This is a genomic window from Aeromonas bivalvium, assembly GCF_000819765.1.
Lineage (GTDB): Bacteria > Pseudomonadota > Gammaproteobacteria > Enterobacterales > Aeromonadaceae > Aeromonas > Aeromonas bivalvium.
In genome coordinates this window covers 1-56,957 of sequence record NZ_CDBT01000056.1, presented here as the reverse complement: position 1 = coordinate 56,957, position 56,957 = coordinate 1, and the positions used below count along the sequence as shown (strand labels likewise).

Sequence of the window (56,957 nt, the reverse complement as noted above, 5' to 3'; positions counted from 1 at the left end):
CCGTCAGCGTCCATGCCGTTATTTTTGCTGATCATTTTCTGTTGCAAACTGGTCAGACCTGGCCAAGTATTGACTACCTTGCGGTGGGAGACGCCAGCGCGGCGGCCTTCGCCGAACGCGGCATCAAGGCCCTCTGCCCGGCCGATCCCCGCAGCGAAGGCCTGCTGGCCCTGCCCGCCCTGCAAGGGGTGGCAGGCAAAAACGTGCTCATCTTACGCGGCAACGGCGGCCGGGACCTCATCGCCCAAACGCTGGCCTCGAGGGGGGCTCTGGTGCACTATTGTTGCACCTATGAACGCCACTACCCCGAACAGGATGGCGCGGCCTTGGCCAGGGAATGGCAACAGGCCGGGGTCGACAGCCTGCTCGTCACCAGCGGGGAGTTGTTGCAGCGTCTACAGACGCTGGTACCGGATGATCGCCACCCCTGGCTGCACGGCTGCCAGTTGGTGGTCCCCAGTTCCCGAGTAGCCGAGATGGCCGAAGGGTTGGGTTTTCTCCATATCACGATTGCCCAGGGGGCAGCCAATCCGGCCCTGCTGGCCGCCCTGGAACAGAGGAAGATGCGATGACAGAACAACAAGACGTGCAAACGAGCACCGCGCCAGGCCAGGAGGCCACCAGCCAGACCACTCACGCCAGCCAGGCCGCAGCTCAGCCACAGCAACCGGCCCAGAGCAAAGGCCGCGCCGGTGTGCTCATGGGGGGGCTTGCCATCCTGATCGCCCTGGGGCTGACCGGGGGGCTCTACTATCACGGCCATCAGGGCGCCCTGGCGCAGCAGGCCGAGCTTGCCCAGCTCAAGCAGCAACTGACCCAGGTCAGCGATCGCCTCGCCGACAATGGTGGCGAAGAGCGCGCCCTGCTCGGTGAACTAGGCAAGCAGCAGCAGACCCTGCAAGAGGAGTTCAAGGGCTTGCAGAACCGGGTGCTGGACCTCAACGACAAGCGTCCCAATGACTGGATGCTGGCCGAATCCGAGTATCTGGTGCGCATGGCGGGCCGCAAGCTCTGGCTGGAGCACGATCTCGTCTCCGCCATCACTCTGCTCGGCAACGCCGACGAGCGTATCAAGGCCCTCAATGATCCCAGCCTGATGCCCATTCGCAAGTCCCTGGCCGAGGACATTACCCGGCTCAAGGCGATGCCGCGCATCGATCGTGAAGGGCTGACCCTCAAGCTGGCCGCCCTCGAAGACCAGATCGAACTCCTGCCCCTCTCCAACGTCACCATGCCCGCCGCCCAGGAGCAGCAGAGTCAGGCGGTCAGCAGCAATCCGGACGAGTGGGAGAGCAACCTGAAGAAGAACTGGGTCAAATTCACCGAGAACTTCATCACCATTCGCCGCCGGGATGGCGCGGTCGAGGCGCTCATCTCGCCCCAGCAGGAGATCTACCTGCGCGAGAACCTCAAGACCAAGCTGCTGCAGGCCCAGCTCGCCGTCTACCGCGAGCAGCAGGGGCTCTATGAAGACAGCATCGACAAGGCGCAGCGCTGGCTCGGCCAGTACTTCGACACCGACAACAGCGCGACCCGCTACCTGCTGGGCGAGCTCGACAAGCTCAAGGGCGAGCAGATCCAGTTCGACTACCCGGACAAGTTCAGCTCCCAGGCCCTGCTCGAGCAGGTCCTGACCGAGCGCCTGCAACGCATCGCGACCGGTAACTGAGGAGAGCCCCATGATCCGTTTGATTATTCTGGTTGCCGTCATGGTGGCGGGCCTGGCCTTCGGCCCCGAGGCGTCGGGCAACAAGGGTTATGTGATGATCTCCCTTGGCAACTACACGGTGGAATCCTCCGTGACCAGCGCCGTCATCCTCGCCATCCTGTTTTACGGCCTGCTGCTGGCCGTGGAGTGGCTGCTGGCGCGGGTATTCGGGCTGCGCCGCAGAACCCTCGGCTGGTATGGCTCCCGTCGACGCCGCAAGGCCAACCAGCAGACGGTGGCCGCGACCCTGGCCTTCGCCGAGGGCCAGTATGGCCAGGCGGAGAAGCTCATGGTAAAGGGGGCACGCAACAGTGAAACACCCCTGCTCAACTACCTCTCCGCCGCCAAGGCGGCCCAGGCCAGGGGGGATGAGAGTCGCCGGGATCACTACCTGCAACAGGCCCAGGAGGAACACCCCAAGGCCGAGCTGGCCCTGACCCTGACCCAGACCCAGCTGCAGATAGAGCAGGGCCAGTACGAGAGCGCCCTCGCCACCCTGGAATCCCTGCGAGCCCTCAATCCCCGCCACCCCATGGTGCTGGATCAGCTGCGCCAGGTGCAGCTCGCCCGCCAGGACTGGCCGGCCCTGCTGGAGCTGATCCCCATACTGCACAAGGTCGGCAGGCTCACTCCCAAGGAGGAGGAAGCGCTGACCCGTCAGGCCTGGATCGGCCGCCTGCAACAAGGTGCGGGCGACGCCGACAAGCTGGCCGCCATCTGGCAGGCCATGCCCAAGAAGCTGCGTCAGGATCCCGAGCTGCTGCTCGGCTATGGTCGCCAATTGCAGGCCCTGCAAGGGGATCAGGCCGCCGCCCAGCTCTGGCTCGACGCCCTGCGCAAGGAGGCTCACCCCGAGCTGCTGGCCGAGCTGCCCCGACTGCGCCTGGATGACTATCAGCCCCTGCTGACCCTGCTTGGCAAGATGCAGGACAAACCCGGCGCCCAGGCGGCCCTCGCCCGGATTTGCCTGCTGGCCGGCCAGCTGGATCAGGCCCAGCAGCTGCTGGAACTGGAGCTCGCCAAGGCGCCGAGCGCCGCCCTCTGCCACGCCATGGGCCAGCTGATGGACAAACGCCGCCTCACCAACAAGGCCAACGAGTACTATCGCCAGGCACTGCAACTCGCCGGTATCTAGTTACCAGTCAACACCAAAAGAGGCCGCGATTGCGGCCTCTTTTGTAGGGAGTCGGTGCAGAGGCGGGGCAATGGCGCCCTCAGGAGGTCAGTCGCTCCCACTCGCCGAGCAGCCAGATGGCCTCCCCTCTGTGGCTACCGCACACATCCACCATGGGGCGAAAACCGCTGCACACGGCCGGGCGCTCCGGCAGGCCGAACAGGCGACAGCCCAGCCGCTCGTCGAGTTGAACACAGGGCACACCGGCGGGCTTGCCCTGGGGCATGCCGGGGATGGCACTGCTGATACTGGGGGCGATGCAGCAGGCTGCGCAGCCGGAACGACATTCCATGACGAGGTCCATTCAAGGGGGAGGCCCAGTCTACCCCAGCGCCCGGCAACGGCTTACCACTATCTCGGCGGCGCCCTCGTCACCAGGCAAATTATCACGCGCAGCCGCCCCCATATGAAGCCAGCCATGGCCTGACCTCGCGCACCGGAGCCTGGATGACCCCAGCAGAGTCCCCTGACAACAACAAGCCCGGCACAGGGCCGGGCTTGTCTCTCGTACGCGTCAATCAGGGACTCAGAGGATGATGTCGCGAATGACCTCGTCCTTGCGATCCAGGTAATGGATGGACTTGATGCGACGAATGGTACGGGACTTGCCGCGGATCAGCAGGGTCTCTGTGGTCGCCATGACGCCATCGCTGCTGATGCCTTCCAGCAGATCCCCCTTGGTGATGCCGGTCGCCGAGAAGATGACGTTGTCGTTCTTGGCCAAGTCTTCCAGCTTGAGCACCTTGGTGACATCGATACCCAGCTCGGTGCAACGGGCTATCTCCTGCTCCCCCAGGGCGCGGGCATTGGCATCGTCGCCCTTGACCTGATGACGGGGCATGAGGCGAGCCTGCATGTCGCCGTCCAGGGCGCGGATCACCGCCGCCGAGATGACCCCTTCCGGTGCGCCGCCGATGCCATAGAGCATGTCGACTTCGCTGTCCGGCAGACAGGTGAGGATGGAGGCGGCGACGTCACCGTCGGGAATGGCGAACACCCGCACCCCCAGCCCCTGCATCTCCTTGATTGCCTTGTCGTGACGCGGCTTGGCCAGGGTGATGACGGTCAGGCGGGAGAGCGGTTTGCCCAGCGCCTTGGCCACGGCCTTGAGGTTCAGCTCCAGCCCCAGGCTCAGGTCGATCACGCCCTTGGCCTTGGGACCCACGATCAGCTTTTCCATGTACATGTCGGGGGCCTTGAGGAAGGAACCCTTGTCGCCGACGGCCAGCACGGCCAGGGCATTGGACTGGCCCATGGCCGTCATGCGGGTTCCCTCGATGGGGTCGACGGCGATGTCTACCGCATCCCCTTGGCCTGTGCCCACCTGCTCGCCGATGTAGAGCATGGGAGCTTCGTCGATCTCACCCTCGCCGATCACTATCTCGCCATTGATATCGATCTGGTTGAGGATATGACGCATGGCCGCCACGGCCGCACCATCGGCGATATTCTTGTCACCACGTCCGAGCCACTTGTAGCCAGCCAGTGCAGCCGCTTCCGTCACTCGGGAAAATTCGATTGCCAGTTCACGTCTCATCGCTAATCCAACCTATTGGAGCTCGAAAAACGGGCGGCATTCTACCACAAGGGCAAACCTTTGCGCGCAAAACTGCGCGGTTGCCGTATTTTTACCGCCCGACCCGCCATAACCGCCCCTTTTCCTTGTCACGAAACCGACACGCAACCACCATTTAGACTTCATTTTTCAGTCACGCAGCCGTCATCCAGCCTCCCTAGCATAGCCCCCGTCTTTTACAGCAAAAGCTTGCAACACAAGGGATTAAGATGAAAAAGCTGACAGTAGTAGCGCTGGCAATGACCGCCGCCTTCCAGGCCCAGGCCGTCGAAGTTTTCAAGAATGACACCACCAAGCTCGACCTCTACGGCCGCATCTATGCCGGCCACTTCTTCGGTGACAAGAAGGAGCTGGATGACAACGGTGACATCAAGAACGACTACAGCGGCAAGCAGGGGGCGAACCAGTTCGTCCGCTTCGGTGCCAAGGTCGACAGCCAGATCAACAGCAACCTCAAGGCACTGGCCCAGTACGAGCTGCAGCTGTACGTCAACGACAGCGAGAAGACCATCAGCGACAACTCGGACAACATGCGTACCCGCCTGGCCTTCGCCGGGGTGGGCGCCGACTGGGGCAATGTCACCTTCGGCCGCCAGAAAGGGGCCCCGGGCTTCCTGGCTGACTGGACCGATGTCTCCCTCTCCGATGGCTACGGCAACGAGGCGCTGGGCGCCAAGACCGACACCTTCGCCACCAACCGCGCCGGTTCCGTGCTGAAATACTCGGGCCTGTTCAACGGCTTCCAGATCGATACCAGCTACAAGTTCGATGGTGGCGACACCGAAGACGAGGGCAGCAAGGACAGCGATCCGGCCTATGGCGCCGCCGTCGCCTACACCTTCCCGTTCAATCTCTCTCTCGGTACCGCCTACAACGTCGGCCTGCGTCAGCAGGATGGCGAGAAGGACGCCAAGCTGTGGCTCATCTCCGCCAAGTATGACGACAAGGCCATCTACGCCGCCCTGAGCTATGCCGACGGCAGCGACTTCCTGGGGACCGACAAGGATCACACGGGTTGGGAAGCCGCCCTGGGCTACAACTTCAGCAACGGCATCGGCCTGATGGCCCTGTGGAACAAGCAGGAGATCGAACAGAAGGGCAAGGATGATGTCGACTCCATCGACTACTACACCCTGGGCGCCCAGTACAAGTTCAACAGCAACTTCCGGGTGATCGGCGAATACCGCATCAACAACCTGGACAGCCAGCCGAACAAGGCCGTCGCCAACCAGGACGACTTCCAGCTGGCCGCCCGCTACGACTTCTAAGTCAGGCCCGGCCAGACTCCCGACAGGCGATGAGCGACTCATCGCCTGTTTTTATTGCGCCCGGCATCAGGGCAGCAGATACCTCCAAACCAGGCAAGTCCTTGCGCAATGACATAGCAATAAATGCCAGGAATGCAGTCTATCGCAGAACAATGGCGCAGCCTCGCGCAACTTATTGCTCACTCACCTCTAGTCTTGATACTTACTTGATATAACCAACTGAAAAATATGGCATTTAATTTCTGGCACGCTCCCTGCTATCTCATGGCGAACATCATCACCATCCCAGTTAAGGAGCATTTTCATGCCAACTCCGTGTTATATCAGCATCGAAGGTAAAACCCAGGGCAACATCACCGCCGGTGCCTTCACTTCCGACTCCGTCGGCAACATCTTCGTGCAGGGTCACGAAGACGAGATGCTGGTACAAGAGTTCCAGCACATCGTGACCGTGCCGACCGATCCGCAATCCGGTCAGCCCGCTGGCCAGCGTGTCCACAAGCCGTTCAAGTTCACCGTGGCCCTGAACAAGGCCGTGCCGCTGATGTACAACTCCCTCGCCTCCGGCGAGATGCTGCCGAAAGTGACCCTGAAGTGGTACCGCACCTCGGTCGAAGGCAAGCAGGAGCACTTCTTCTCCACCGTGCTGACCGACGCCACCATCGTCGACATCGACTGCCAGATGCCCCACTGCCAGGATCCGGCCAAGGCTGACTTCACCCAGCTGATCCAGGTCTCCCTGGCCTATCGCAAGATCGACTGGGAGCACACTGTGGCGGGGACTTCCGGTTCCGACGACTGGCGCGCACCGATCGAGGCTTGATCTCGTCGGCCGCCTTTCCTTTCTGCCTGCGTGGCAACAGGCGTTGGATTTCATGTTGAAATCTGTGCATTTACCCCGGTCATTCCCGCAAGGGAGTCCACCGGGGCTTTTGTGTTTTCTCATCCGGCCTGGCCACAGGCCCGACTAGAAAACACAACGGGAGTCTAAGTTCCGATGGCCAATCAGACCGGATTACAGTTCACCGCCCGGGTGGGCACCCTGCCCGAGACCACCTTCGCCGTGGCCGGGTTCAGCCTGGATGAGCGCCTGAGCGGCCCCTTCACGCTGACCATTGACCTCGCCAGCCACCAGGCCGACATCCCCTTCGCCGAGGTGCTCGACCAGCCCTGCGAGCTGCTGGTCTGGTACCACGGCGAGTTGCAGCGCCGGGTCTGCGGCGTGGTCAGCGACATGGTGCAAGGGGACAGCGGCTTTCGCCGCACCCGCTACCAGGTCGTCGTCAGGCCCGCCCTCTGGCGCCTCTCCCTGCGTCGCAACGCCCGCATCTTCCAGGCGCAAAAACCTGAAGAAATCATCAGCATATTGCTACAAGAGGCCGGCATCACCGACTATGCCTTCGCCCTGAAACACGACCACCCCCAGCGGGAATACTGCGTCCAGTACCGGGAGAGCGACCTCGAGTTCGTCGAGCGCCTCGCCGCCGAGGAGGGGCTCTTCTATTTTCACGAGTTCGAGGCGGGCAAGCACCGCATCGTCTTTGCCGACGATGCCGCCGCCCTGACCCCGGGCCCCGAGCTCTTCTTCAATCTCGGCAACCGCTCTCTCGAGCAGGGCCCTTATGTGCGCCAGTTCCACTACCGCGAATCGGTGCGCACCAGCGATGTGGAGCTGAAAGACTACAGCTTCAAGACCCCGGCCTATGGCCTCTCCCATCATGCCGTCGGCAGCGCCCTCGACCATCAAAGGGATGGCTATCAGCATTTTGACTACCCGGGCCGCTTCAAAGCCGACCCGAGCGGCAAAGCCTTCAGCCAGTACCGGCTCGACGCCCTGCGCCAGGACGCCATGACGAGCCAGGGCCAGTCCAACTGCGCCGCCCTGTTGCCGGGGCAGCGCTTCTCCCTGAGCGAGCACCCCAACGACAGCCTCAACACCGACTGGCAGATTGTCCATGTCCGCCACATCGGCAAGCAGCCCCAGGCCCTGGAAGAGGAAGGGGGCGATGGCGCCACCACCCTTGGCAACGACTTCTCTGTGGTCAAGGCCCAGCAGAGCTGGCGCCCCGCCATTCCCCACAAACCCATGGTGGACGGCCCCCAGGTCGCCTTCGTGGTGGGGCCCGAGGGGGAGGAGATCTATTGCGACGAGCACGGCCGGGTCAAGCTGCAATTCCCCTGGGACCGCTATGGCTCGAGCAACGACCAAAGCTCCTGCTGGGTGCGGGTGAGCCAGGGCTGGGCCGGCGGCCAGTACGGCATCATGGCCATCCCCCGCATCGGTCACGAGGTGATCGTCAGCTTCCTGGAAGGGGACCCGGCTCAGCCCATCGTCACCGGCCGCACCTATCACGCCACCAACCGGCCGCCCTACGAGCTGCCTGCCCACAAGACCCGCACCGTGCTGCGTACCGAGACCCACCAGGGGGAGGGCTTCAACGAGCTGCGCTTCGAGGATCAGGCGGGCCAGGAGGAGATCTACATCCACGGTCAGAAAGACCTGAACCTGCTCATCGAAAACGACGCGGCCTGGCACATCAAGCACGACGAGCATCGGGATATCGACAATGAGCGGGTGACCCGCATCAAGGCCAACGACCACCTGAGCGTCGATGGCGAGAAGCGGGACCAGATCAAGGGGGACTATTCCCTCACCGTGGATAGCTCCCTGCATCAGAAGCTGGGGCAGTCGCTGCTGGTGGAAGCGGGCAGCGAGGTGCATATCAAGGTGGGCGACAAGCTGGTGCTGGAGGCAGGCTCGGAAATCACCCTCAAGGGAGGCGGCAGCTTCATCAAGGTGGATCCCAGCGCCGTCACCCTCTCAGGCCCAGGCATCAAGCTCAACGCTGGCGGCAGCCCCGGATCAGGTTCGGGCTGGGCGGGCAAGATGCCCAAGTGCATTGAGGGCATGTTGGATCACCCTCACAAACGCTGGATGAAGTTTTATCACCTCGACTCCGAGTTGATGCCGATGGCTGGCGCTCCCTACAAAGCCATATTGAGTGATGGCTCGGTGCGGGAAGGTACCTTGGATGGTGAAGGCATGGCACTGCTCGAAGAGGTGCCTGCCGGTACGGCATCCGTGACCTATGACATGGAGGACAACTTTGTCGATCTGCCTCGTGAACCCATCTCGGCCCTCGCTAGCCATCTCGATAGTCTGAGCGACGAGGTCTGATATGTTTGGTAACGATCTGTTTGAGTGGCTTTATGACCACCTGGACCAAGCTGTTTCCGGGGGAGCTGCCTATGTCAGGCAAAGCGCCGAAGCCGTAAAGAAGGGGGTCGCCTCAAGCCTGCAATGGATTTGGGAAGCCCTTCAGGGGGATTTCAATCCCAACCAAAGCGCGGGGCAAATTGCCGCCAATGCGGTGCTGGGTCTGATCCCCGTGGTCGACCAAGTGCTGGATTGTCGGGATCTTATTGCCAATGCCCGGGATATTTCCCGTGATCCCAAACAGCCTGAGAAATGGATTTTCCTTTGCTTTACCCTGATAGGCTTGATCCCGTCGCTGGGCTCTGCGCTCAAAGGTGTGTTGAAAATCATCTTCCTGTTTGTCCGCAAGGCAGGTGGGGATGCCACTAAGGCGATCAGACCCGCGATGGCACCTGTGCTGACGTTTCTCAGTGATCCCCAAGTCAAGAAAATACTGGGTATCTCACGCATAGATACCGTGCTAAAGGGGTTTGCCGCTCAGATCCGAGGGCTGAAGGGGCAGATTGCAATAAATTCGCTGCTGGGCTATCTGGATGATGCCGTCAGCTCGCTTACCAGCCTGAGCGGCAAGATAAAGGGATTGGCTCCTGGTTCAGTCAGGATCTGGCTTGAGCAATCCCAGCGCATGGTGTTGCAGATGCAGTCACAAGCTGGTCAGATGCTGCCTGCAGCCATGGGGCCCGTCCTCAAATCCCTGGACGAAATTGCCGAAGGATTGGAGAAAGAGGCAGTCAAGCATGCCCCTAGCTACAAGGCCGTGCCCGGTGGCACTGTGATCCACCCACTACCGGATGATGTCGTAAAAGTAGATCTCAAAATTCTGAGCCGCACCAAGAAAGGGATTTATGGCGAGATCATCAGCGACAACTGGATGGCAAATCACAAGTTTGAGAATCTGTTGCCAGAACATCGCCAACTTCGCAGCCTGAACGACAAGCCCAGAGGGCGGGGTATCGATGGCATCTACAAGAACACCGAACCCCCGCCCCCCTATGTGGTGACCGAAACCAAGTTTCGGACGGCTGGGGGGGAATATATCGATGGGGATGGCACCAAGAGTACCAAGCTGTTGTCGATGACCAAGGGCTCTGGCAAGCAGATGAGCGGCCAGTGGATCGATAAGCGATTACCCGATGAAATAACAGACAAAAAAATATTAAAAGACCTTAAAAACGAAGGTTATGATGCTTGGTTAATGATTGTTGATGAGTCTGGTAAAGTGATACAGATAACCAAGCTGGATAAGTCAGCCAATGCTGTAGGTACGATTTCTATCAAGTAGGAGTAGAGTATGAGTTCATTTATTGAACAGCGCAGAGATCCACTACTATCTGAGCCATTTTTTTTAGAGCAGATAGAGGATTATAAAGAATCATCATATTTTGACCCAAGTTGGTGGGCTAAAATAAACGATCCTTTACATGAGCGCTGGAGTGATCCACATAGACGTCCTACACGTTCCATGGCCAGTGAAAGTATGTTTATGGACAACTTGGAACATGCCATTCTTCTTTATTCTGGGGGTAAGTCACACGAAGATATAAATGCATGCCTATCGATAGTAAAAAAAGAGCTGTTGCGTCATAAGAAAGAGTTTTCAGATAGTGTTTTTTATTATTGGGAACAAGATTCCTATCAATATCTGCTCTGGATGTTCTCATTAAGCATCCTCTATGGCCAAGATGAGATGATGCCCGAGCTGGTGCGCTATATCAGCAAAAATCCAGAGGGGGACGATGATCCGCTGTGGAGCATCTTGTTGGCCCGCTTAGGCTATCCCGGTTTTCCCCGTGGTCCGGAGTCCTATATCCCCGAGGTCTATCGCCCTTTGTTCGATGCTATCAAAGGTGATGGGGTAACTCCCACCAAAGCCGAACGAGAAGCAAGCCTCAAACAATATCTCAAGGGATGGTACAAGGGGTGCACACAGTGTTATTGGCACGACAGGCACAAGGCAAAGCATGCTATCTATTTTGGCTATTGGGCATTTGAAACGGCGCTTGTCACCGTCCTATATGAATTGGATGACAGCAGTTATCGGGAGATGCGCTATTACCCCAAGGATCTGGTCGATTACGCCAGAGCCAATGGCATTGCAGAAAAATGGCAGGCACAGCAAGTAGCTCAACACCCCATTGCCATGCCGGGCTCAGTGGTGGAGCAAGACGGTAACTGGCGGTGCAACCTGACCGATGAGCAATGGCAACTGCGCAAAGGGCAGAAGTTACCTTCGCAAACCCATGTCAGCAAAGACGATATGTTGTTCTGGGTAAGAGAGTAATTGAGCGGTTCGTACTATTTAATGCCCACCAGATGCGCATAAATCAGACTGAGCTAAATTATTTCTGTACAGTTCTAGTTATCACCTGACACGGGTCTAGACTCTCGGATGAATAACAGCAACAAATAACGTACCCGGAAACTGACGGCGCCCCTTATCATGTCCTCTCATCACCCCCGAAGCGGCTGATGCCGCATCAAGATAAGGATCCTCGCCTATGAAGTCATTTATCCGGCAAGAGATTGCTCTGCCTGTCGGTCTGCTGACCCTGCTCTTCTTCAAGACCCTGGGCAGCGACCTGCTGGCGGAGGCAACCCCTCTCGCGGTCTACCTGCCGGTGTCGCTGCTCCTGCTTGCCATCGTGACCTGGGCCATCTTCTCCGTCGTGCGTCACTCCGACGCTCTTGCCATCAAGCTTGGCGAGCCTTTCGGTACCCTGATCCTGACCCTGTCGGTCATCTCCCTTGAAGTGGTAATGATCTCCTCCGTGATGCTGACCGGCGAGCCCAACCCCACCATGGCCCGGGACACCATGTTCGCGGTGGTGATGCTGGTCACCAACGGTCTGGTGGGCTTCACCCTGCTGTTTGGCGGCTGGCGCTACCACACCCAGAACTTCAATCTTGATGGGGTCAAATCCTATCTGGTGGCCATCATTCCCCTGGCGCTGCTCTGCCTGGTGTTGCCGAACTTCACCCAGGGCGGCACCCTGGGCAGCCTCTCCAAGGCCATGTCCTGGATGCTGATCATCATCTCCATCCTGCTCTATGGCGTCTTCCTGCTGATCCAGACCCGCAGCCACAGCCACTTCTTCGTCGACAGCGACCACGAGGATCTCGAGGATCACCACGGCCCGCTGCGCAGCAACGTCTATCACACCCTCTTGCTGCTCGCCTACCTGGTGGTGGTGATCCTGCTGGCCAAGACCCTGGCCATCCCCATCAACTACGGGGTGCATGTGATGGAGGCCCCGGCGGCCCTGGGCGGCTTCATCGTGGCCTGTATCGTGCTGGCCCCAGAGGCGGTCGGCGCCATCAAGGCCGCCTTCAACAACCAGTTGCAGCGCGCCATGAATCTCTACTTCGGCTCCGTGCTGGCCACCATAGCCCTGACTGTGCCCTCCGTGCTCTTCATCGGCGCCCTGATGGGGCAGGAAGTGCGCCTGGGCCTCTCCCCTGCCGACATGGTGCTGCTCGTCACCACGCTCATGGTGTGCAAGGTGACCTTCAGCAGCGGCCGCACCCACGCCCTGCACGGCGCCACCCATCTTGTGCTGTTTGTGGTTTACCTGTTCCTGATGTTTGAACACGGATAAGGCCGCCAGCACTCACCCCGGTGCTGTTTGTGGTTTACCTGTTCCTGATGTTTGAACACGGATAAGGCTGCCAGCACTCACCCCGGTGCTGTTCGTGGTTTATCTGTTCCGGATGTTTGAACACGGATAGAGCCGCCTCCCCCTGCCTGCTGCCACTCCGCGCTGCCCGCTTCCGATGGCCCCGACGCGAGGCGCGGGAGACGGAAATGAAAAGACCGCCCCATGGGCGGTCTTTTTTATGGCTTGCTCAGACTCAGGTTCAGAGGCTGGGCAGGGTCCCGGCCGGGATCAGATCGTTGTAGCTGGCAGCGCCCAGCAGGGCGGCGGCAGCCTCGATGTCCGGCGAGAAGTACCTGTCCTTGTCGTAGAAGCTGACCTCTTCCCGCAGGCGGCCCTTGGCCAGCTCGATGAGCTCGGTGCTGCGCAGGGGCGCGCGGAAGTCCAGGCCCTGGGCGGCGGCCAGCAGCTCGACCGCCAGTATGCCGCGGGTATTCTCCGCCATGTCCGCCAGACGGCGACCGGCGAAGGTGGCCATGGAGACGTGGTCCTCCTGGTTGGCGGAGGTGGGCAGGCTGTCCACCGAGGCCGGGTGGGCCAGAGTCTTGTTCTCGGAGGCCAGTGCCGCCGAGGTGACCTGGGCGATCATGAAGCCCGAATTCACCCCGCCGTTGTTCACCAGGAAGGCGGGCAGGCCGGACATGCGGGAATCGATGAGCAGCGCCATGCGCCGCTCGGACAGCGACCCGATTTCGGCGATGGCCAGGGCCAGGTTGTCGGCGGCGAAGGCCACCGGCTCTGCGTGGAAGTTGCCGCCGGAGAGGATCTCCTCGTCGTCGGCAAACACCAAGGGGTTGTCGGAGACCGCGTTCGCCTCGCTCGCCAATACCTCGGCGGCCTGACGGATCTGGGTCAGGCAGGCGCCCATCACCTGGGGCTGGCAGCGCAAGGAGTAAGGATCCTGCACCTTCTCGCAGTTGTGGTGGGACATGCCGATCTCGCTGCCATCCACCAGCAGGTGGCGATAGCAGGCGGCGGCGTCGATCTGGCCGCGCTGACCGCGCACCTCGTGGATGCGGGCATCGAACGGCCGGCGGCTGCCAAGCGCCGCCTCCACGCTCATGGCACCGATGGTGATGGCACCAGCGAACAGATCCTCGGCATGGAACAAGCCTTCCAGCGCGAACGCCGTGCTCGCCTGGGTGCCGTTGAGCAGGGCCAGCCCCTCTTTGGGTGCCAGGGCGATAGGCTCCAGGCCCGCAATCTTGAGCGCAGTGGCGGCGTCGATCAGCTCGCCCTTGTGGCGGGCCTTGCCTTCACCTATCAGCAGGCAGCTCATGTGGGCCAGGGGCGCCAGATCGCCGGAGGCGCCGACGGAGCCCTTCTTCGGCACCACCGGATAGACTTCGGTGTTGATGAGGCGCATCAGGGCCTCGAGCACCGTCAGCCGAATGCCGGAGAAGCCGCGGGCCAGGGAGTTGACCTTGAGCACCATCATCAGCCGCACTGTGGCGTCATCCATGTACTCACCGATGCCGGCGGCATGGGAGAGCACGATGGAGCGTTGCAGCTCGTCCAGCTGCTCCACCGGGATCCGGGTGTTGGCCAGCAGGCCAAAGCCGGTGTTGATGCCGTAGACCACGCGGTTTTGCTCTATCACCTTGGTGACCACGGCGGCGGAGGCGTGGATCCCCGCCAGAGCGGCCGGATCCAGGTTGACATGCACAGGCTCGCGGCTGACGCGGCGCAGGGTGGCGAGGCAGAGCTTGCCCGGTTGCAGATTGAGTTCGAACATCTTATTTCACCCCTTTGCCGGTCGCGTCGATCATCGGCAGATCCAGTTTCGCCTCATGGGCACAGTTGATGGCAATCTCGTAGCCGGCGTCGGCGTGACGCATCACCCCGGTGGCCGGGTCGTTGCGCAGCACGCGGCCGACCCGCTTGGCGGCATCGTCGGTACCGTCACAGACGATCACCACGCCGGAGTGCTGGGAGAAGCCCATGCCGACACCGCCACCGTGGTGCAGGGAGACCCAGGTCGCACCGCCGGCGGTGTTGAGCAGGGCGTTGAGCAGCGGCCAGTCGGAGACGGCGTCGGAGCCATCCATCATGGATTCGGTCTCGCGGTTCGGGCTCGCCACCGAGCCCGAATCCAGGTGGTCACGGCCGATGACAACGGGGGCTTTCAGCTCGCCATTTTTCACCATCTCGTTGAAGGCCAGGCCCAGGCGTACCCGATCCTTGACCCCGACCCAGCAGATCCGCGCCGGCAGGCCCTGGAAGGCGATGCGCTCGCGGGCCATGTCGAGCCAGTTGTGCAGGTGGGGATCGTCCGGGATCAGCTCCTTCACCTTCTGGTCGGTCTTGTAGATGTCTTCCGGGTCGCCGGAGAGCGCCACCCAGCGGAAGGGGCCAATGCCCTCGCAGAACAGCGGGCGTATGTAGGCCGGCACGAAGCCCGGGAAGTCGAAGGCATTCTTGACCCCCTCCTCCAGCGCCATCTGGCGGATGTTGTTGCCATAATCCAGCGTGGCGGCGCCGCGGGATTGCAGGGTCAGCATGGCTTCGACCTGACGGGCCATGGAGCGGCGAGCCGCCACGTTGACCTCGTCCGGTGCGCTCTTTTGCAGGTCGCGCCATTGAGCCACGCTCCAGCCCTGGGGCAGGTAGCCATGCACCGGGTCATGGGCGGAGGTCTGGTCGGTCACCACGTCCGGCGTGATGCCGCGAGCCACCAGCTCGGCGAAGACGTCGGCGGCGTTGCCGAGCAGGCCGACGGAGACGGCGGTGCCGCTGCGTTTGGCCTCCTCGACCATGGCCAGCGCCTCATCCAGGCTGTGGGCCTTCTTGTCGACGTAGCGGGTACGCAGACGAAAATCGATACGGGTCTCGTCGCACTCCACGGCGATCATGGAGAAACCGGCCATGGTGGCGGCCAGGGGCTGGGCACCGCCCATGCCACCCAGGCCCCCGGTCAGGATCCAGCGCCCTTTGGGTTCACCGTTGAAGTGCTGGTTCGCCACCGCGAAGAAGGTCTCGTAGGTGCCCTGCACTATCCCCTGGGTACCTATGTAGATCCAGGAGCCGGCGGTCATCTGGCCGTACATCATCAAACCCTTCTTGTCGAGCTCGTTGAAGTGCTCCCAGTTGGCCCAGTGGGGCACCAGGTTGGAGTTGGCGATGAGCACCCGCGGCGCGTCCTTGTGGGTCTGGAACACCCCGACCGGCTTGCCGGATTGCACCAGCAGGGTCTGATCGTCCTCGAGACGGGTCAGCACCTCGACGATCTTGTCATAGCAGGCCCAGTTGCGGGCGGCGCGGCCGATGCCGCCGTACACCACCAGGGACTGGGGATGCTCGGCAACATCCGGATCCAGGTTGTTCATCAGCATCCGCAGTGGCGCTTCGGTGAGCCAGCTCTTGGCAGTCAGCTGGGTGCCGTGGGGGGCGCGGATGACCCGGCTCGGGTCATGGCGGGGATCCTGTTTCTGATGATGCTCGGACATGTGACGCTCCTTGTGCGCTCTGGGGCTCTCGCCCGCTTACTTGGTCAATTGGTGGATCAGACGGGCGGCCACGCGGGCACTGATGCCGTCCCGATCCAGACTCGGGTTCAATTCAGCCAGATCGGCAAGGCGCAGCTTGCCGCTGGCACGGATCTCGGCGATCAGGGGTACTATCAGACTCAGGGCCACCCCATGGGCGGCGGGAGCGCTCACCCCGGGCATCTGGCCCGCGGGCAGCACGTCGAGATCGATGGTGAGGTAGAGGTGATCCACCTCCGCCATGAAGGCGTCCAGACCCAGGATCAGGCTCGGCAACGCCCGCGCCGTCATCTCCTCGTCCTTGACGATCCACACATTCAGATCCTCGGCGCGGGCAAACAACGCCTGGGTGTTGGCGGTCTCGGCCACCCCGAGGCAGGCGTAGCGAAACGCCGTGCCCTGCAACTGGCACTGCTCGGCAATCTGGAAGAAGGGGGTGCCCGAACTCGCCTGGGGCGCCTTGCGGCGCAGGTCCAGGTGCGCATCGAAGTTGATGATGCCGATGCGGCCACGGCCAGCCAGATGACGATTGAGGCCGCTCCAGCTGCCGAAGGCCACCTCATGGCCTCCCCCCAGCACCAGGGGGAACTGGCCATCGGCCAGGAGGGCGGCAACCCCCTCGGCCAGCCGCTCATGGGCGGATTCCAGATCCCCGTCCTGGCAGCGGACATCCCCCGCATCCCAGGCAGGGAGGCGACCATGCCAGGCGGTATTGGCCAGGGCCTTGCGGATATGCAGGGGCCCCTCGACGGCGCCGACGCGCCCCTTGTTGCGACGCACCCCTTCGTCACAGGCAAAGCCCAGCAGGGCGATGCCCTTGGCCGAGCCCGGCTGCCAGGGCTGCACCTTGTCGTGCCAGCGCAGGGCGAGTTCGCCATCTTCCGGATCGCAACGACCCTGCCAGACGCTCATATCAACCATGGATCGTCTCCTCGCCATTGACCACGCGGCAGACCGGCTGCTCGACACCGACCAGATAGCTGAGCTCGGCGGGATGGGCACAGCTCCACACCACGAAATCCGCCGCCATGCCGACCCGCAGCTGTCCCAGCCGCTCCTGTTCCCCCAGGGCGCGGGCGGCGTGACGGGTCACCCCGGCCAGGGCCTCTGGCGGGGTCAGGCCAAACAGGGTGCAGGCCATGTTCATGGCCATGCGCAGGGAAACGATCGGAGCCGTACCCGGATTGATGTCGGAGGAGACCGCCATGGGCACATGGGCGCGGCGCAGGGCCTCGACCGGCGGCAACCTGGTCTCCTTGAGGAAGTAGAAGGCAGTGGGCAGCAGGGTGGCGACCACGCCGCGATGGGCCAGGGCATGGATGCCGTCCCCATCCAGATACTCGAGGTGATCCACCGAGAGGGCGCCGAAGTTGGCGGCCATGGTGCTGCCCCCCAGATTGGAGAGCTGATCCATGTGCCCCTTCACCGGCAGGCCGTACTGGGCCGCGGCCAGGTAGACCTGCTCGGTCTGGGCCAGGGAGAAACCGATGTGCTCGCAGAACACATCCACTGCGTCGGCCAGTCCCGCCTCGGCGGCGGCCGGAATGATCTCCTGGCAAATGGTCTCGACCCAGGAGTCGGGATCGTCCCTGTATTCCGGCGGCACGGCGTGGGCGGCCAGCAGTGTGGTCTTGACCCGAATGGGCAGGGACTGGCCGAGGCGACGGGCGACCCGCAGCATCTTGAGTTCGTCCGCCAGGGTGAGGCCGTAACCGGACTTGATCTCCAGGGTGGTGACCCCTTCCCGCATCAGCGCCTTCACCCTTGGCAGGGCGAGATCGTAGAGACTTTCTTCGCTCGCGGCCCGAGTCGCCTTGACGGTGGAGAGGATGCCGCCACCGCGCCTGGCGATCTCGGCATAGGGCACCCCCTTCTGGCGCAATTCGAACTCCTCGGCCCGGCTGCCGGCGAAGACGAGGTGGGTGTGGCAGTCGATGAGACCCGGAGTCACCAGCTTGCCCTTCATGTCCTGCCAGTGGGCGGGGAAACTGCCCTTGAGCTCATGCATGGGGACCAGCCCATGGATCAGGCCGTCGCGCACGCCGATGGCGTGGGGCTCCAGCAGGCCATAATCGGCCAGATCCGGCCTCATGGTCGCCGGCAGCACATTGAGCCAGACCCGCTCGCAGTTCAACAGTTCCTTGTTCATATCGCCCCCACAAATGTATATACAATACGTTATAGCCTATCTCGAACCAAAAATACAGTAGCGAGATCACATCTTGGCAACACTGGATTTACTTGAGTATAGCCATGAAAAAGCCCACCTGACGGTGGGCAAATATTCACGCCTATATGTATATACAATTCAATTCAGGCAAGCCAACCCAGGGCGATGGCGACCTTGCCCAGTCCCCCGGCCAGCAGCAGGCCAAGCAGAGTGCGGATCAGCCAGATAACCAGCAGCTGACCCACCCCGAGGGGAATACGGGTGGCCAGGATGCAGGGGATGGAGGCGGACAGAAAGAGCACGGAACTGACCGACACCACGGCCGCCACGAAGCGCACCAGCAGATCCGCATCCTTGAGCAGGATGGCGGGCAGGAACATCTCCGCCAGACCGGCCGCCAGGGAGCTGGCCGCCACCATGGGCTCATTCATATCCATCAGCCAGGTGAAGGGCAGGAAGATCCAGCCGATGACGTCGAACAACGGCGTGTGGTTGGCCAGCAGCAGCCCCATCAGGCCCACCGAGAGGATGGAGGGCACCACGGCCGCCGCCATCTGTACCCCGTCACGCAGGTTGTCCAGCAGCTGGCGCCAGATCGCCGGTGCCTGGCGCGACTGACTCAGGCCCGCCGCCATGGCCGCCTGCCAGCGATTCATGCCGGCGGGCAGAGGCTCGTCCTCGCCCCCCTCATCATCGAGCCGGGAAATGGGCGGGATCCGGGCCGTGATGGCGGTGATCAGGAAGGTAATGACCAGGGTCGACCAGAAGTAGAAGTTCCAGTGAGGCATCAGGTCGAGGGTCTTGGCGACGATGATCATGAAGGCCGCCGACACTGTGGAGAAGCCGGTTGCTATGATGGCGGCTTCGCGCAGGCTGTACTTGCCCGCCAGATAGACCCGGTTGGTGATGAGCAGGCCCACCGAGTAGCTGCCGACGAAGGAGGCCACCGCATCGATGGCCGAGTGACCCGGGGTGCGCCAGAGGGGACGCATGATGGGCTGCATCAGGACGCCGATCAGCTCCAGCAGACCGAATCCCAGCAGGAAGGTGAGCGCCAGGGCACCGATGGGGACGATCAGGCCCACCGTCATGGCCAGCTTGTCGAACAGGAAGGGAAGACTGCCCGGCGCCATCAGCCAGGCAGGCCCGACACCGCTCAGATAGACCAGGGCCAGCCCCAGGCCGAGCAACTTGAACAGGGTCAGCACCCTGTCGATGGGACGGGCTCGCCAGCGGCCGTTCCACAGGGGCGCGCAGGCGCCATAAATGATGAGCCCCATCACCAGACTCACCGCCAGGGTGCGCTGGGCCACCAGCTGGCTCGCCAGATGATCCACCAGTATGGTGCTCTTGTCCCCCCACTCGAAGGGCACGAAGAAGCTGCCGATCCCCAGGATCGCGGTAAGGATCAGCTTGAAGGCCGCACCGGCCCCCGTGCTGGGCGCCATGACCTGTTCCCTTTCCATCTTGTCTCTCCCTGTTTTTTTGACTCACCCATGCGGTCACCCGGGAGGGTTGCCGCAAATGTATATACATATCTACACCAGATTGCCGGGGAGGACAAAACAAAAAATTAACAAGGATTAAACATGGGGAACCATGACGGATCCCGACGGGATCTCGCAATCGGGAAACGAAAAAGGCCCGCGAGGGGCCTTGGGCTGTGATTCCTGGCTCAGGACATGCGGGTCTGGGACCTCAGCTTGTAGCGGGATCCCGGCGACAGCAGCCTGGCATAGGAGACCAGGGCCCCGTCGGACCAGGTACGACGATGGAGCAGCAGGCAGGGGGTATCGACCCGCACCTGCAACAGGCCCGCCTCACCGGCGCTCGGCAACACGGCCTCGACCACGTGTTCCATCTCGGAGAGGGGACACGCCTCCATCAGATAGCGGTTCGGGGTCTGGCGGGTGAAGTCCTGCTCGCCGTAGCCGGGCAGCTGCCTGGCATCGACGAAGCGCTCCTCCAGCTGCAGCGGCTCCCCATCGGCCTGATGGACGATCAGGCTGTGGAAGATGGGGGCACCGACCCGCAGGCCAAGCTGCACCGCCACCTTCTCATCGGCGGCCTGACGTTCGAGCCGGATCACCCGGGCGCTGTACTCGGCCCCCTGCTCCGCTATCTCGTCCGCTATGTTGCGAATGGCAAGCAGGGTTGACTCGGTGCGCCTGTCCGCCACGAAGCTGCCGGAGCCGGCGGTGCGGTTGAGCCAGCCTTCGGCCACCAGTTCGCGCAGGGCCTTGTTGACCGTCATCCGGCTCACGGCAAACTGCTCGCACAGGGCGGCCTCGGTCGGGATCCTGTCTCCCGCCTCATAGTGGCGGGAGCGGATGCCGTCGAGCACGTGTTGCTTGATCTGCAAATAGAGCGCAGGGGCCAACGGCAGCGTCCTCAGCGACGGCGATGGGGCGGACGCTTGTCCGGCCAGGCGCGATAGACATCGGGGATCTGATCCGGTCCGCTGATGCAGAGATCCAGATCGTGCAGCAGACCATCCTTGATGCCGTAGATCCAGCCGTGCACCGCCAGCTCCTGACCCTTGCGCCAGGCGTTCTGGATGATGGTGGTGTAGCAGACGTTGGCAACCTGCTCGGCCACGTTCAGCTCGCACAGGTAGTCGAACCGCTCGTGTTCATCCTCGATGGCCTCGAGCTCTTCACCGTACTTGTGGTAGACGTCCTTGATGTTGCGCAGCCAGTTGTCGATGAGGCCCAGCTCCTGGTTCTGCATCGCCGCCTTGACGCCACCGCAGCCGTAGTGACCGCAGATGATGATGTGCTTCACCTTGAGCACCTCGACCGCATATTGCAGCACCGAGAGGCAGTTGAAGTCGGTGTGCACCACCAGGTTGGCGACGTTGCGGTGGACGAAGACGTCTCCCGGCAGCAGTCCCATCAGCTGGTTGGCGGGTACCCGGCTGTCGGAGCAACCGATCCAGAGGTATTCGGGGGCCTGCTGGGCGGAGAGGGTAGCGAAGAAATTCGGGTCCTCGGCCTTGATCCGCTCCGCCCACTCGCGGTTGTTGGTAAACAGGTCGTTCAACAGTTTCACTATCTGCTCTCCCTACTGTGGCAGTGGCGGCAACATAACATACACAAGGGTAACCAAGGCAAGGCCGACCAGATGCTCTCGAAACAAAAACAGGGCCATCAGGCCCTGTCTTGTCGATGAAGCATCACGCCACCATGGCGTCTTTCAGCTTCTTGAGGGCATTTTTCTCAAGCTGGCGAATTCGCTCGGCGGAGACGCCGTAGCTGTCGGCCAGCTCCTGCAGCGTGGTCTTGTTGTCATCATCCAGCCAGCGGGCACGGATGATGTGCTGGCTGCGCTCATCCAGGGTCGCCAGGGCCGAGCCCAGACGGCGGGTGGCATGGCTGTCCCAGTTGTCGTTCTCTATGGTGGCGGCGAGATCGGACGACTTGTCTTCCAGGTAGTGGACGGGGGCGAAGCCGGCTTCGTCATCCTCGTCACCCACCAGATCGAACGCCTGATCGTAATTGCTCATGCGCGCTTCCATCTCGGTCACATCGCTGACCGAGACACCGAGTTCGTCGGCCACGGCACGGGCCTCGTCGTGGCTGAACCAGCCCAGACGTTTCTTGGATTTGCGCAGGTTGAAGAAGAGCTTGCGCTGGGCCTTGGTGGTCGCCACCTTGACCATGCGCCAGTTACGCAGCACGTATTCGTGAATTTCGGCCTTGATCCAGTGCACGGCGAAGGAGACCAGACGCACCCCCACACTGGGGTCGAAGCGCTTGACCGCCTTCATCAGGCCGATATTGCCTTCCTGTACCAGATCAGCCTGGGGCAGGCCGTAGCCGGCATAACTCTTGGCAACGTGAACGACAAAGCGCAGGTGCGACATGACCAGCTGACGGGCAGCCTCGAGATCGCCATCCTGCTGCAACCGCATCGCCAGCTCACGCTCCTCTTCCGCGCTGAGCACGGGGATCGCGTTGACGGCCTGGACATAACCTTCCAGACTGCCTTGGGGGATAAGGGCCATAGTGCGTTGCAATGAAGTTCCCATCTTTTACCTCTTACTCTTGCGTCGCGCCAGTCTAGCACCCTCAGTCGGGCTGTCCAGGCGGGGGCGACCATTCTGCGGCCTGAGTCAACAACTGAACCAGGTCAGAACCCGGCTCATCTTAGGATCACGGGATGAATCATCAATGAACAGTCAAAAAAAAGGGGTCACAGTGAAGGACCCCCGAAAAGTAGCATGCTAAGTCCATTGTTGCGGAGCTCGCAACCTTCACATGCTTGCCAAGTCTGACGAGCGGGGGTCTTACGCCACACCCGTATAAGTTCGATTTTAAGACTGTGTTATTTCGATAAGGTTCAATGGATCTCGGGAAGATCCTGGCGATCATTGACGTCCAGATTACTCCCTGAACGCGAGCTGTGCCAGAAAGGGTCATTTTTTTACTTGATCCAGCTCGCAAAATCCAGTGAATATTTGTCGATTCCTTGCTCAGGAAGGCTCTATGTCGCGGATATGGCGATGCACGGAGAACCAGGAGGCGATCAAGCCCAGCAGGGCGCCCAGCAGGATCAGGTTGATCCCGTCGACCGCCCCCATGCCCACCAGCCGGAAATGGCTGTTGTAGAGGCCGGCCAGCTCCTTGACCACCCCCTCGCTCCAGATCACCATCACCTCGGTCAGCCACCAGGCCAGCATGCCGCCGATCACCCCGTACCAGATGCCGGTATAGAGGAAGGGCCTGTGGATGAAGGCATCGGTCGCCCCCACCAGCTTGAGCACCTCAATCTCGGAGCGCTGGTTCAGGATGTTGAGTCTGAGGGTGTTGCCGACGATGAGCAGCACGGCGCACAGCAGCAGGGCGGCGATCCCCGTGATGGTGTGGCGCAGCAGGTTCATGATGCCCTGCAACCGGGTCAGCCATTGCAGGTCCAGCTTGCCCTGCTCTATGCCGGGCTCGTTCTCCAGCTTGGCCAGCAGCTCGGCAGCCCCTTCCGGATTCTGCCAGCGGGGATCCGGGATCACGCTCAGCACGGGGGGCAGCGGGTTGCTGTCCAGGTAATCGAGCGCATCGCCAAAACCCGAGATCTCGCGAAATTCCTTGAGGGCCTGATCCCGGCTCATGTAGGTCACCGAGGCCACCTCGGGGTAGAGCTGGATCCGCTGCCTGAGCTCCTGGATGTTCTGCTCCGGCAGATCCTTGCGCAGATAGAGGGAGATCTGGGAACTGTTCTGCCAGTTGCCCTCCACCAGCTCGGCGTTCTTGAGCAGCACATGGAAACAGGAAGGCAGTGCCAGGCTGACCCCGAGCACGGCCAGGGTCATCAGGGAGGCGAGCGGATTGCGCCACAGCTCCCCCAGGCTGGCGAAGGCCTGACGCAGATGATCGACCCAATACATGACGAAGCGACGCAGCAGTGGCTGCTTGTGACGCACGATAGCCATCAGTTTTCCTCCTGCGGGGAGTGCATCCGTCCCGCCTTGAGGGTGAAGGTGCGATAGCGCATGCGGGCGATGAGGCCAAGGTCATGGGTGGCGATGAGCACGGAGACGCCGAAGCTGTTGAACTCCTCGAACAATCGCATGATATCCATGGAGAGCTGGGGATCCAGGTTGCCGGTCGGCTCATCCGCCAGCAGCAGGGGCGGCTTGTTGACGATGGCGCGGGCGATGCCGACCCGCTGCTGCTCGCCACCGGAGAGCATGCGCGGCTGGTAGCGCTCCTTGCCAAGCAGACCCACCTTGTCCAGGGCTGCGGCGACCCGCTTGTTGATGTCTCCATGGCTGTAACCGTCGATCACCAGGGGCAGGGCCACGTTGTCGAACACGGTTCTGTCCATCAGCAGGCGGTGATCCTGGAAGATCATGCCGATCTGACGGCGTACATAGGGGATCTGGCGCCGCTGGATCCGGCTCACATCCTCCCCGTGAAAGAAGACGCGGCCATCGGTGGGCCGCTCCATCACGCTGATCAGCTTGAGAAGGGTGCTCTTGCCCGCCCCGGAATGACCGGTCAGGAAGCCCATCTCCCCCTTGCGCAGGTGAAAACTCACCTTCTGCAGCGCCTGATGGCCGCCGCTGTATACCTTGCTGACCTGATCAAAACGAATCATCTCTGGTCCCTGAAGCTTGAGCTGGCCCCGGCTAGGGGGCGCTGGAGAGAGCAAGGGCCGCCCATGGACGGCCCTTCGGCTTATTCGTCGCGGCTAAACAACGCCTCGATAAAGTCATTGGCGACGAAGGGGCGCAGATCGTCGATCCCCTCGCCCACCCCGATGAAGCGGATCGGGATCTGGAACTTGTCCGCCACCGCGAAGATGACCCCCCCCTTGGCGGTGCCGTCCAGCTTGGTGAGGGTGATGCCGGTCAGACCCACCGCCTCACTGAACAGCTTGGCCTGGCTCAGGGCATTCTGGCCTGTGCCCGCATCCAGGGTCAGCATGATCTCGTGGGGCGCCTCCTCGTCGAGCTTCTTCATCACCCGCACCACCTTCTTGAGCTCTTCCATCAGGTTGCTCTTGTTTTGCAGGCGGCCGGCGGTGTCGGCGATCAGCACGTCAGCCCCGCGGGAGCGGGCGGCCTCGATGGCATCATAGATGACGGAGGCGGAATCGGCCCCCGTGTGCTGGGCGATCACCGGGATATTGTTGCGCTGACCCCACACCTGCAGCTGCTCGACGGCGGCGGCGCGGAAGGTATCACCGGCGGCCAGCATGACGCTCTTGCCCTCGGCTTGCAGCTGCTTGGCCATCTTGCCGATGGTGGTGGTCTTGCCCACCCCGTTCACGCCCACCATGAGGATCACATAGGGCTTCTTGCCGGAATCGATCACCAGGGGCTGTTCGACTTTCGCCAGCATCTCGCCCATGTCCTGCTTGAGCAGGCCGTAGAGGGCTTCGCCATCCTTGAGCTGCTTGCGACTGGCGTGCTGGGTCAGGTTGTTGATGATACGGGTGGTGGTGTCCACGCCGAGATCCGCCGTCAGCAGCTGGGTCTCCAGCTCTTCAAACAGCTCATCGTCGATCTGCTTGCCGCTGAACAGGCCGAAGAAGCCTGAGCCGATATTATCCTTGGTGCGGACCAGACTGCGCTTGAGGCGGGCGAAGAAACCCTCACGCTGCGGCTTGACCTGGGTGTCATCGTCCACTTCCGCGGCCAGGGGCAACGTAGCCAGTTCGACGGCAGCGCGGGCAGCCTCCTGTTCGGCAGCAAGGCGAGCGGCCTCCTGCTCGGCGGCAGCGCGGGCAGCCTCCTGCTCGGCGGCAAGGCGAGCAGCCTCCTGCTCGGCAGCAGCGCGGGCGGCCTCCTGCTCGGCGGCAGCACGGGCAGCCTCCTGCTCGGCGGCAACACGGGCAGCCTCCTGCTCGGCGGCAACACGGGCAGCCTCCTGCTCGGCGGCAGCGCGGGCAGCCTCGGCCGCCTCGTCACGGGCCAGCAGGTCAGGGTTGACGATGACGGGCTCCAGATCGCTGGCGCACTCCTCGATCACCAGGGGGCCGGCGCTCTCCTCCTCGCCAACGGGCGTCGCATCCGGCGCCGGGGAGACGGGGGTGTCACTCGATTGGGAGGGGACGTCGCTGGCGCCGTCGCTGACAGTCTCGGATTGGGGTGTCTCCGGTTGGACAACCTCGGCCTCTTCTTTCTTGCGGCCGAACCCCAGCCAGGAAAACAAACCTTTTGCCATCTAAAAATACTCACTTCGTTGGCTGACTGCTAAGATAGCCGTCCCTCGGCGGGTCGGCATAAAAATGAACCGCCTTATACTATCACTTTATTTTCTGACGACGAAACGCGATGCCCAGAGTGAAATCCAGCAGCAAACGCCCGGGAACCCAGGGTAAATCCGGCTTTGTCCGCATCATCAGCGGCCAATGGCGCGGTCGAAAACTGCCGGTGCAGGATGTGGAGGGACTCAGGCCCACCACGGACCGAGTCAAGGAGACCATCTTCAACTGGCTGGCTCCCCATGTGCGCGGCAGCCGCTGCCTCGACCTGTTCGCCGGCAGCGGCGGACTGGGGCTGGAGGCACTGTCCCGCTACGCCGAGCAGGTGACCCTGGTCGAGATGGACAGGGGCGCCGCCGAGCAGATCAAGAAAAACCTGCTCACCCTGGGGTCAAGCCAGGGCCAGGTGATCCAGGCCGATGCCGTGAGCTGGCTGCAAGGCCCGACCACCCCGTTCGATCTGGTGTTTCTCGATCCGCCGTTTCGCCGCGAACTGCTGCCCCAGGTGTGCGATCTGCTGGAGGCCCGCGGCTGGTTGGCGCCGGACGCCCTCATCTATCTGGAGCGGGAGAAGGAGATGCAGGATCTGCCGCTGCCCGGCACCTGGCAGTGCCTCAAGGACAAGCAGGCCGGCCAAGTCTGTTATCAGCTCTATCAGCGAGAGGGGAACCAAGTATGAAACGCCTGCTGACGCTATTGGCCATGGGACTCACTCTCAGCTTCTGGTGCGGAGTCTTCCTCAGCCTGCTGGCCCCCTTGCCCGGCCAGCTCAACCAGATCCTGCCCCTCTGCGGCGTCGTCGTCGCCCTGATGCACTGGCTCCAGGCCGGGATGATCCGCTCCGCGTGCAAGCCCTACTTCACCGTGACCCGGACCGAGCTGGTACTGGTGCTGGTGTTCGGGGTGTTTGCCATGGGAGAGATCCGTGCCCGCCTCAAGGCCATCATAGCCGCGGGGGACAAGCCGCAGTCATAGCCACAGGCTTGCTCCCCTCCAGTCTGTCTGCAAGGCCTGCTCGTCAGGCCTTCTCTTTTTTGCCGACGCTGATCCCCAGCTTGATGGAGAGCGCGGCCAGCAGCAGCAACATCATGATGAGCGAGAAGAAGTTGCTGCCCAGCTCCGGGTGCTGCACCTTCTCCAGCGCCGAATGACCGAACACCCCTATCAGGAAGCAGAGCAGGACGCAGACCGGGGTGTTGTCCTCCATGGGCTCGCTCACATAGCAGCGATAGAGCTGATGGGCTGCCAGCAGGAAGGCGATGATGGGAAAGAAGGAGAAGGGCACGGGGTCGGAAACCAGCACGGAGAGGCTGGCATCGCCACAGATGCCCACCAGCAGGGCCAGCAAGAGCGGCTGCTTGGGGATGGTGTTGACGTCATGCATGGGGAAACTCCTGTTGATTCCGGGAATATGACTCAGACCAGGCCATCGCGGCGCCGCTGGTTCTGCACCTCGGCCCCGATGGCAATCATCCGCAACTGGCGCACGGTACGCTCGGCCAGGGCCTTGCACTCCTCACGGCTCAAGTCGAGGGCATCGGCACCGGCGCTAAAGACGATGGTCACCATGGCTTCGGCCTGGATGTAGGCCTCTTCCCTCGGCGCCCCCGAGGTGGCCTCCAGATAGTCGGTCAGCTCGGCGATGAAGTGCTGGATCTCTCGGGCCACCGCCTGGCGAAAGGCGGCCGAGGTGCCGGAGCGCTCCCGCAGCAGCAGCCGAAAGATATTGGGATTGTTCTCGACGAACTCCATGAAGGTCATGACGGAGGTGCTGATGACGCCGCCGCCACCGGCGATGCGCTGGCGCGCCTGACGCATCAGCTGACGCAGGGTCAGGCCCCCCTCATCCACCAGGGTCAGCCCCAGCTCTTCCATGTCGCGAAAGTGACGATAGAAGGAGGTGGGCGCTATACCGGCCTCCCGCGCCACTTCCCGCAGGCTCAGGTTGGAAAAGCTGCGATTGGCACACAGCTGGCTAAATGCCGCCTCGATCAGCGTACGCCGGGTCTTTTCTTTCTGTTGTGCGCGAATACCCACGAAAACAATCACCTTCCACTTGTCGAGGCCAAATGATAACCCGAAGGCGGGCGCGGATCAGGTTTGTCTGCGACTTTTTTACCATTGACCCGCCGCCGGGTTGCACAGAGAATAGCTAACAGCTGTTAGCTGAAAAGGACCCCTTCAGGATGGAACGCCCACCTATCATCATCACCAACACCCTGCTGTTTGCCCTCTCCGGGCTGACGGCACTGATCGCCGTACCCTGGTACGGTCTGACCCACGGCTTCGATGCCTGGCAATGGGCCAGCTTCCTCCTGCTGTTCTGCTATTGCGGTATCTCCATCACCGCCGGCTACCACAGGCTCTGGTCCCACAAGGCTTACAAGGCGCATCCGGCGCTGCAATGGCTGTTCGCCATCGGTGGCGCCCTCGCCTTGCAAAACTCGGCGCTGCACTGGTCCTCGGACCACCGTCGCCATCACCGCCATGTGGACCACGACCAGCAGGATCCCTACTCCGCCAGCCGCGGTTTCTGGTACTCCCACATCGGCTGGATGCTGCGGGAATACCAGCGCGATACCTACCACGACTACAGCAACGTGCGGGATCTGCAGAACAACCCCGTCGTCGCCTTCCAGCACAGGCACTACCTGGCGCTGACCCTGGCCACCAACATCGGCATCCCGCTGCTGCTGGGGCTGATGCACGGCGATCTGCTCGGCATGCTGCTGCTGGCGGGGGTGCTGCGCATGGTGATGACCCATCACACCACCTTCTTCATCAACTCCCTGGCCCATATCTGGGGCAGCCAGCCGTTCACGGATCGCAACAGCGCCCGGGACAATGGCATCCTGGCCTTTTTCACCTTCGGCGAGGGCTATCACAACTACCACCATCTGTTCGAGAACGATTATCGCAACGGTATTCACTGGTGGCAGTTCGATCCGACCAAGTGGCTCATCCGCGGCGCCGCCTGGCTGGGATTGGCCAGGGATCTGCGCACCTGTCCCGAGGAGCGCATCGAGCAGGCGCGGTTGCAGATGCAGCTCAAGCGGGCCCATGCCAGGTTGCAAAAACGCGAAGACATGGAGATGTGGCAGGCGCTGCTGCAGGAGGAGTACGACAAGCTGAGCCAGCAGCTGCAGCACTACTACGCCAGCCGCAAGCGCCTGCTGGAGCAGCGCAAGCGCAAGGCGCTGGCCCGCTACGACGCCCTCAAGCTGCAGCTCGAGTACCGCAGCCTCAAGGGCGGTTTTCGGGTCAGTCGCCGCAACTGGCATCGCCTGCTCGCCAACCTGAGCTGACCCATGACCCCAGCACCAGAAGGCCTCATCGCGAGGCCTTCTCTCTTTGTGTCGCCAGGGCAGGTCCGGCGGCGGACATAAAAAAATGGGGCGACATCTGGATGTCACCCCCTCGCAAATAGCATGTTCCATTTGGAATCAGACTCATCGACCTGCCTCCCCTCTCCGGGTTTCCGCTCCCAGAGAGACGAGCCGCCATGCGTTCGCACGGGGTGGGCCGACGCTTCCTCTTCCCCAACCCGGCAAGCCGGATTGGTTGTCCTTGCAACTGAAATCTTACCCAGTTCATCGTGAGAAAAACGTTTAACCTTGGCCGGATTCAGCCAACGGGCCTGAAATCCTGGTGTCACATCTCAATTTTCTTTTTAAAAACATATGGTTGGTTTTCACTCATTGGCAGTTTTGCCGCCGCACTCCCCCAATGGCTTACAAGGTTTTGCGAGATCTCGCACAAGGGGGGGATGAAAGCGCTACAGCCAGGGGCGCAGCGGCAGCCAGTGGCTCAGACGGGCAACCAGGCGGCGCCACCAGGGGGAGACGGGATCCGGCTGGCTGGCGGCACGCCGCCAGTGCTCCAGCCAATCGTGCAACTCGGCGCAGAGGGGCGGACAGTGCAGGCGCAGCATCAGCTCGGTGTTGAGGTGCAGGGAGCGCGGATCCAGGTTGAAACTGCCGAGCAGGGCCTCCCGCTCCCCCAGCAGGATCAGCTTGGCGTGCAGGCTGAACCCGCTGCTGGCGGGCAGTTCGGCCAGGGCGATCCCCTGGCGCAGCAACCAGGGCTTGAAGCGATGATAGGCACCATGCACCAGGGGCACGTCCGTGCTGGCCAGGGAGTTGGTGAGCAGGCCGATGGCGATCCCCTGGGCCCGCAGTCGCTGCAGCTCACGGCGCAGGCCCCGGGTCAGGATCAGGTAGGGGCTCACCAGCTGCAATCCGCCCCGGGACTCGGCGAGCCGGCGCCACAGATAGCGGGCAGTGCCCGGCCGGGAGACCAGCCCCTTGCCGGGTCGATCGAACAGCACCTCGGCACGCCCAGGATGCCACGCCGGCTCAGGGGCAGGCTCAAACAACGAGGCGGGCAGGTCATAGATGGCGGCCGTGGCGGGGTCGCAGAGGGTGAGCAGGAACTCGTTGACCACGGTCGCCTCCGTGGTCCCGATGCGACGGCGCAGCAGATGGCGGATGGGCTGGCTCCAGCGGCTGCCCCAGAACTGGACGAACCCTTGCTCCAGCTGCTGGCAGAGGGCGCCGCGACAGCCCAGATCCAGATCGAGGAACTGGGATCCGCCCCCCAGACCGAAGTAGGCATCCCCAATGTTGCGCCCCCCCAGGATCCCCCGGCTGCCATCGACCAGCAGCAGCTTGTTGTGCATCCTGTGGTTGAGGCGCCGAAAACTGAGGCAGGCCTCCAGCGCCAGCGCCAGGGGGCGCCAGCCCCGTAGCCAGAACGGATTGAACAGCCGCACCTCGATCCCGGGTTCGAACGCCAGCATCTCCAGGAAACGGTTGTCGCCGGCGTAGAGATCATCGATGAGCAGCTGCACGCGCACGCCGCGCCGGGCGGCGCTCAGCAGCTCGGCCAGCAGCAGCTTGCCGCTGCCATCCTCGGCCCAGCTGTAATACTGGGCCTGGATCCGGCTGCGCGCGCCGCGGATCAGGGCAAGCCGCTGCCTCAGGGCCTGGGCCGGCTCGGCGATCAATGCAAACTCCCCCTCCTTCACCGCGCCTCCTCTTGCATGTTGGGTCAGGCAGAGCATAAAGCGCCCCTCCCTGCCTGTCTTCCCCCGCCGTCATCGCCCTGTCACACGGCTCGTTCATATAGTGGCAGCACGACAGCAACAAGGAGCTTCTTATGGACCTCAGTCAGCGGCCGTCACGCCCCCCATACAGCCCACCCCGCCATCAGCCGCTGTGGTCGCTGCCTCCCTGGTTCCTGCTGCATCGGGATCAACCCGGAGGCCAGTGACGCCAGCGGCGACTCAACGCCTGGCCGTGGTGGCCTCGATGGCGGCGGCCTTGCCCTCTATCTGGGGCAGGCTGAAGCGGTAGGCCACATAGTACTTGTAGATGGTGCCCACATAGTTGATCGGCCCCTGGCCCACCTCCTTGGCCACCAGCTGCTCCACGTTGCCGAACCAGATATCGGGATCCAGCCCCTGACCTGCGGCCTTCTCCCTCAGGCTCTGCAACCGGTTGGGCCCGGCGTTGTAGGCCGCCAGCGCCAGCAGGTGACGGTTGAGCACGTCGATCTTCGGATCCTGGAAGTAGGTATCGAGCAGGAAGCGCAGATAGCGGCAGGCCGCCTCCACATTGCCCTCCAGGGACGCCAGTCTGGCGCCCCGTATCCCCACCTCGGCACCGGCCACCGGCCTGAGCTGCATCAGGCCAATCGCCCCGCCCGGGGAACGGGCCGCCGGATCCAGCCCGGACTCCTTGTAGGCCAGGGCCGCCAGCATCAGCCAGTCCAGCTGATACTGGCGGGCATACTGCTCCAGCACGGTGCGGATCCGGGTCAGGCGGGCCAGCCGTTCGGTGGCGAGCAGGTTGCTCATGGGATCGACCTGGCTCAGCAGGCGGCGCAGCATGAGGTCGCTGTAGAGGCGGCGACTGTCGGTCTGGGCCAGATAGCGGTTGGCCGCGTCGAGCAGGCCTGTGCTGTATTTGGGCAGGGCCCAGGCACTCTTGCCGTTGTCCCGCAGGGGCACCAGCTTGTGCGCCTTGAGGCCGGGCAGCAGATCGAGCCAGATCCGTCCCTTGAAGCTGTCGGTCACCGTCAGCGGGATCAGGCCGGCGGACACCATCTCCAGCAGATCGCCATCCTGCAGGTATTCGGGTACGGTTTCGATGTAGACGGGGGGCAGGCCGAGCTCCCGCAGCAGGCGATTGAGCTGGCCCAGACTCTCGTGGTAACTGGAGCTCTCCCGCACCCAGATGCGGCGGCCGGAGAGCTGGGTGATGCGATTGAAGCCTGGCAGGCTGTTCTGGCTCACCACCCACTCCTCGATGGGGGTGATCACCGGCTGGGTGAAGCTCACCTGCTCGCCCCTGGCCTGGGTCACGGTCAGGTTGGCCGCCACCAGATCGCCGCGCCCCTCGGCCAGATAGTCGAGCAACTTGTCCTGGCGCACCGGCACATAGACCACCTTGAGCTTGATGGGATCCCTGGCCAGATAGGTCTGATTGAGCCAACGCTCGAACCCCTGCAGCTGATTGACCAGCACGCCGCGCTCCGACCCCTTGTCGAAGAAGAAGAAGCCGCGCTCATAGACCACCAGGGCCCTCAGCTCCTTGCGCTGCAATATGCTGTCGAGATCACCGGGCTGGGGAAGCAGGTGCGGCTTGAGATCCGCACCCAGCAGAGGAAATACCCACAGGGCCAGCAGGGCCCAATACCATAGCCGCATCGATCCGCCTTCTTGTCATCGGCCCGCTCCGGCCGTTCGTGATGACTAACTATAGGACGCGACCGACGGCAAACTGGTCGACTCGGCCCCCGGAAGGGCCTGGGGCTGGGCGTCTCAGAGCGAGCGGGAGCGCATCTCGAAGATCAGCTTCTCGGCGGTGCAGGTAAACTGCAGTCTCGCCTTGAGCTCGACTCCATCCGCCCCCTGAGCCAGGGTATGACTCAGCTCGACCTCGGCGCACACCTGCCGGGCGAGGGTCTCGTAGCCGGCCAGCTTGGCGAGGGCCGCCGCCTCGGTCGGCGCCGCTATCACCAGATCCAGCACATCATCGCCTTCGCCAATGATGGTGCCTATCTCGGCGAAACAGCCGCAGCTGTCGCAGGTCTCTTGCACTTTATCTTCTACCGACATGATGACACTCCTACTTCACATGGATGATTCATGGCCCAAGGCCAGCGGATGACAGTTGTAACAAATGAGACGATGACCCGACTTGGGCGAAATCAAGAGTGGCGCAATTAGGGCATGGGCACCATAAAAAAATACGGCGACCCAGGGTCGCCGTCGCAAGTTGGTGCTACTCGTCCCTCAACCGTCACCTCCTGTGACAGCCGGCACAAGGCCAGAGACTGCAGTCAGGATAGGAGCCTGGAGATATGAAAACAAATGGTATAAATTCATCTTAGAATTGAAGGAGATTCATAACCCATGTTTCTGGAACAGCTGGCCCGCACCGATCTCAACCTGCTCATCATATTGCAAGTGCTGCTGGAGGAGCGCAACGGCAGCCGGGCCGCCCGCCGCCTGCATCTGAGCCAGTCCGCGGTCAGCAAGGCCCTGGGACGGCTGCGGGAGACCTTCGACGATCCCCTCTTCATCCGCTCCGCCTATGGCCTGGATCCCACTCCCCGCGCCCTGGCACTGCAACAGCAGCTGCAGCCCGTCCTGCTCTGCCTCGACACCCTGCTGCAGCCCCCGGCCTTCAACCCTGAGAGTTCGGAGCGGGAGTTCGTCATCGCCAGCATGGACAGCGCCTTCACCCTGTTCGCCCCCCTCTACCTCAATGAACTCAAGCGCCGCGCTCCCAGGATACGGCTGCGCTACGAGGAGTGGACCGAGCACAGCCTGACCGAGATGGGCCAGGGCCAGGTGGATATCGCCATCACGGTGCGGGAGAACTGCCTCACCTCGGACTTTCGCCAGGACACGCTGCCGGGCACCATCTGCCAGCGGCTGCTCGCCATCGACAACCTCACCTGCCTGGTACGCCAGGGCCACAGCGCCCTGACCGAACCCCGCTGGGATCTGGCCCGCTACCTCGCCTATCCCCACGTGCAGACCTACTGCGAGGGGCGGGATCGCTGGATGCTGGATCACAAGCTGGCGGAGCAGGATCTGCAACGGCGCATCGAGGCGACCGTGCCCTCGTTCGAGGCGGCCCTGCGCATGAGCATGCACTCTGACATGATAGTGACCCTGTCACGGCTCTATGCCCGCCATGCCACCCAGGTCTACCCCCTGGTGCAGCTGGCGCTGCCCATCGCCCTGGACAGCATCTCCCACCTCCTGATCTGGCATCAGAGCCATGAGGCCGACCCCGGCCATCGCTGGCTGCGGGAGACCCTGCTCACCCTGATCCTCGACAAGCTCGACAAGCCGGAAGCGGCATGAAGATCGAACACGGCCGCCTGACCATCGCTGGCTGCGGGAGACCCTGCTCACCCTGATCCTCGACAAGCTCGACAAGCCGGAAGCGACATAACGATCAAACACGGCCGCCGGATCCAGGGAGAGCCCGAACAGCAGGAGCCCGGCACTGGGCCGGGCTCCTTGTCGTCATCGTCTGTCGCCATGGGGCTCAGCCCGTCACCTGCAGGTAGTGATGCACCCCATCGAGCAGCATCTGCACCGAGATCATCACCAGCAGCATCCCCATCAGCCGCTCCACCGCCGTGAGTCCTCGCTCACCCAGCAGCTTGTTGAACACCTCGTAGAACATCAGGATGACGGCGCTCGCCCCCCAGGCCATCAAGAGCGCCAGCGACCAGTCCGTCATGCGCGTCGGCGCCTGGTTGGCCAGCAGCAGCAGGGAAGCCAGGATGGAGGGGCCCGCGATCATGGGGATCGCCATGGGCACCAGGAAAGGCTCCTCCCCCGCGGCCAGGCCGGTCACGCCGCCGGGCCCGGGGAAGATCATCTTGATGGCGATGAGAAAGAGGATGATGCCACCGGCGATGCTCACCGCCTCCTGACGCAGGTTGAGAAAGCTCAGGATCTGCTGACCGGCAAACAGGAAACCCATCATGATGGCCAGGGAGAACAATAGCTCGCGCATCATCACCTTGCGCCGGCGCTTGGGGTCTATGTGACGCAGGATCGACAGAAACACCGGCAGATTGCCGAGGGGATCCATGATGAGAAACAGCATGACGGCGGCGGAGAAGGTATCCATGGCACTTCCGGGGCGTGGGGAAAAGAGGAGGGAATATAGCAAAGGGGAGAAGCCGCGGCGAGCCCGCGCCCTCTCCCCTTGCTAGCAGCCGTCTCAACCGTGGTGGCAGATCCTGTCGGCCCGGGTCTGGAACCCCTGTTCATCCTCGACGAACTTGCCCCGGGCGCGCAGCAGGGCGATCAGCCCGTCGGCATCCAGGTCCCTAGCGCTGCAGGTGTGGTAGCGGGCCTGGGCGCCAAATCGCGCCGCCATCGCAGACTTGAGGCTCTCCTCGCTGAACTGGCCTCCCCTGGCCAGCATCATCTCCATCACCTCATGACCATGAATCGAGTCGGACATCTCTCACCTCTGAATGAATATATCGGATGTCCATTACAGCCGGCCTCGGGGTGCCACTCCTTGATGTGCGCCAAGAAAAGCCCAATTAATCATCCGCCAGGCTGGCTCCGCCGCCGACTTTGTCGATAATGTGGCAACCGGACGAGGGGATCGCTACACTGGCGCCCTTTTCGCCACCACGACTGAAGATAAGGACATTGGCGTCATGCTGCTCCATGGACGGGCCCGCAAGCCCTGGCGGATCTGGACCCGTCGCCCTCTCTGGCTCAAGACCCTGATCGGCATGCTGCTCGGCATCGGCCTCGGCATGGGGTGGAGTGAGCAGGCACTGCTGCTCAAACCCGTCGGCACCCTGTTCGTCAACACCATACAGATGCTGATGGTGCCCCTCATCTTCTGCTCCATCATCGCCGGGCTGACCGGCCTGCTGCGGGGCAGGGTCCTGGACAGGATCGGCCTCAGGGCCATCGGCTACTACCTCTGCTCCACCGCCCTGGCCATCTGCATCGGCCTGATGATGGGCTGGCTGCTCGAGCCCGGGGTCGGCGCCGATATGGGTCCCTACCAGAGGCCCGAGACGCTCCAGGATCTGACCCTGGCCACGGCGCTGGCCCAGCTGGTGCCACGCAACCCCATCCAGGCCATCGTCGATGGCAAGATACTCCAGGTGATCGTGTTCGCGGTGGCTCTGGCCCTGGCACTCAATGCCAGCGGTCGCCGTGGCCGGCCGGCCATCCGCGCCTTTACCTCCCTGGCCGACGGCATGTTCACCCTGACCCAGATGGTGATGTCCCTCGCCCCTTACGGGGTCTGCGCCCTGATGGCCTGGATGACGGGGCGCTATGGCGCCGCCATCATGCTGCCCCTGCTCAAGGTGATCGGCGCCGTCTACCTCGGCTGCCTGCTGCACCTGCTCGGCGTCTACAGCGGCCTGCTGCTGCTGCTGGCTCGCCTCAACCCCCTGCACTACTTCAAGAGCATACTGGATGCCCAGGCGGTGGCCTTCACCAGCAGCTCGAGCGAGGTCACCCTGCCCGTCAGCCAGAGCTGTGCCGAACACAGACTGGGGGTATCCCCCCCCATCGCCGCCAAGGTGCTACCCATCGGTGCCACCATCAACATGGATGGCACCGCCCTCTATCAGGGGGTCACGGCCCTGTTCGTGGCCCAGGCCTTCGGGGTGGACCTGCACCTGTTCGACTACCTGATCATCATCAGCATCGTCACCCTGGCCAGCATAGGGACTGCCGGCACCCCGGGCACAGGCTTGATGCTGCTGACCCTGACCCTGACGGCGGTGGGCCTGCCCCTGGAAGGGGTGGCCCTCATTGCCGGCATAGACCGCATCCTCGACATGGCCCGCACCACAGTCAACGTCTCAGGGGATCTGCTGGTCTCGGTGCTGATCGGTCGGCGCGAGGGCGAGCTGGATCTGGCTGTCTATCAGGATCCCAGGGCAGGAGAGGAGATAGACTTCAGCGCCCGCTGATCCCTGGCGCCCTCTGTTGTCACGGGAGCCAGGTCTGATGACCACGCCCGCGCCTCAGGCGAGGGGGTTCACTCGTCGTGGGGATCATGGTGGCAGCGCCAGCAGATCTCGAAGTTGGCCTCGTTCTCCTCGCCACACTGGCCGCAGAGCCAGCCGTTGCCCTGGCGCTGCTGATAGCGCTCTATCACCCGTCCGGCCCGGCTGCGATCCTGTTCACGCACCTTCAGGGTCACCTGCAACAGGTCGATCGGCAATTCGCCGATGGCCCCTCCCAATCCCTCGCCGCTCAGCCGGACCGGGATCCCTTCCACCTCCAACGCCCCCTTGAGGGCATGCGCCTCCAGGGTGTGAGAGGCGCGATACAGATTGAACCAGTTATCCATCTTGCTCCTTCATAGCAACTTGTCGATGCCGAACTCTTCCCCATGCTGCACCATGAAATCGATAAAGGCACGCAGCTTGCGCGGCATCAGTCGCCGCTCCGGGAACAGCAGGTAGAGAGAAACCCTGGGTTGACGCCACTCGGGCAACAGGGTGACCAGGGTTCCCGCCGCCAACTCGTCGTGACAGAGCATGGCGGGCAGGGAGGCCAGCCCCAGCCCCGCCTTGGCCGCCTCTCTGGCACAGGTAATATTGTTGACCACAAAGCGCGAGGGCGGATCCACCAGCACCTCCTCCTCGCCACGCTCGAAGCGCCATTGGTGGGCGAGAAAGCCGCTGCTGACCCGGATCCGCTCATGGTTCGCCAGATCCAGGGGCCCCTCGATGGGGCCATGACCGGCCAGGTAATCGGGGCTGGCGCAGAGGATCCGCTCCGTGCTCCACAGGCGGCGCGCCGCCAGGTTGGAGTCCAGCATGTCACCGACCCGCACCACGGCATCCAGCCCCTCGCTGATGGGATCCACCACACGGTTGGTCAGATCCAGCTCCACCCTGAGGGCAGGATAGGCTTGCAGAAAGCACGCTATCATGCGGGCGACCACCAGCTGCCCCGTCTCGATGGGCACCGCCAGCTTGAGCAGGCCGGTCACCTCCTGCTGGCTGGCACTGAGCATCAGCTCGGCCTCGGCCAGCTCGTTGACCGCCTTGCTGCAACGCTGATAGTAGGCTTCCCCCTCCTCGGTCAGGGTCAGCTGCCGGGTGGAACGATAGAGCAGTCGCACCCCGAGTCGCTGCTCCAGCTCGGCGATGCGCCGGCTCACCGTCGCCTTGGTCATGCCCAGCTCCTGGGCGGCCGCGGTGAAGGATCCCTTGTCGACGATCCGCACCAGGATGAGTGCCGCGTTCAAGTCCATTGTTGCACCAGTGAAACTGTATTTCTCATGAAACGATACTAATCGAAACAGTGACCCGATGTTAGCCTGTTCACCTTCAGTTCAGGAATCCACATCATGAGTCAACAAAAGAAGATCCCCCTGCTGGCCGCCCTGATCTTGCTGGTGCTGGCCCTGCTGTTCGCCGCCTACTGGTATGGTTATGGCCGCCACTTCGAGCGCACCGACAATGCCTACCTGCAGAGCGAAGTGACCGGCATCGCCACCAAGCTGCCCGGCTACATCGCCGAGGTGCTGGTGACCGACAACCAGACCGTCAAGGCGGGTCAGCTGATCGCCCGCATCGACGATCGTGAGTACCGCACCCGGCTGGCCGAGGCGCAGGCCAACCTGGCCCTGAGCCGGGCCGAGGCGGTCAACCTGGAGGCGACCCGGGTCCAGCAGCTGAGTCTGATCCGTCAGGCCGAAGCCAAGGTGAAGGAGGCGAGCGCCGACGTGATACGCGCCCGGCAGCAGGTCAGCCGGATTGGCAGGCTCAACACGGCCCACTACAGCTCCCAGGACAGCCTGGATGAGGTGAAGGCCAACCTGCAGGTCAGCCAGGCCAGGCAGCAGGATGCCGAAGCCGGCCTGCAATCGGCCCGGGATCACCTGGCCGTGATCATTTCGGAGCGCCAGCAGAAGCAGGCCCAGATCGACTTGAGCCAGGCCCAGCTGGCCCAGGCCAGGCTGGATCTCGATGACACCGAGCTGCGGGCACCGGCCGACGGCGTCATCGGCAAGCGCAGCCTGCGGGAAGGCCTCTATGTCCAGTCCGGCATGCAGGTGGCCAGCCTGGTACCCCTGGACGGGGTCTGGGTCGAGGCCAACTTCAAGGAGACCCAACTGGACCATATGATGCCGGGTCAGCGGGTGGAGCTGGTGCTCGATGCCTACCCGGATCAGCCGATCGAAGGGGTGATCGACAGCCTGGCCCCGGCCACCGGCGCCAAGTTCGCCCTGCTGCCGCCGGAGAACGCCACCGGCAACTTCACCAAGATAGTGCAGCGGGTGCCGGTCAAGATCCGCATCCCGGCGCCGGGCGCCCTGGCGGGCAAGCTCAGACCCGGCCTCTCCACCGAGGTGATAGTGGATACCCGCACCGGCGGGGACGACCCTGAGCCCAGACTGGCGGCCAACTGATGGAAGCCATACCGCGTCGCAACTGGATCGCCGTCATGGGGGGGCTCATCGGCGCCTTCATGGCCATTCTGGACATCCAGATCACCAATGCCTCCCTGAAGGATATTCAGGGGGCCCTGTCGGCCACCCTGAGCGAGAGCTCCTGGATCTCCACCTCCTATCTGGTGGCGGAGATGATCGCCATCCCCCTGAGCGGCTGGCTCAGCCGGGGCCTGAGCGTGCGCCGCTACCTGCTGTGGACCACGGGAGCCTTCATCGTCTCCTCCGTGCTCTGCTCGTTCAGCTGGAACCTGACCAGCATGATAGTGTTTCGCGCCATGCAGGGCTTCACCGGCGGCGCCCTCATCCCCATGGCCTTCTCCCTCATCATCAGCCTGCTGCCCCTGCACAAGCGGGCCACCGGCATGGCGCTGTTCGGCCTGTGCGCCACCTTCGCCCCCGCCATCGGTCCGACCCTGGGCGGCTGGCTCACCGAACAGCTCTCCTGGCACTACATCTTCTACCTGAACGTGCCGCCCGGTTTGCTGGTGATGGCCATGCTGGCCCATGGTCTGGACAAGAAGCCGGTGGACTGGGCCATCATGCGCCAGGTGGATCTGGTGGGCATACTCACCATGGCGGTGGGACTGGGGCTGCTGGAGGTGGTACTGGAAGAGGGCAACAGGGAGGACTGGTTCGGCTCCAGCTTCATCGTGCGGCTCACCCTCATCTCGGTGGTGGCCCTGGTGTTCTTCGTCATCAGCCAGCTGCTCAGGCGCCATCCCCTGGTCAACCTGCGGCTGCTGCACAACCCGCGTTTCGCCCTGGCCTGCTTCGCCTATCTGGTGCTCGGCATGGCCTTGATGGGCTCCATCTATGTGCTGCCCCTCTACATGACCCAGATCCACAACTACAACGCCCTCGAGATAGGAGAGGTGCTGATGTGGATGGGGCTGCCCCAGCTGCTGGTGCTGCCCCTGGTACCCCGGCTGGTCCACAAGGTGGATCCCCGCTACCTGGTGAGCTTCGGCTTTCTCATCTTCGGGGTGAGCTGCTTCATGAACGTCAACATGAGCGCCGACTACGCCGGCCCCCAGCTGATCCAGTCCCTGATTGTGCGGGCCCTGGGACAGCCCTTCGTCATGGTGCCCCTATCCCTGATCGCCACCGCCAGCCTGACCCAGGAGGAGATCCCCTCCTCCTCCACCCTGCTCAACGTGCTGCGCAATCTGGGAGGGGCCTTCGGCATCGCCATCATCGCCACCCTGCTCGACAACGATACCCGCATCCATGCCAGCCAGATCGCCAGCACCCTGGCGGCCAGCAGCATAGAGGGGCAGGCCTACCTGCTGAACCTGACCAACAGCATGCTGGCCCAGGGCAGTGACCCCGCCATCGCCAGGCAGCAGGCCAACGCCGTGCTGAGCGGCACCATACTGAGGGATGCCGCCATCATGGCCTACAATCAAGTGTTCTACGTGATGGGGATCTTCTTGCTGGTCGCCAGCGCCCTGGTGCTGTTCCTCAGATCCCCCGCCCCCCAGGCGGCAGACGCTGCCCCCGTGGAAGCCCATTGACCCAGCAGGGTCATCTAGCTCGCCAGGGAGGCGGCAATCAGAAACTGCGCCGCGAAGTAGCTGCTCATCACCCAGGCGGTGGCATGGGGGAAGGGGCGGCGGAAGCGGTTGATGGCCAGCAAGGCATCGGAGCAGAGAAACAGGAGGGCGCCCACCAGGGCGGCGGCGCTGCCGGCGGTGAGGGAGGCGCGCCAGGCCGCCGCGGCGACCCAGACCAGCGCTATCATCATCAGGGTGTAACAGAGCAGGGGCCAGCGCATCGACCCCAGATGCGGACGCAGCACCCCGAAGTAGACGCAGGCCACCAGGATCAGCAGCAGGCCATCCACCAGGTTGAGCACCAAGGGCCCCTGGGCCAGCCCGACGATGTAGCACAGATGTGCGACAAGAAATGCCGCCAGCCCTTGCAGGAATCGGTCGACCGGCAGCATCAGCATGATGTCCCCCAGCAGGGAGAGGCAGAGGCCGAGCAGGATCCAGGCATGGGAACCGTTGTGGTCGTCGCCGTGATAGCCGAACGCCAGGGCCACGATCAGCAGCATGGTCAGGGGCTTGCTCAGGTAAAACTGGCGGGGATCCGCGCCGTAAGCGGCCTTGATATGCCACCAGGCAGACGCGATGATCATCACACTCAACCACATGCCGGAATACCTCTTCCCCGTAAAGACAATGGCCCGGCGATCCTCAGGCCCAGCGCCGCGCTAGGGTAGCAAATTCCCCCCCTCGGGGGCAGAGGGCGAGACGCGAATGAGCAGGATAAGCCTAAAGTCTAATTGTCATCCCCACCCCCATGGGGCATAAGGGGGCTTCTGGAGGAACACCCATGGAAGAGCCAATGAAAAACTACCTGCCCGCCATCGACATCATGATGTGCCACCTCGGCATCAGCTTCGAGCAAGCCTGTGAGCAGCTCGGCCTGAGTCTGAGCGAACAACAGACCCTGAGTGCGATACAGCGCCAGGAGTTGCAGGACTGAACCCTGCCGCCCGGTCCGCCGGGACACGCATTCGACGAGGCGCCTGCGGGCGCCTTCTCTTTGCCCGCCTCCCCCGGCCGCCATAAAAAACGGCGCCGAAGCGCCGTTGTCATGACCATGGAGCAGTGCGCTCAGAGCGCCTGCTGCCGCCTGCGTTGCAGCAACACGATCAGGCCGAACAGCAGGAAGCCAGGCAGCCACATCAGCTCCTTGCGCCAGCCGTCGGTCGGGGCTCTCACCGCAACTATCTGCTGATCAAACTGCAGGTTGGCATCCGCCGCCGGGCTGCCGAACGCCACGTTGTCGATCAGCGTCTTGCCATCCTGCTCGTACAGGGTCAGCCCCAGGGCCGCCAGGCGTTCCTCGCCGGTGGCCCCCTGAGGCACCGCCAGCAGCAGGCTGTACTCCCTGTGCTTGCCAACCGCATCTTCCCCGGCCACCCGCAGGCGCAGGGTACTCTCGGCCGCCACGTCCCCCAGCGTCTGGGCCAGCTGGGCCGGCGGCGTATCGCGGTAGGGGTTGTGCACCATGTCCATCCAGAAACCGGGGCGGAACAGGGTGAAGGCCACCAGCAGCAAGGCCAGGCTCTCGTACCAGCGGCTCTTCACCAGGAAGAAGCCCTGGGTCGCCGCCGCGAAGATCAGCATGGCGATGGTCGCCACAACGAAGATCAGCACCCCGTGGGCGAAGTCGACGTCGATCAGCAGCAGATCCGTGTTGAAGATGAACAGGAAGGGCAGTGCCGCGGTACGCAGGCTGTAGTAGAACGCCGTGATCCCGGTCTTGATGGGGTCGCCCTTGGAGACGGCCGCCGCCGCGAACGACGCCAGCCCCACCGGCGGGGTCACGTCCGCCATGATGCCGAAGTAGAACACGAACAGGTGGACGGCGATGAGGGGGACGATCAGGCCGTTCTGCTGGCCGAGGGTCACCACCACGGGGGCCAGCAGGCTGGAGACCACTATGTAGTTGGCGGTGGTCGGCAGCCCCATGCCGAGGATCAGGCTCAGCAGGGCAGTCAGCATCAGCATCAGCAGCAGGTTGCCCATGGAGAGCACCTCCACCAGATCCGCCAGCACCAGGCCCACCCCGGTCTGGGAGACGGCGCCCACTATGATGCCGGCGGTGGCGGTGGCGATGCCGATGCCGATCATGTTGCGGGCACCGGCGATCAGTCCCTCCCTCAGGTCCACCACGCCATCGCTGAAGGCACCGTAGTCATGCTTGCCATCGGTGCGCAGCCAGTTGAGCAGCGGCCGCTGGGTGAGCAGTATCACCACCAGCATGACGGTACCCCAGAAGGCGGACAGCCCGGGGGAGAGGCGCTCTATCATCAGGCACCACACCAGCACCACCACCGGCAGCAGGAAGTGCAGACCGGAGAGCAGCACGGAGCGGGTCTTTGGCAGCTCGGTCAGCGGCTTGTCCGGATCTTCCGTCGGCAGCGGCTCGTTGCTGGCGGCGATCTTGAGCAGACCCACATAGACCAGCACCAGCAGCAGACCAATCCCCTCCAGGGCATAGTCGCCCAGGGCGGGTTTGAGCCAGCCCAGGCCATAGTAGACCGCGAGCGACAAGCCGCTGATGAGGAAGGCACCGAAGGCGAAACCGGTCAGGCGACGCAGCCAGGGCCTGGGCACATGGCCGCCGATGGGCTGCATGCCGAGTTTCAGCGCCTCCAGGTGGACTATGTAGAGCAGGGCTATGTAGGAGATGGCCGCCGGCAGGAAGGCGTGCTTGATGATCTCCACATAAGGGATGCCCACGTACTCCACCATCAGGAAGGCCGCGGCCCCCATCACGGGAGGCATGATCTGGCCGTTGACCGAGGAGGCCACCTCGACCGCCCCCGCCTTCTCCGAACTGAAACCGACCTTCTTCATCATGGGGATGGTGAAGGTGCCCGTGGTGACCACGTTGGCGATGGAGGAGCCGGAGATGAGGCCGGTCAGGCCGGAGGCCACCACGGCCGCCTTGGCGGGACCGCCACGCAGGTGACCCAGCATGCTGAAGGCGAGCTGGATGAAATAGTGGCCGGCGCCGGCCCGCTCCAGCAGGGCACCGAACAGCACGAACAGGAACACGAAACTGGTGGAGACCCCGAGGGCGATGCCGAACACCCCTTCGGTGGTGATCCACTGGTGATTGGCCAGGGCGGTGAAACTGACCCCGCGATGGGCCAGCAGACCCGGCATCCAGGGGCCCGCCAGGCTGTAGATGAGGAAAATCAGGGCGATCACGGCCAGGGCCGGGCCCAGGGCACGACGGGCGGCTTCCAGCAACAGCGGAATGCCGATGCAGGCGGTGACCAGGTCGGCGGTGGTGAGGTTGCCGGGGCGCTGGGCCAGATCCTGATACATGACGAACAGGTAGGAGGCGGCGCAGGCGGCGACCAGGCCGAGGACTATGTCGGCAACCGGCACCCTGTCCCTGGGCGAGCGGCGAAAGGCCGGAAACACCAGATAAGCCAGCAGCAGGGCGAAGGTGAGGTGAATGGCCCGGGTTTCGGTGTCATTGAGGACGCCAAAACCGACCAGAAACGGCAGAGGGGAGGCAATCCACAGCTGGAACAGCGACCAGCCGAGGGCCAGTACCGTGATGATCCAGCCCATGGCGCCGACGGGCAGGCGAGCCCCCACGTCCTGTGCGATGAGTTCTTCTGTCGAGAGTGCTTTGTCTTGCATAGGGTGAACTTTTGCCAAGGGTTACAACAAGAACAACACTCGCCAGCCCGCTGGGAGACCAGGCGCTGACGAGTGTCGAGATACCGCTAACGTGACCCGGCAGGGTCCCTGATTACAGCCAGCCGCGCTCTTTATAGTAGCGGGCCGCGCCTTCATGCAGCGGAGCGGAGAGACCGACCTTGATCATGTCGGCTTCTTTCAGATCCGCGAAGGCCGGGTGCAGACGCTTGAAGCGATCCAGGTTGTCGAACACCGACTTCACCAGCTGGTAGACCACTTCCGGATCGGCCTTGGCACTGGTGGAGAGCACGGCCTTGCCACCGATGGACGGGGTCGGCTGGTCGTTGCCCTTGTAGAGACCACCCGGGATCTCGGCCTTGGTGTAGTAGCTCTTCTCGGCCAGCAGCTTGTCGATCTCGGTGCCGGTCACGGGCACCAGCACGGCGTCCGTGGTGGTGGTCGCTTCCTGGATGGCACCGTTCGGGTGGCCCACGAAGTAGCTCATGGCGTCGATGTTGTTGTCACCGAGGGCGGACGCCTGCTCGGCCGGTTTCAGTTCGGAGACCAGGCTGAACGCCGACTTGTCCCAGCCCTTGACCGCCATGATCTCTTCCATGGTGTCGCGCTGGCCCGAGCCCGGGTTGCCGATGTTGACGCGCTTGCCTTTCAGATCGTCGAAGCCGGCGATCTTGGCATCGCGGCGAGCCAGTATGGTGAACACCTCGCTCTGCAGGGAGAAGACGGCACGGATATCATCCATGGCACCCTCGGCCTGGAAGGGGGGCAGACCTTTCATCGCCTTGAACTGATGGTCGGACTGCATGATGCCGAAGTTGAACTCACCGCTGCGGATACCGTTGACGTTGGCGACGCCGCCACCGCTGGCCGGCGCGTTGCACTTGATCTGGTGATCGGCGCTACCCCGGTTGAGGAAACGGCAGATTGACTGACCCGCGACATAGTAAACGCCGGTCTGACCGCCGGTGCCTATGGTCACGAAACGCTCTTGCGCCTGCACGGCACCACCGAAGGAGGTAGCGGCCAGCACGGCAGACATGGCGCACGCCAAGGATAATCCTTTCATGTTTTCCATCCTTTTTTCATTGGTTTTTACATCACCCGACTCCCGGGTGAAATCAAAGGGGCGGCCCTCAGCACCAGGCTGGTCCGTCTCGACTCCGATATGGAAATGGTGTCCACCAGAGGTGGCGGCACCAAGGTTGTCACTCGTCCTGCGACCAGACGCCAGCATCCTGCCGACCGAAGAAGATTTACCTGATTTATCAAGCAAATCAAAAATAACGCACTCAGATTTTAACCACACACCGTCAACATAAATCAAACAGCAGTGCAAAAACGCCTATAGAAATAGCGTAATTTATGACATGAGTCATCCTATTCTCCCCCTCGCCGGGGAAAGCGGGATTCTCATGAGTCATAAACGTTAACAAATGGTGCGGCCCGATCCGATCGGGCCGCGACTGACTGGCATTCAGCCCTGCCCGGCCGTCTCCGGTTGGGCCAGTTGCAGCACGAAGGCGAACTCCAGGGCGATATCCTCATAGGCCTTGAAGCGGCCGGATTTTCCGCCATGGCCCGCCTCCATGTCGGTGTGGAGCAGCAGCTCGTTGTCATCCGTCTTCAGATCCCGCAGCTTGGCGACCCACTTGGCCGGCTCCCAGTACTGAACCTGGGAGTCGTGCAGACCCGTGGTGACCAGCAGGTTGGGGTAAGCCTGGGCCTTGACCTGGTCATAGGGGCTGTAGCCGAGCATGTAGTCGTAATAGACCTTCTTGTTCGGGTTGCCCCACTCGTCGTACTCCCCGGTGGTGAGGGGGATGGACTCGTCGAGCATGGTGGTCACCACGTCGACGAAGGGCACCTGGGCCACCACGCCGCGATAGAGCTCGGGGGCCTGATTGATGACGGCCCCCATCAGCAGGCCGCCGGCGCTGCCCCCCATGGCATAGACCTGATCCCGGGCGCCATAGCCCTGGGCTACCAGGGCCTGGGTCACGTCGATGAAGTCATGGAAGCTGTTCTGCTTGTGCAGCAGCTTGCCATCCTCGTACCACTGGCGACCCAGCTCCTCGCCGCCGCGCACATGGGCGATGGCATAGACGAAGCCGCGATCGAGCAGGGAGAGGCGCGCCGAGCTGAAGTCGGGATCCATGCTGGCGCCATAGGAGCCGTAGCCATAGACCAGCAAGGGGGCCTTGCCCGCCTTGAACAGATCCTGGCGATAGACCAGGGAGACGGGCACCTTGACCCCGTCCCTGGCCTCGACCCAGAGTCGCTCGCTCTTGTAGCGCTCCGCCTTGAAGCCTGCCACCGCCTGCTGCTTGAGCAGGGTACGCTTGCCGCTGGCCATGTTCAGCTCGAAGGTGGAGGTGGGCGTGGTCATGGAGCTGTAGCCGTAGCGCAACAGCTCGGTATCCGGCTCCGGGTTGTAGGCCAGGCCGGTGACATAGGCGGGGTCGTCGAAGGCAATCTCTTTCTGCTCGCCGCTCTGCCAGTTGATCTGCCGCAGCCGGGTCAGCCCCTGGCTGCGCTCCTCGACCACCAGCCACTGCTTGAACAGGGCATAGCCTTCCAGCAGCACGTCGGCCTGGGGCGCCACCACCGGCTGCCAGCGATCGACCGGGCTCTCCCTGGTCTCGTAGAGGCCGAAGTTCTTGCCGTCCTTGTTGGAGCGCACATAGAAGCGGCCCCGATAATGATCCAGGCTGTATTCGTGATCCGGCTGGCGCTTGAGGAACAGCCGCGGCGCCTGCTGCGGATTGGCGGCATCGATGAGCCAGGCCTCGTCCGAGGTGGTGCTGGAAAGGGAAATGACGATGAAATCTTCCGAGGTGGTCTCGCCGATGCCGACGTAGAAGGTGTCATCCTTCTCCTCATAGACCAGCTGATCCCTGGCGGGATCCGTGCCGAGCACATGGCGGTAGACCTGATAGGGCAGCAGGGTCTGCGGGTGCTTGCGCACGTAGAACAGGGTCTTGTTGTCCGCGGCCCAGACGATGTTGCCCGAGGTGTTCTCCAGGGTGTCGTCGGCCCACTGGCCGCTTTGCAGATCCAGGAACTGCACCCGGTACTGACGCCGGGAGAGGTAATCCTCCGCCACCGCCAGCCAGCGATTGTCCCGGCTCACTTCCAGGGCGCCCAGCTCGTAGAAGTCATGCCCCTCGGCGCGCTGGTTGCCGTCGAGCAGGGTCTGCACCTGCTCGCCCGCCACCGCCTGGCGGGTATGGATGCCGTACTCCTTGCCCGGCTCGAAGCGGGTCTGGTAGCGATAGCCGTTCTTGACGTAGGGGACGGAGGCATCCTGCTGGGGAATGCGCGCCACCATCTCCTGATAGAGCCGGGCCCGCAGCGGGGCGCTCGGGGCGAGCCGGGCCGCCGTGTAGGCATTCTCGGCCTCGAGATAGGCCAGCACCTCGGGGTTCTTGCGTTCGTCGTCCCGCAGCCAGTAATAGTTGTCGACCCGGGTATCCCCATGCTTCTTCAGGCTCTTGGGATGCTTGGCCGCCTTGGGCGGCTGGGGGGCGGTATCTGTCATCGACACATCTGTCATGGGCATGAGGGACTCATCATTGGCGTGGGAAGCCGCGCCTGCGCCGAGCGCAGCCAGCAGCAGGAGGCAGCGGGAAAAGCTGAACATGTCGCATCCTTGGCGATTTAAGGGGTTATCCGGGGAACTGTCGCCCCCTTGATCGGTCAACAATCTGCCCCTTGTCACGCCAGGTTGCAAGGGGCGGTCATGAAAAAGGCCGCTCTCTGGCGAGAACGGCCCTGATCGGGAGCCCGGATGAGGCAAGATTCACTCAGGTGTGCCTCACATGGGGGAAATCCTCACCCGGTCTCCCCCGGGATCAGCCCGGGTAGCTGGCCCAGACCGCGGTCTGACCCGCCTCGTCTATGGCCAGCACCTGGTAGGCTTGACCCGGGATATCCATGCCGGGGGCGCTCTGGGGCATGCCCGGGATCGTCAACCCGCGGATGGCCGGTTTCTGCTCCAGCATGCGCCGCACGTCGGCGGCGGGCACGTGGCCTTCCACCACATATCCGTCCACCAGGGCGGTATGGCAGGAGGCCAGTTGCGGTGTCACGCCATGCTGTACCTTGATGGGTTCGAGCTGCTCTGTGTTGACCACCTTGAGCTCGAAACCATTGTCCTGCATGTGCTTGACCCACTGCTCGCAGCAGCCGCAATACTGGGATTTGTAAACCGTCATCGGCTCGGCGGCCAGGGCGGACAGGCTGGTGCCCGCCACCATCAGCGCCAGCCAGAGGGCTGGGATCTTCTCTCTGGACATAGGGACCTCGTCTGATGTTGTGTCGATTCGAACTGGAAACCCGGGACCCCGGCAGGGGTCAGGATCACATCAGAGAGAACGGGGTGGGCGCTCGAGTCGCTCCAGCGGCGGCTGGGGCACATAGAGGGAGGGGGAGAGAAAATCGGGGGCGGCCGGAGCCAGCGCGGCCAGGATCAGGCTATCGCTGCTCACCAGGCTCATGGCCAGCACGGTCGTGAAGCTGCCGCAGGGCATGGCCTTTTCCAGGCTGCGTTCGGACTCGCTGCAATGGGGAGTCAGGGTACAGAGATCCGCGGCGGCCCGGCTGCCAAACGACATCAGCACCAGCAGCAGACCCCAGAGGGGCAGCCAGCGGCGGGCGTGGTCGAATTGGCGGGGGGTCAGCAACATGGGCGGCTCTGAGGCAGAAGATGGCTCATGCTAACCCGCCCCCCCGGGGTAAGGTCAAGGGCGCCGACGGGGCAACCCTTGATCGGGATCAGGTCGCAGGCAAGTTGGTGCCACGCCCCTGCCATCCAGGGCGTCAGGGCTGCTGGCGGGTTGCGGCCAGCACTATCTCGCGCACGCAGACGCTGGCTGGCTGGCGCCAGGCGTAGAGCGCGGCCTCGGCGATCACCTCGGGGGCGATGACGCCACCCATGCTCTCCTTCCAGCCGTGGTAACCGGCCTTGATCTCCTCGTCCGTGGTATGGCTGAGCAATTCCGTCTCCGCCGCGCCCGGCGCTATGGTCACCATGCGCACCCCCAAATCGGCCACCTCCTCCCGGATGTTCTCGGTCAGGGCATGGACCGCGAACTTGGTGGCACAATAGGCGGCGTGATTGGCGAAGGTCTTGCGTCCGGCGATGGAGCTGATGTTGATGATGGTGCCGCTGCGCCTTGCCTTCATCCCTGCCAGCACAGCATGGACGCCGTTGAGCACCCCCATCACATTGATGTTGAGCATCTGCTGCCACTGGGCCGGATCCTGGGTGTCCGCCTGACCGAGCAGCATGACGCCGGCATTGTTCACCAGGCAGCCAACCGGGCCGAAACGCGCCTCTGCCTGCTCGATGGCCGCGCGAAAGGCTGCTGTATCCGTCACATCGAGTGACAGGCAGAGGCTGTCTGGCAGGGCGAGGGCCTCCATGGGAGCGACACGACGCGCCAGCAGCAGCAGGGGGTGGCCAGCGTCCGAGAAGGCGCGGGCTATCGCGGCACCAATGCCTGAGGAGGCGCCGGTCACGACGACGAGGGGCTGGGACATGGGGTCTTCCTTATGTTTCAGATGAGATGAAAGGGCTGGTCAGCGCTGAGTCCATTCACTATAGTCGCGCCATCCATCGGCGAAAAATATAGATTTCCGCTAACTATCATACGAAATACCTATGGCAACCCATGCTTGACCTGAGACTGCTGCGCTTTTTCATCGCCATCTACGAGCAGAAGAACATCACTGCCGCCGCCCAGTGCTGCCACGTCAGCCAACCCTCTCTCTCCGCCGGTCTGCGCCAGCTGGAGGAGAGCCTGGGGGATAGCCTGTTCCTGCGCGGCAAGAGAGGGGTGGAGGCCCTGCCCCCCGCCCACTACCTCTATCCCCATGCAGTCAAACTGGTGGAGGAGGCGCGTCGCCTGCCGGAGCTGTTTCGCCAGAAGGCGAGCCTGGCCCGCCTCAACCTCGCCGTGATGCCGGACTTGAGCAAGCGTCGCCTCGCCGACCTGCTGCGTCGGATCCGGGGCCACCTCCCCTCCCTGGATCTGACCCTGTCCGACCAGGAGACCCCGGCCGACGCCCGGCTGACCCTGGATGTGCTGCGACGGGAAGACGAGATCTTCCTGCCCCTGTGGGAGGAGGACTATGTCTTGTGCGTGCCCGCAGCTCACCCCTTCGCCCGGCGCGATCGGGTCGAGCTTCACGAGCTGCAGGATCAGGATTTCATCGAGTGCCCTCCCTGCGAGGCGCACCAGCAGACCCTGGGCTTGCTCGCCTGCGACCGGCTCACCCTCAACCTGGTGGCCAGGGCCCAGAGCAAGGGACTGGTACTGGCCCTGGTCCTGGCGGGGGTCGGCATCAGTTTTTTGCCAGACGGCCTGATCGAAGAGGAGCCCGCCTTGCGCTGCGTCCCCCTGCACGGGCCGCGGATGTTTCGTCGTATCGGGCTCTGCTATCCGGCCCGCCAGACCCTGAGCCCGGCCCTGGCCGCCCTGATCCCCGAACTAGCCGCGCCGCCGGCTTCTTGATAAGTTTCCACCCAACTCCATGCCCCAGGTCATGACCCTATGAAACGCATTCTGGTGATCTTCTCTCACCCCGCCCTGCAGCGATCCAGGGCCAATCGCGAGCTGCTGCTGGCCATCTCGAACCTGGAGGGGATACGGGTCCACGACCTCTACCAGCACTATCCCGACCTGCTGATCGACGTCAAGCGCGAGCAGGCCCTGCTCGCCGAGCATGACATCATCGTCTTCCAGCACCCCCTCTACTGGTACTCCTGTCCCGCCATCATGAAGGAGTGGCTGGACCTGGTGCTGGAGTACGGTTACGCCTATGGCCCAGAGGCCAATGGCCTGGCGGGCAAGCAGTGGCTCTCCGCCATCACCACGGGAGGGGCCCCCGAATCCTATTGCGAGGCGGGTTACAACAGCAGCCCGCTGCTCGATTTCCTGCGCCCCTTCAGCCAGACGGCGCGGCTGTGCGGCATGCACTGGCTGCCACCCTTCGTGCTCCACTCCTTTCACAAGCTCAAGGATCCCGAGGCGCTGCGCCGCTGCGGCCAGGACTACCGCCAGCTGCTGCTGGCCCTGCGCGACGAGCGGCTCAGCCCGGCCCAGCTGGCCGGGGTCGACTACCTGCGCGATCTGCTGGAGGCCATCTGATGGGACACGGCATACTGTTTGACGCCTTCATCTACCTCTCCGCCGCCGTCATCGCCGTGCCCCTGGCCAAACGCTGGGGTCTGGGGTCCGTGCTCGGCTATCTGCTGGCGGGCATAGTGATAGGGCCCTTCCTGCTCGGCCTGGTGGGGGAGCGGCAGGACGTGATGCACTTCGCCGAATTCGGCGTGGTGCTGATGCTGTTCCTGGTCGGTCTGGAGCTCAAGCCCGCCCTGCTCTGGCAGCTCAAGGGACCCATACTGGGAACCGGGGGCCTGCAGGTCATACTGTCGACCGCCGCCCTGGCCGGGGTCGCCGTTCTCGTCGGTCTGCCCTGGCAGCAGGGGGTAGCCATCGGCCTCATCCTGGCGCTCTCCTCCACCGCCATCGTGCTGCAGAGTCTGCAGGAGCGTAAGCAGATGCAGAGCGAAAGTGGCCGCTCCGCCTTCGCCGTGCTCCTGTTCCAGGACATCGCCGTCATCCCCATACTGGCGCTGCTGCCCCTGCTCGCCATGGCGCCGATCACCCAGAGCGATGAGAGCGGGCTGACGGGCTGGCAACACGGCCTGCTGGTGGCCGCCGCCATCGCCGGCATAGTGTTTGGCGGCCGCTACCTGATGCGCCCCGTGTTTCGCGCCATCGCCCAGTCCCACATGAGGGAGATCTTCGTGGCCGCCGCCCTGCTGCTGGTGATCGGCATCGCCGTCCTGATGGAGTCGGTGGGGCTCTCTCCCGCCCTCGGCTCCTTCCTGGCCGGGGTGGTGCTCGCCGACAGTGAGTATCGCCACGAGCTGGAGGCAGACATTGACCCCTTCAAGGGCTTGCTGCTTGGCCTCTTCTTCATGTCGGTGGGTGCCGGCATCAACTTCGGTCTATTTGCCGAACACCCCATCCTGATCCCGACCCTGGTGATAGGGCTGATGGCCCTCAAGTGGCTGGTGCTGATGGTGATAGGCCTGCTGCTGAGGGTCTCGCCGAGCCAGCGCTGGACCTTCTCCCTCGCCCTGGCCCAGGGAGGGGAGTTTGCCTTCGTGCTCTTCTCCTTCGCCAGCCAGAACCGGGTACTCCCCCAGGAGATGATCGCCCTGCTGACCCTGGTGGTGGCGCTCTCCATGGCGCTGACGCCTCTGCTGCTGATCCTCAATGACAGGGTGATCCAGCCCTGGTTCGACTATCGCAGCCAGCCGGACGCGCCCGAGCACGAGCAGCCCCAGGCCCTGGACAATCCGGTGATCATTGCCGGTTTCGGTCGCTTCGGTCAGATAGTGGGCCGCCTGCTGCACGGCCACGGCATAGGCACCACCATACTGGAGCAGGATGCCAGCCAGATAGAGACGCTGCGCAAGTTCGGTTACCAGGTGTTCTATGGGGATGCGAGCCGGCTCGACCTGCTGCACGCCGCCGGTGCCCACAAGGCCAGACTGCTGGTACTCTCCATCAATGATCCCGTCACCTCCCTCGCCGTCATCGAGATGGTGAAGAAACACTTCCCGCACCTTAAGATACTGGCGCGGGCCCAGGACAGACCCCATGCCCACAATATCCTGCGCACCGGGGTCGACAATGTGTTCCGCGAGACCCTGGGCTCGGCGGTGGATCTGGGGGTGGAAGCCCTCACCAACCTGGGTTTTCGGGCCAATCAGGCCTGGCGTGCCGGGCAGATGTTCAAGCGCCATGACAACCGGTTGTTGCGCGAGCAGGTGAATTACCTGGATGACGAACACACTTATATCAACAAGAGCCTGCAGTACCGGGACATTCTCTCCGACCTGCTGCGAGACGATCAGCTCGGGCCGGAGCATGTCCATGCTCACAACTGGAATAGCGGCCTCCCCAACCAAGACAAGGAAGCAAGATGATTGCCTATTACCCCCTGCTCAAACATCTCCACATGACCCTAGCCGTCATCAGCATACTGCTGTTCATCTACCGCTGGGCCCTCGCCATCAACGAGCATCCCCTGCTGCAGCGCCGCTGGCTCAAGATACTGCCCCATGTCAACGACACCCTGTTGCTGCTGGCCGGGATCCTGCTGGCGATCACCCTGCAGATGAGCCCAGGCTCCCAACCCTGGCTGATGGCCAAGATCATCGCCCTGGTGGTCTACATCGGCCTCGGAGCCATGGCGCTCAAACGCCCCGACCGCAAACAGAAAGTGATCGCCGGGATCGCCGCCCTGCTGGTGTTCAACTACATCATGGGCGTCGCCATCAGCAAATCCCCCTGGGCCTGGCTCTCCTGACGGCAAGGGGGGCCTGGCCCCCCCTCCACCCTGGCAACCTGCCCGCCTCCCCTTTCCTCCAGTGCTCGACATCGCGCCTCCTGCCGTCCTCCTCGTTTCGAAAACAGCCGCGCCCGTCCCCGGTTCAGGGGGGAACGCGCACTAATTTTCAGTACCTATCGCGCGATAAATCACTAATAAATAGATTTAAATCATCATCTTAACTGGAGCTGTATGAAAATGGCGACACTTGTCGCAGCAAAACTTGCGACATAGACTGTCGCAACTGGTGTCTAGGATACACTCAACACTAATCCAGTGAAGGCAAGCACCATGAGCAAGAAGCTGTTACGACAACTGACCTTGGCGCGTTGCATCCCGCACCGCCCCTATAAACTGACCGCCAGCCAACTGCAGGTTAAGTTGGAAGAAGAAGGCATACATGTCAGTCTGCGGACCGTGCAACGGGACCTGGAAGAGATGTCCGGCATGGGCCTGTTCGACCTCACCTCGGACGAACGCAGCAAGCCTCACGGCTGGTGTTTTGAACGCCATGGCCTCAACGACTTTGCCAATATCATGCCGCTCTCCCTCGCGGTCGCCCTCAAGACCTGGAGCGATCAGGCCAGCCAGTTGCTGCCGGCGAGCGTACTGACCGAACTCAATCCTCTGGTGGACAAGGCCAGCCAGGTGATCCGCGACAGCCAGAGCGAACTGGCAGAACGCTGGCTCGAGAGCGTGCACCAATCTCCACGCCCCTTCGCCGGTAACCCGGAGATCCGCCGCAGTACCCTTATCCGCGATGCCCTGTGGCGTGGCCGCAAGTTCAGCGCCGAGATCCAGCGTGTCATCAAAGAGCGCACAGTGTGGCTCTGCTACGACCGCATCAACCCGCTCGGCATCCTGAACCAGGCCGATGGTCCGACCCTGCTCTGCACCCTGTCCGAGCTGGATCCCAAGGTGTACGGCATACCGTTCGACCATATCAAGGATGTGGAGCTGACCAACTTCAGCGCCACCCAGCCAAAGGATTTCAATATCCAACGGTTGATCCGCGAGCAATCCTACCAGGGTGTCAGCGGCCCCATCCGCTTCGTCGGACGCATCGATGCCAACAGTGCCACCCTGGCAGATGGCCAGATACCAGGGCATAACCCGCGCATGACCCGCTACGACAAGCGCAGCGTGGTGGTGGAGACCGAAGTACAGGACACTCCGGAGTTCCGCAACTGGCTCAACAACATGGAAGGCAACCTGGAAGTACTGGCGCCGGAGTCCCTGCGCAAGGCCTACCCGACCACCAGGGCCAACTAATGGCAAGGCAGTGAAGCCCGGACGCCAGCCCTGACAGCGCATGGTCAGCCGGCACATCAGCCAGACCATCATCCCACACCCCGGCAGGCCCGCTTGCCGGGGTGTTTGGTGACTGGCATCGGCGCTTTCGCCATAGTGAGCAGCAAAGATCTCGAGACGGTTACCTGTGCCTGCCAATGGCTATCTCGGCCTGCTGATCATCCTGGCCATAGTCATATCATCTGCTGAAATAACGCTCAGCCGGATTCAATAATATTTTAATATCTATATGCAGTGTTAAGTTCCTCTTGAAACCAAAAATGCCCTTCTTTTCCCTTGTGAGAGATCGTCCATACCCCCTGTAGGATTCGGCTACTTCATGCCGTACGCCAAGCCACTCATCGAGTGGCCAAGTTTCAATGGAAACCAACTAACATGCTGATTCAAATCGATAAAATAGGAGAATCATCATTTTATAAAACCGTTTTCGCATTCTGACGCTCCCATTACCCTCTTGTTAGCCTGCCTGGTTCCCTTATTATCTATTTCACAAGGACGGCGTGGGCATCTACGGATGCATGCCCAGAAGAATAAAGGACTAGCCAAAGGACACCTCGGGATGAGGTTGGATGACCAGGAGGTTATCCACCAGGACGGCAAGGATCACCACAGGATGTGGTTATGGACACCTCCAGGACGGAGAGGCATAACCCGGATGGTTATAGGTCTGGACGACTTGGAAGCGCCACTGGATGTGGCTAGGACGAGCTTCAGGATGAAGACGAGGTAGTCAGGATGGCTATCTGTCAGGATGACGCAAGGACACCACTGGATGTGGTAACGGACACCTCCAGGATGGAGAGAGTGCGGCAATCAGGATCGGTTGCCTGGTCAGGAAGACTCAAGGACACCTCGAAGGATCGAGAAGAGGAAATCCAACGGATTTGGATACAGTCAGGGAATGCAGGGAGCATTTGCAGTTCATGGACTGGACGACACGACTTAAGGGGACGGCACAGCCGTCCCCTTTTCTTATCTGCATTGCACCGAACCACTCCTTAGCCATCAATGCACCACTGTACTGACCGTTGGCTGAGCTCACGGCGGGATGTCGGCTCATTATGTTTATAGGGGTTTATGACCATCAGACTCTGGCCAGACCCGCCAAGGATATTGGTATAGCCACCACAAGCTCCCCCTCATCAGCACAGCCTCTTTCAGCGAGAGCCTGTTCTCATCCTGCTGGTGACACGCTCACGCAGCACAATGCCTCCCTTATGGCTCTACCAGAGCATCAGAGGAGGAACCATCATCGGGCAAGAAATACCCTGGCAAGCAAAAAGGCCTTCAGACCTTCCCACCTCTCAAATGAATGGCGGCGAACCTAGGGAAGGCGTGTGGCATGGGACCGAGGAACAAGTGGCAAGCCACTGATACCCTTGGATCATTAGTGATGATAACGGTGGAGTTTCAGGGGTTTGAAACGAAAAGAAGCCCAGCCTTTCGACTGGGCTTCTTATTAGTGGTACAGCGGACGGAGAGACGGACAGAGTCCGCCTCATGCACAAGGAGCCACAGGCAGGGAGCGAGTTGCCAGTGGCGAGTCGCAGTCCTGGCGGTTGTCTCTTGTTTCCTCATTCCGTTCGCAAAAGCCAGAT

At 62.6% G+C, this 56,957-nt stretch carries 51 protein-coding genes (1 of these 51 running past the window's edge); 22 read left to right on the top strand and 29 right to left on the bottom strand.

Annotated features, from left to right (window positions below; all coding sequences use genetic code 11):
- The 3 genes in view from BN1119_RS16635 to BN1119_RS16625 are tightly spaced (at most 10 nt apart) and all read left to right on the top strand, a layout consistent with a single transcriptional unit that may run on beyond the window.
- A protein-coding gene (locus tag BN1119_RS16635; protein WP_042000632.1) for a uroporphyrinogen-III synthase crosses the window boundary here: on the top strand, positions 1-572 show its 3' portion. It extends 163 nt beyond the left edge of the window; the window shows 572 of its 735 coding nt (coding positions 164-735); its start codon lies beyond the left edge, outside the window; it ends in the stop codon at positions 570-572.
- A complete protein-coding gene (locus tag BN1119_RS16630; RefSeq protein ID WP_042000629.1) occupies positions 569-1,669 on the top strand; it encodes a uroporphyrinogen-III C-methyltransferase in 1,101 nt (366 codons plus the stop codon). Before BN1119_RS16635 ends, BN1119_RS16630 begins: the two co-directional genes overlap by 4 nt.
- 10 nt (positions 1,670-1,679) lie before the next feature.
- Positions 1,680-2,843, top strand: coding sequence for a heme biosynthesis HemY N-terminal domain-containing protein (locus BN1119_RS16625; RefSeq protein ID WP_042000626.1), 1,164 nt, complete (start codon positions 1,680-1,682; stop codon positions 2,841-2,843).
- Between the two features lie 79 nt (positions 2,844-2,922).
- Here the strand turns inward: BN1119_RS16625 and BN1119_RS16620 are convergent, their stop codons facing one another.
- Both BN1119_RS16620 and glpX read right to left on the bottom strand, forming a co-directional pair.
- Positions 2,923-3,174, bottom strand: a complete 252-nt coding sequence (locus tag BN1119_RS16620; RefSeq protein ID WP_042000623.1) for a YkgJ family cysteine cluster protein — start codon at positions 3,172-3,174, stop codon at positions 2,923-2,925.
- Between the two features lie 234 nt (positions 3,175-3,408).
- Positions 3,409-4,419, bottom strand: coding sequence for a class II fructose-bisphosphatase (glpX, locus tag BN1119_RS16615; protein WP_042000620.1), 1,011 nt, complete (start codon positions 4,417-4,419; stop codon positions 3,409-3,411).
- 248 nt (positions 4,420-4,667) lie between these two features.
- Here glpX and BN1119_RS16610 point away from each other — a divergent pair, with 248 nt between their 5' ends.
- From BN1119_RS16610 to BN1119_RS16585, 6 genes are all read left to right on the top strand, one after another.
- Positions 4,668-5,726, top strand: a complete 1,059-nt coding sequence (locus BN1119_RS16610; protein ID WP_042000617.1) for a porin — start codon at positions 4,668-4,670, stop codon at positions 5,724-5,726.
- A 304-nt stretch (positions 5,727-6,030) separates the two neighbouring features.
- A complete protein-coding gene (gene hcp1, locus BN1119_RS16605; protein ID WP_042000615.1) occupies positions 6,031-6,549 on the top strand; it encodes a type VI secretion system effector Hcp1 in 519 nt (172 codons plus the stop codon).
- Between the two features lie 174 nt (positions 6,550-6,723).
- On the top strand, positions 6,724-8,904 hold the full coding sequence (gene tssI / locus BN1119_RS16600) for a type VI secretion system Vgr family protein (RefSeq protein ID WP_042000612.1): 2,181 nt from the start codon (positions 6,724-6,726) through the stop codon (positions 8,902-8,904).
- A gap of 1 nt (position 8,905) precedes the next feature.
- Positions 8,906-10,225: a hypothetical protein gene (locus tag BN1119_RS16595; protein ID WP_042000609.1), complete on the top strand. Its 1,320-nt coding sequence runs from the start codon at positions 8,906-8,908 to the stop codon at positions 10,223-10,225.
- A gap of 9 nt (positions 10,226-10,234) precedes the next feature.
- Entirely contained in the window at positions 10,235-11,224 is a 990-nt protein-coding gene (locus BN1119_RS16590) for a PoNi-like cognate immunity protein (protein WP_084205528.1), read from the top strand.
- A gap of 217 nt (positions 11,225-11,441) precedes the next feature.
- Positions 11,442-12,539 (top strand): calcium:cation antiporter, encoded by a 1,098-nt coding sequence (locus BN1119_RS16585; protein ID WP_042000606.1) that lies wholly within the window; start codon positions 11,442-11,444, stop codon positions 12,537-12,539.
- Positions 12,540-12,798: 259 nt separating this feature from the next.
- Here the strand turns inward: BN1119_RS16585 and hutH are convergent, their stop codons facing one another.
- The 11 genes from hutH to ftsY all read right to left on the bottom strand — a co-directional run bounded on the left by hutH (position 12,799) and on the right by ftsY (position 25,918).
- Entirely contained in the window at positions 12,799-14,331 is a 1,533-nt protein-coding gene (gene hutH, locus BN1119_RS16580; RefSeq protein WP_042000603.1) for a histidine ammonia-lyase, read from the bottom strand.
- A 1-nt stretch (position 14,332) separates the two neighbouring features.
- Positions 14,333-16,042 (bottom strand): urocanate hydratase, encoded by a 1,710-nt coding sequence (gene hutU, locus BN1119_RS16575; protein ID WP_042000600.1) that lies wholly within the window; start codon positions 16,040-16,042, stop codon positions 14,333-14,335.
- Positions 16,043-16,078: 36 nt separating this feature from the next.
- Positions 16,079-17,002: a formimidoylglutamase gene (gene hutG, locus BN1119_RS16570; RefSeq protein ID WP_157438678.1), complete on the bottom strand. Its 924-nt coding sequence runs from the start codon at positions 17,000-17,002 to the stop codon at positions 16,079-16,081.
- Positions 16,995-18,230 (bottom strand): imidazolonepropionase, encoded by a 1,236-nt coding sequence (gene hutI, locus BN1119_RS16565; RefSeq protein ID WP_042000594.1) that lies wholly within the window; start codon positions 18,228-18,230, stop codon positions 16,995-16,997. Before hutI ends, hutG begins: the two co-directional genes overlap by 8 nt.
- A gap of 164 nt (positions 18,231-18,394) precedes the next feature.
- Complete coding sequence (locus BN1119_RS16560) at positions 18,395-19,717, bottom strand: YjiH family protein (RefSeq protein WP_042000591.1); 1,323 nt, start codon at positions 19,715-19,717, stop codon at positions 18,395-18,397.
- Positions 19,718-19,926: 209 nt separating this feature from the next.
- Positions 19,927-20,631: a histidine utilization repressor gene (gene hutC / locus BN1119_RS16555; RefSeq protein WP_042000588.1), complete on the bottom strand. Its 705-nt coding sequence runs from the start codon at positions 20,629-20,631 to the stop codon at positions 19,927-19,929.
- A gap of 11 nt (positions 20,632-20,642) precedes the next feature.
- Complete coding sequence (gene can / locus BN1119_RS16550; RefSeq protein ID WP_042000585.1) at positions 20,643-21,302, bottom strand: carbonate dehydratase; 660 nt, start codon at positions 21,300-21,302, stop codon at positions 20,643-20,645.
- A 124-nt stretch (positions 21,303-21,426) separates the two neighbouring features.
- Positions 21,427-22,281, bottom strand: coding sequence for an RNA polymerase sigma factor RpoH (rpoH, locus tag BN1119_RS16545; RefSeq protein WP_042000582.1), 855 nt, complete (start codon positions 22,279-22,281; stop codon positions 21,427-21,429).
- A 444-nt stretch (positions 22,282-22,725) separates the two neighbouring features.
- Positions 22,726-23,679, bottom strand: coding sequence for a permease-like cell division protein FtsX (gene ftsX / locus BN1119_RS16540; protein ID WP_042000579.1), 954 nt, complete (start codon positions 23,677-23,679; stop codon positions 22,726-22,728).
- Positions 23,679-24,347: a cell division ATP-binding protein FtsE gene (gene ftsE, locus BN1119_RS16535; RefSeq protein WP_042000576.1), complete on the bottom strand. Its 669-nt coding sequence runs from the start codon at positions 24,345-24,347 to the stop codon at positions 23,679-23,681. Before ftsE ends, ftsX begins: the two co-directional genes overlap by 1 nt.
- A gap of 80 nt (positions 24,348-24,427) precedes the next feature.
- Positions 24,428-25,918 (bottom strand): signal recognition particle-docking protein FtsY, encoded by a 1,491-nt coding sequence (gene ftsY, locus BN1119_RS16530; RefSeq protein ID WP_042000573.1) that lies wholly within the window; start codon positions 25,916-25,918, stop codon positions 24,428-24,430.
- 110 nt (positions 25,919-26,028) lie between these two features.
- On the opposite strand from ftsY, the gene rsmD reads away from it, so the two are divergent.
- Positions 26,029-26,637, top strand: coding sequence for a 16S rRNA (guanine(966)-N(2))-methyltransferase RsmD (gene rsmD / locus BN1119_RS16525; protein ID WP_042000570.1), 609 nt, complete (start codon positions 26,029-26,031; stop codon positions 26,635-26,637).
- On the top strand, positions 26,634-26,933 hold the full coding sequence (locus tag BN1119_RS16520; RefSeq protein WP_042000565.1) for a DUF1145 domain-containing protein: 300 nt from the start codon (positions 26,634-26,636) through the stop codon (positions 26,931-26,933). Before rsmD ends, BN1119_RS16520 begins: the two co-directional genes overlap by 4 nt.
- Before the next feature lie 43 nt (positions 26,934-26,976).
- Here the strand turns inward: BN1119_RS16520 and BN1119_RS16515 are convergent, their stop codons facing one another.
- Together BN1119_RS16515 and fabR are read right to left on the bottom strand one after the other, a co-directional pair.
- A complete protein-coding gene (locus BN1119_RS16515; protein ID WP_042000562.1) occupies positions 26,977-27,342 on the bottom strand; it encodes a YijD family membrane protein in 366 nt (121 codons plus the stop codon).
- Positions 27,343-27,374: 32 nt separating this feature from the next.
- Entirely contained in the window at positions 27,375-27,995 is a 621-nt protein-coding gene (fabR, locus tag BN1119_RS16510; protein WP_042000559.1) for an HTH-type transcriptional repressor FabR, read from the bottom strand.
- 149 nt (positions 27,996-28,144) lie between these two features.
- Between fabR and BN1119_RS16505 the strand changes: the two genes are divergently transcribed.
- Positions 28,145-29,263 (top strand): fatty acid desaturase, encoded by a 1,119-nt coding sequence (locus BN1119_RS16505; RefSeq protein WP_042000556.1) that lies wholly within the window; start codon positions 28,145-28,147, stop codon positions 29,261-29,263.
- A 470-nt stretch (positions 29,264-29,733) separates the two neighbouring features.
- On the opposite strand, the gene BN1119_RS16500 is transcribed toward BN1119_RS16505, so the two are convergent.
- The 3 genes from BN1119_RS16500 to BN1119_RS16490 form a co-directional block, all read right to left on the bottom strand.
- Complete coding sequence (locus tag BN1119_RS16500; protein ID WP_157438680.1) at positions 29,734-30,984, bottom strand: phospholipase D-like domain-containing protein; 1,251 nt, start codon at positions 30,982-30,984, stop codon at positions 29,734-29,736.
- Positions 30,985-31,242: 258 nt separating this feature from the next.
- Positions 31,243-32,667 (bottom strand): MltF family protein, encoded by a 1,425-nt coding sequence (locus BN1119_RS16495; RefSeq protein WP_042000552.1) that lies wholly within the window; start codon positions 32,665-32,667, stop codon positions 31,243-31,245.
- A gap of 114 nt (positions 32,668-32,781) precedes the next feature.
- Entirely contained in the window at positions 32,782-33,078 is a 297-nt protein-coding gene (locus tag BN1119_RS16490; protein ID WP_042000549.1) for a YfcZ/YiiS family protein, read from the bottom strand.
- A gap of 297 nt (positions 33,079-33,375) precedes the next feature.
- Here BN1119_RS16490 and BN1119_RS16485 point away from each other — a divergent pair, with 297 nt between their 5' ends.
- Positions 33,376-34,338, top strand: a complete 963-nt coding sequence (locus tag BN1119_RS16485; RefSeq protein WP_042000547.1) for a LysR family transcriptional regulator — start codon at positions 33,376-33,378, stop codon at positions 34,336-34,338.
- Between the two features lie 187 nt (positions 34,339-34,525).
- Here BN1119_RS16485 and BN1119_RS16480 read toward each other — a convergent pair whose 3' ends face one another.
- Together BN1119_RS16480 and BN1119_RS16475 are read right to left on the bottom strand one after the other, a co-directional pair.
- Complete coding sequence (locus BN1119_RS16480; RefSeq protein WP_042000545.1) at positions 34,526-35,119, bottom strand: YhgN family NAAT transporter; 594 nt, start codon at positions 35,117-35,119, stop codon at positions 34,526-34,528.
- Between the two features lie 93 nt (positions 35,120-35,212).
- On the bottom strand, positions 35,213-35,458 hold the full coding sequence (locus BN1119_RS16475; protein WP_042000541.1) for a YecH family metal-binding protein: 246 nt from the start codon (positions 35,456-35,458) through the stop codon (positions 35,213-35,215).
- Between the two features lie 205 nt (positions 35,459-35,663).
- Between BN1119_RS16475 and BN1119_RS16470 the strand changes: the two genes are divergently transcribed.
- On the top strand, positions 35,664-36,947 hold the full coding sequence (locus BN1119_RS16470) for a dicarboxylate/amino acid:cation symporter (protein WP_042000538.1): 1,284 nt from the start codon (positions 35,664-35,666) through the stop codon (positions 36,945-36,947).
- A 68-nt stretch (positions 36,948-37,015) separates the two neighbouring features.
- On the opposite strand, the gene BN1119_RS16465 is transcribed toward BN1119_RS16470, so the two are convergent.
- Both BN1119_RS16465 and BN1119_RS16460 read right to left on the bottom strand, forming a co-directional pair.
- Positions 37,016-37,330: a putative signal transducing protein gene (locus BN1119_RS16465; RefSeq protein WP_042000535.1), complete on the bottom strand. Its 315-nt coding sequence runs from the start codon at positions 37,328-37,330 to the stop codon at positions 37,016-37,018.
- A 9-nt stretch (positions 37,331-37,339) separates the two neighbouring features.
- Positions 37,340-38,242: a LysR family transcriptional regulator gene (locus tag BN1119_RS16460; RefSeq protein WP_042000532.1), complete on the bottom strand. Its 903-nt coding sequence runs from the start codon at positions 38,240-38,242 to the stop codon at positions 37,340-37,342.
- Between the two features lie 96 nt (positions 38,243-38,338).
- Here BN1119_RS16460 and BN1119_RS16455 point away from each other — a divergent pair, with 96 nt between their 5' ends.
- Positions 38,339-39,403, top strand: coding sequence for an HlyD family secretion protein (locus BN1119_RS16455; RefSeq protein WP_042000529.1), 1,065 nt, complete (start codon positions 38,339-38,341; stop codon positions 39,401-39,403).
- Complete coding sequence (locus BN1119_RS16450) at positions 39,403-40,959, top strand: DHA2 family efflux MFS transporter permease subunit (protein ID WP_042000526.1); 1,557 nt, start codon at positions 39,403-39,405, stop codon at positions 40,957-40,959. Before BN1119_RS16455 ends, BN1119_RS16450 begins: the two co-directional genes overlap by 1 nt.
- A gap of 14 nt (positions 40,960-40,973) precedes the next feature.
- On the opposite strand, the gene BN1119_RS16445 is transcribed toward BN1119_RS16450, so the two are convergent.
- Entirely contained in the window at positions 40,974-41,600 is a 627-nt protein-coding gene (locus tag BN1119_RS16445) for a lysoplasmalogenase (protein ID WP_042000524.1), read from the bottom strand.
- Positions 41,601-41,794: 194 nt separating this feature from the next.
- Here BN1119_RS16445 and BN1119_RS20245 point away from each other — a divergent pair, with 194 nt between their 5' ends.
- Positions 41,795-41,935, top strand: a complete 141-nt coding sequence (locus BN1119_RS20245; protein ID WP_162625856.1) for a hypothetical protein — start codon at positions 41,795-41,797, stop codon at positions 41,933-41,935.
- A gap of 131 nt (positions 41,936-42,066) precedes the next feature.
- On the opposite strand, the gene BN1119_RS16440 is transcribed toward BN1119_RS20245, so the two are convergent.
- The 6 genes from BN1119_RS16440 to BN1119_RS16415 form a co-directional block, all read right to left on the bottom strand.
- The gene (locus BN1119_RS16440; protein ID WP_042000521.1) at positions 42,067-44,619 is read right to left on the bottom strand and encodes a TRAP transporter permease; all 2,553 of its coding nucleotides are present in this window, start codon (positions 44,617-44,619) and stop codon (positions 42,067-42,069) included.
- 112 nt (positions 44,620-44,731) lie between these two features.
- Complete coding sequence (locus BN1119_RS16435) at positions 44,732-45,703, bottom strand: TAXI family TRAP transporter solute-binding subunit (protein ID WP_042000740.1); 972 nt, start codon at positions 45,701-45,703, stop codon at positions 44,732-44,734.
- A gap of 408 nt (positions 45,704-46,111) precedes the next feature.
- Positions 46,112-48,277 (bottom strand): S9 family peptidase, encoded by a 2,166-nt coding sequence (locus BN1119_RS16430; RefSeq protein WP_042000518.1) that lies wholly within the window; start codon positions 48,275-48,277, stop codon positions 46,112-46,114.
- Positions 48,278-48,488: 211 nt separating this feature from the next.
- Positions 48,489-48,932 carry a DUF411 domain-containing protein gene (locus tag BN1119_RS16425; RefSeq protein ID WP_042000515.1) on the bottom strand — a complete coding sequence of 148 codons (444 nt, stop codon included), beginning with the start codon at positions 48,930-48,932 and terminating at the stop codon, positions 48,489-48,491.
- A 69-nt stretch (positions 48,933-49,001) separates the two neighbouring features.
- Positions 49,002-49,322, bottom strand: a complete 321-nt coding sequence (locus BN1119_RS16420) for a hypothetical protein (protein ID WP_042000512.1) — start codon at positions 49,320-49,322, stop codon at positions 49,002-49,004.
- A 133-nt stretch (positions 49,323-49,455) separates the two neighbouring features.
- Positions 49,456-50,178: an SDR family oxidoreductase gene (locus tag BN1119_RS16415; protein WP_042000510.1), complete on the bottom strand. Its 723-nt coding sequence runs from the start codon at positions 50,176-50,178 to the stop codon at positions 49,456-49,458.
- A 131-nt stretch (positions 50,179-50,309) separates the two neighbouring features.
- On the opposite strand from BN1119_RS16415, the gene BN1119_RS16410 reads away from it, so the two are divergent.
- The 5 genes from BN1119_RS16410 (at position 50,310) to BN1119_RS16390 (ending at position 55,320) form a co-directional block, all read left to right on the top strand.
- Positions 50,310-51,152, top strand: coding sequence for a LysR family transcriptional regulator (locus BN1119_RS16410; protein ID WP_042000507.1), 843 nt, complete (start codon positions 50,310-50,312; stop codon positions 51,150-51,152).
- A 39-nt stretch (positions 51,153-51,191) separates the two neighbouring features.
- The gene (gene kefF, locus BN1119_RS16405) at positions 51,192-51,788 is read left to right on the top strand and encodes a glutathione-regulated potassium-efflux system oxidoreductase KefF (protein WP_042000504.1); all 597 of its coding nucleotides are present in this window, start codon (positions 51,192-51,194) and stop codon (positions 51,786-51,788) included.
- Positions 51,788-53,644 carry a monovalent cation:proton antiporter-2 (CPA2) family protein gene (locus BN1119_RS16400; protein WP_042000501.1) on the top strand — a complete coding sequence of 619 codons (1,857 nt, stop codon included), beginning with the start codon at positions 51,788-51,790 and terminating at the stop codon, positions 53,642-53,644. Before kefF ends, BN1119_RS16400 begins: the two co-directional genes overlap by 1 nt.
- Positions 53,641-54,027 (top strand): SirB2 family protein, encoded by a 387-nt coding sequence (locus BN1119_RS16395; protein ID WP_042000499.1) that lies wholly within the window; start codon positions 53,641-53,643, stop codon positions 54,025-54,027. Before BN1119_RS16400 ends, BN1119_RS16395 begins: the two co-directional genes overlap by 4 nt.
- 312 nt (positions 54,028-54,339) lie before the next feature.
- The gene (locus BN1119_RS16390) at positions 54,340-55,320 is read left to right on the top strand and encodes a helix-turn-helix transcriptional regulator (protein ID WP_042000496.1); all 981 of its coding nucleotides are present in this window, start codon (positions 54,340-54,342) and stop codon (positions 55,318-55,320) included.
- Positions 55,321-56,957: the final 1,637 nt, after the last annotated feature.

What these genes read in the sequence shown, in the direction of transcription:
- BN1119_RS16630 (WP_042000629.1), top strand. Translation starts at nt 569, where the DNA reads ATGACAGAACAACAAGACGTGCAAACGAGCACCGCGCCAGGCCAGGAG.
- BN1119_RS16625 (WP_042000626.1), top strand. Translation starts at nt 1,680, where the DNA reads ATGATCCGTTTGATTATTCTGGTTGCCGTCATGGTGGCGGGCCTGGCC.
- BN1119_RS16620 (WP_042000623.1), bottom strand. Translation starts at nt 3,174, where the DNA reads ATGGAATGTCGTTCCGGCTGCGCAGCCTGCTGCATCGCCCCCAGTATC.
- glpX (WP_042000620.1), bottom strand. Translation starts at nt 4,419, where the DNA reads ATGAGACGTGAACTGGCAATCGAATTTTCCCGAGTGACGGAAGCGGCT.
- BN1119_RS16610 (WP_042000617.1), top strand. Translation starts at nt 4,668, where the DNA reads ATGAAAAAGCTGACAGTAGTAGCGCTGGCAATGACCGCCGCCTTCCAG.
- hcp1 (WP_042000615.1), top strand. Translation starts at nt 6,031, where the DNA reads ATGCCAACTCCGTGTTATATCAGCATCGAAGGTAAAACCCAGGGCAAC.
- tssI (WP_042000612.1), top strand. Translation starts at nt 6,724, where the DNA reads ATGGCCAATCAGACCGGATTACAGTTCACCGCCCGGGTGGGCACCCTG.
- BN1119_RS16595 (WP_042000609.1), top strand. Translation starts at nt 8,906, where the DNA reads ATGTTTGGTAACGATCTGTTTGAGTGGCTTTATGACCACCTGGACCAA.
- BN1119_RS16590 (WP_084205528.1), top strand. Translation starts at nt 10,235, where the DNA reads ATGAGTTCATTTATTGAACAGCGCAGAGATCCACTACTATCTGAGCCA.
- BN1119_RS16585 (WP_042000606.1), top strand. Translation starts at nt 11,442, where the DNA reads ATGAAGTCATTTATCCGGCAAGAGATTGCTCTGCCTGTCGGTCTGCTG.
- hutH (WP_042000603.1), bottom strand. Translation starts at nt 14,331, where the DNA reads ATGTTCGAACTCAATCTGCAACCGGGCAAGCTCTGCCTCGCCACCCTG.
- hutU (WP_042000600.1), bottom strand. Translation starts at nt 16,042, where the DNA reads ATGTCCGAGCATCATCAGAAACAGGATCCCCGCCATGACCCGAGCCGG.
- hutG (WP_157438678.1), bottom strand. Translation starts at nt 17,002, where the DNA reads ATGGTTGATATGAGCGTCTGGCAGGGTCGTTGCGATCCGGAAGATGGC.
- hutI (WP_042000594.1), bottom strand. Translation starts at nt 18,230, where the DNA reads ATGAACAAGGAACTGTTGAACTGCGAGCGGGTCTGGCTCAATGTGCTG.
- BN1119_RS16560 (WP_042000591.1), bottom strand. Translation starts at nt 19,717, where the DNA reads ATGGAAAGGGAACAGGTCATGGCGCCCAGCACGGGGGCCGGTGCGGCC.
- rpoH (WP_042000582.1), bottom strand. Translation starts at nt 22,281, where the DNA reads ATGGGAACTTCATTGCAACGCACTATGGCCCTTATCCCCCAAGGCAGT.
- ftsX (WP_042000579.1), bottom strand. Translation starts at nt 23,679, where the DNA reads ATGGCTATCGTGCGTCACAAGCAGCCACTGCTGCGTCGCTTCGTCATG.
- ftsE (WP_042000576.1), bottom strand. Translation starts at nt 24,347, where the DNA reads ATGATTCGTTTTGATCAGGTCAGCAAGGTATACAGCGGCGGCCATCAG.
- ftsY (WP_042000573.1), bottom strand. Translation starts at nt 25,918, where the DNA reads ATGGCAAAAGGTTTGTTTTCCTGGCTGGGGTTCGGCCGCAAGAAAGAA.
- rsmD (WP_042000570.1), top strand. Translation starts at nt 26,029, where the DNA reads ATGCCCAGAGTGAAATCCAGCAGCAAACGCCCGGGAACCCAGGGTAAA.
- BN1119_RS16520 (WP_042000565.1), top strand. Translation starts at nt 26,634, where the DNA reads ATGAAACGCCTGCTGACGCTATTGGCCATGGGACTCACTCTCAGCTTC.
- BN1119_RS16515 (WP_042000562.1), bottom strand. Translation starts at nt 27,342, where the DNA reads ATGCATGACGTCAACACCATCCCCAAGCAGCCGCTCTTGCTGGCCCTG.
- BN1119_RS16505 (WP_042000556.1), top strand. Translation starts at nt 28,145, where the DNA reads ATGGAACGCCCACCTATCATCATCACCAACACCCTGCTGTTTGCCCTC.
- BN1119_RS16495 (WP_042000552.1), bottom strand. Translation starts at nt 32,667, where the DNA reads ATGCGGCTATGGTATTGGGCCCTGCTGGCCCTGTGGGTATTTCCTCTG.
- BN1119_RS16490 (WP_042000549.1), bottom strand. Translation starts at nt 33,078, where the DNA reads ATGTCGGTAGAAGATAAAGTGCAAGAGACCTGCGACAGCTGCGGCTGT.
- BN1119_RS16485 (WP_042000547.1), top strand. Translation starts at nt 33,376, where the DNA reads ATGTTTCTGGAACAGCTGGCCCGCACCGATCTCAACCTGCTCATCATA.
- BN1119_RS16480 (WP_042000545.1), bottom strand. Translation starts at nt 35,119, where the DNA reads ATGGATACCTTCTCCGCCGCCGTCATGCTGTTTCTCATCATGGATCCC.
- BN1119_RS16475 (WP_042000541.1), bottom strand. Translation starts at nt 35,458, where the DNA reads ATGTCCGACTCGATTCATGGTCATGAGGTGATGGAGATGATGCTGGCC.
- BN1119_RS16470 (WP_042000538.1), top strand. Translation starts at nt 35,664, where the DNA reads ATGCTGCTCCATGGACGGGCCCGCAAGCCCTGGCGGATCTGGACCCGT.
- BN1119_RS16465 (WP_042000535.1), bottom strand. Translation starts at nt 37,330, where the DNA reads ATGGATAACTGGTTCAATCTGTATCGCGCCTCTCACACCCTGGAGGCG.
- BN1119_RS16460 (WP_042000532.1), bottom strand. Translation starts at nt 38,242, where the DNA reads ATGGACTTGAACGCGGCACTCATCCTGGTGCGGATCGTCGACAAGGGA.
- BN1119_RS16455 (WP_042000529.1), top strand. Translation starts at nt 38,339, where the DNA reads ATGAGTCAACAAAAGAAGATCCCCCTGCTGGCCGCCCTGATCTTGCTG.
- BN1119_RS16450 (WP_042000526.1), top strand. Translation starts at nt 39,403, where the DNA reads ATGGAAGCCATACCGCGTCGCAACTGGATCGCCGTCATGGGGGGGCTC.
- BN1119_RS16445 (WP_042000524.1), bottom strand. Translation starts at nt 41,600, where the DNA reads ATGTGGTTGAGTGTGATGATCATCGCGTCTGCCTGGTGGCATATCAAG.
- BN1119_RS20245 (WP_162625856.1), top strand. Translation starts at nt 41,795, where the DNA reads ATGAAAAACTACCTGCCCGCCATCGACATCATGATGTGCCACCTCGGC.
- BN1119_RS16440 (WP_042000521.1), bottom strand. Translation starts at nt 44,619, where the DNA reads ATGCAAGACAAAGCACTCTCGACAGAAGAACTCATCGCACAGGACGTG.
- BN1119_RS16435 (WP_042000740.1), bottom strand. Translation starts at nt 45,703, where the DNA reads ATGAAAGGATTATCCTTGGCGTGCGCCATGTCTGCCGTGCTGGCCGCT.
- BN1119_RS16430 (WP_042000518.1), bottom strand. Translation starts at nt 48,277, where the DNA reads ATGTTCAGCTTTTCCCGCTGCCTCCTGCTGCTGGCTGCGCTCGGCGCA.
- BN1119_RS16425 (WP_042000515.1), bottom strand. Translation starts at nt 48,932, where the DNA reads ATGTCCAGAGAGAAGATCCCAGCCCTCTGGCTGGCGCTGATGGTGGCG.
- BN1119_RS16420 (WP_042000512.1), bottom strand. Translation starts at nt 49,322, where the DNA reads ATGTTGCTGACCCCCCGCCAATTCGACCACGCCCGCCGCTGGCTGCCC.
- BN1119_RS16415 (WP_042000510.1), bottom strand. Translation starts at nt 50,178, where the DNA reads ATGTCCCAGCCCCTCGTCGTCGTGACCGGCGCCTCCTCAGGCATTGGT.
- BN1119_RS16410 (WP_042000507.1), top strand. Translation starts at nt 50,310, where the DNA reads ATGCTTGACCTGAGACTGCTGCGCTTTTTCATCGCCATCTACGAGCAG.
- kefF (WP_042000504.1), top strand. Translation starts at nt 51,192, where the DNA reads ATGAAACGCATTCTGGTGATCTTCTCTCACCCCGCCCTGCAGCGATCC.
- BN1119_RS16400 (WP_042000501.1), top strand. Translation starts at nt 51,788, where the DNA reads ATGGGACACGGCATACTGTTTGACGCCTTCATCTACCTCTCCGCCGCC.
- BN1119_RS16395 (WP_042000499.1), top strand. Translation starts at nt 53,641, where the DNA reads ATGATTGCCTATTACCCCCTGCTCAAACATCTCCACATGACCCTAGCC.
- BN1119_RS16390 (WP_042000496.1), top strand. Translation starts at nt 54,340, where the DNA reads ATGAGCAAGAAGCTGTTACGACAACTGACCTTGGCGCGTTGCATCCCG.